General features: G+C 71.0%; 53 protein-coding genes and 1 tRNA gene (2 of these 54 running past the window's edge). 25 read left to right on the forward strand and 29 right to left on the reverse strand.

From position 1 onward, the window contains the following. From ACFSZT_RS03090 to ACFSZT_RS03105, 4 genes are all read right to left on the reverse strand, one after another. Window positions 1-382 carry the 5' portion of a sensor histidine kinase gene (locus tag ACFSZT_RS03090; protein WP_377396288.1) on the reverse strand. 911 nt of this gene lie to the left of the window's left edge, so the window shows 382 of its 1293 coding nt (coding positions 1-382); it begins with the start codon at window positions 380-382; the stop codon falls past the left edge of the window. Between the two features lie 81 nt (window positions 383-463). Next, the gene (locus ACFSZT_RS03095) at window positions 464-1321 is read right to left on the reverse strand and encodes an Fpg/Nei family DNA glycosylase (RefSeq protein ID WP_377395148.1); all 858 of its coding nucleotides are present in this window, start codon (window positions 1319-1321) and stop codon (window positions 464-466) included. A gap of 3 nt (window positions 1322-1324) precedes the next feature. Next, window positions 1325-1765, reverse strand: coding sequence for a DUF983 domain-containing protein (locus tag ACFSZT_RS03100; protein ID WP_377395151.1), 441 nt, complete (start codon window positions 1763-1765; stop codon window positions 1325-1327). Window positions 1766-1820: 55 nt separating this feature from the next. Next, a complete protein-coding gene (locus ACFSZT_RS03105) occupies window positions 1821-3347 on the reverse strand; it encodes a sigma-70 family RNA polymerase sigma factor (RefSeq protein WP_377395154.1) in 1527 nt (508 codons plus the stop codon). A gap of 200 nt (window positions 3348-3547) precedes the next feature. Between ACFSZT_RS03105 and ACFSZT_RS03110 the strand changes: the two genes are divergently transcribed. Next, window positions 3548-3620, forward strand: a tRNA-Gly gene (locus tag ACFSZT_RS03110). A gap of 50 nt (window positions 3621-3670) precedes the next feature. Here the strand turns inward: ACFSZT_RS03110 and ACFSZT_RS03115 are convergent. Both ACFSZT_RS03115 and msrA read right to left on the reverse strand, forming a co-directional pair. Beyond that, window positions 3671-3964, reverse strand: coding sequence for a YiaA/YiaB family inner membrane protein (locus tag ACFSZT_RS03115; RefSeq protein ID WP_377395157.1), 294 nt, complete (start codon window positions 3962-3964; stop codon window positions 3671-3673). A 66-nt stretch (window positions 3965-4030) separates the two neighbouring features. Then, complete coding sequence (gene msrA, locus ACFSZT_RS03120; protein ID WP_377395160.1) at window positions 4031-4696, reverse strand: peptide-methionine (S)-S-oxide reductase MsrA; 666 nt, start codon at window positions 4694-4696, stop codon at window positions 4031-4033. A gap of 103 nt (window positions 4697-4799) precedes the next feature. On the opposite strand from msrA, the gene ACFSZT_RS03125 reads away from it, so the two are divergent. The 7 genes from ACFSZT_RS03125 (at window position 4800) to ACFSZT_RS03155 (ending at window position 15309) form a co-directional block, all read left to right on the forward strand. Beyond that, a complete protein-coding gene (locus tag ACFSZT_RS03125) occupies window positions 4800-6011 on the forward strand; it encodes a hypothetical protein (RefSeq protein WP_377395163.1) in 1212 nt (403 codons plus the stop codon). 141 nt (window positions 6012-6152) lie between these two features. Then, entirely contained in the window at window positions 6153-7487 is a 1335-nt protein-coding gene (locus tag ACFSZT_RS03130) for a flagellar basal body protein FliL (RefSeq protein ID WP_377395165.1), read from the forward strand. Continuing rightward, the gene (locus ACFSZT_RS03135; protein WP_377395168.1) at window positions 7480-11187 is read left to right on the forward strand and encodes an FkbM family methyltransferase; all 3708 of its coding nucleotides are present in this window, start codon (window positions 7480-7482) and stop codon (window positions 11185-11187) included. The genes ACFSZT_RS03130 and ACFSZT_RS03135 overlap by 8 nt, the downstream gene beginning before the upstream one ends. 20 nt (window positions 11188-11207) lie before the next feature. Beyond that, a complete protein-coding gene (locus ACFSZT_RS03140; protein ID WP_377395171.1) occupies window positions 11208-11804 on the forward strand; it encodes a hypothetical protein in 597 nt (198 codons plus the stop codon). Beyond that, window positions 11797-12795, forward strand: coding sequence for a hypothetical protein (locus tag ACFSZT_RS03145; RefSeq protein WP_377395174.1), 999 nt, complete (start codon window positions 11797-11799; stop codon window positions 12793-12795). Before ACFSZT_RS03140 ends, ACFSZT_RS03145 begins: the two co-directional genes overlap by 8 nt. Next, window positions 12792-13889, forward strand: a complete 1098-nt coding sequence (locus ACFSZT_RS03150; protein ID WP_377395176.1) for an acyltransferase family protein — start codon at window positions 12792-12794, stop codon at window positions 13887-13889. The genes ACFSZT_RS03145 and ACFSZT_RS03150 overlap by 4 nt, the downstream gene beginning before the upstream one ends. Window positions 13890-13908: 19 nt before the next feature. Next, window positions 13909-15309 (forward strand): acyltransferase family protein, encoded by a 1401-nt coding sequence (locus ACFSZT_RS03155; protein ID WP_377395179.1) that lies wholly within the window; start codon window positions 13909-13911, stop codon window positions 15307-15309. A gap of 321 nt (window positions 15310-15630) precedes the next feature. On the opposite strand, the gene ACFSZT_RS03160 is transcribed toward ACFSZT_RS03155, so the two are convergent. Together ACFSZT_RS03160 and ACFSZT_RS03165 are read right to left on the reverse strand one after the other, a co-directional pair. Beyond that, window positions 15631-15978 (reverse strand): molybdopterin dinucleotide binding domain-containing protein, encoded by a 348-nt coding sequence (locus tag ACFSZT_RS03160; protein WP_377395182.1) that lies wholly within the window; start codon window positions 15976-15978, stop codon window positions 15631-15633. Window positions 15979-15988: 10 nt separating this feature from the next. Further along, window positions 15989-17740 (reverse strand): molybdopterin-dependent oxidoreductase, encoded by a 1752-nt coding sequence (locus ACFSZT_RS03165; RefSeq protein WP_377395186.1) that lies wholly within the window; start codon window positions 17738-17740, stop codon window positions 15989-15991. Between the two features lie 74 nt (window positions 17741-17814). On the opposite strand from ACFSZT_RS03165, the gene ACFSZT_RS03170 reads away from it, so the two are divergent. Beyond that, window positions 17815-18339 (forward strand): RNA polymerase sigma factor, encoded by a 525-nt coding sequence (locus tag ACFSZT_RS03170; RefSeq protein WP_377395188.1) that lies wholly within the window; start codon window positions 17815-17817, stop codon window positions 18337-18339. Further along, a complete protein-coding gene (locus ACFSZT_RS03175; protein ID WP_377395191.1) occupies window positions 18332-19237 on the forward strand; it encodes a VOC family protein in 906 nt (301 codons plus the stop codon). Before ACFSZT_RS03170 ends, ACFSZT_RS03175 begins: the two co-directional genes overlap by 8 nt. A gap of 142 nt (window positions 19238-19379) precedes the next feature. Here ACFSZT_RS03175 and ACFSZT_RS03180 read toward each other — a convergent pair whose 3' ends face one another. Both ACFSZT_RS03180 and ACFSZT_RS03185 read right to left on the reverse strand, forming a co-directional pair. Beyond that, entirely contained in the window at window positions 19380-21149 is a 1770-nt protein-coding gene (locus ACFSZT_RS03180; protein ID WP_377395194.1) for a gamma-glutamyltransferase family protein, read from the reverse strand. 32 nt (window positions 21150-21181) lie between these two features. After that, a complete protein-coding gene (locus tag ACFSZT_RS03185) occupies window positions 21182-22492 on the reverse strand; it encodes a UDP-glucose dehydrogenase family protein (protein WP_377395197.1) in 1311 nt (436 codons plus the stop codon). A 223-nt stretch (window positions 22493-22715) separates the two neighbouring features. Here ACFSZT_RS03185 and ACFSZT_RS03190 point away from each other — a divergent pair, with 223 nt between their 5' ends. Further along, complete coding sequence (locus ACFSZT_RS03190; protein WP_377395200.1) at window positions 22716-23474, forward strand: SDR family NAD(P)-dependent oxidoreductase; 759 nt, start codon at window positions 22716-22718, stop codon at window positions 23472-23474. A 10-nt stretch (window positions 23475-23484) separates the two neighbouring features. On the opposite strand, the gene ACFSZT_RS03195 is transcribed toward ACFSZT_RS03190, so the two are convergent. Beyond that, window positions 23485-25122, reverse strand: coding sequence for a TM0106 family RecB-like putative nuclease (locus ACFSZT_RS03195; protein ID WP_377395203.1), 1638 nt, complete (start codon window positions 25120-25122; stop codon window positions 23485-23487). A gap of 108 nt (window positions 25123-25230) precedes the next feature. Here ACFSZT_RS03195 and ACFSZT_RS03200 point away from each other — a divergent pair, with 108 nt between their 5' ends. Then, window positions 25231-25725, forward strand: coding sequence for a DUF6474 family protein (locus ACFSZT_RS03200; protein ID WP_377396291.1), 495 nt, complete (start codon window positions 25231-25233; stop codon window positions 25723-25725). Between the two features lie 45 nt (window positions 25726-25770). Here ACFSZT_RS03200 and ACFSZT_RS03205 read toward each other — a convergent pair whose 3' ends face one another. The 6 genes from ACFSZT_RS03205 to ACFSZT_RS03230 all read right to left on the reverse strand — a co-directional run bounded on the left by ACFSZT_RS03205 (window position 25771) and on the right by ACFSZT_RS03230 (window position 32202). Further along, entirely contained in the window at window positions 25771-26703 is a 933-nt protein-coding gene (locus tag ACFSZT_RS03205; protein ID WP_377395206.1) for a TauD/TfdA dioxygenase family protein, read from the reverse strand. Between the two features lie 149 nt (window positions 26704-26852). Beyond that, window positions 26853-27815, reverse strand: coding sequence for a glycine betaine ABC transporter substrate-binding protein (locus ACFSZT_RS03210; protein ID WP_377395209.1), 963 nt, complete (start codon window positions 27813-27815; stop codon window positions 26853-26855). After that, window positions 27812-28597 (reverse strand): ABC transporter permease, encoded by a 786-nt coding sequence (locus ACFSZT_RS03215; protein ID WP_377395212.1) that lies wholly within the window; start codon window positions 28595-28597, stop codon window positions 27812-27814. Before ACFSZT_RS03215 ends, ACFSZT_RS03210 begins: the two co-directional genes overlap by 4 nt. After that, entirely contained in the window at window positions 28594-29763 is a 1170-nt protein-coding gene (locus tag ACFSZT_RS03220) for an ABC transporter ATP-binding protein (RefSeq protein ID WP_377395214.1), read from the reverse strand. Before ACFSZT_RS03220 ends, ACFSZT_RS03215 begins: the two co-directional genes overlap by 4 nt. Then, on the reverse strand, window positions 29756-30403 hold the full coding sequence (locus tag ACFSZT_RS03225) for an ABC transporter permease (RefSeq protein ID WP_377395217.1): 648 nt from the start codon (window positions 30401-30403) through the stop codon (window positions 29756-29758). The genes ACFSZT_RS03220 and ACFSZT_RS03225 overlap by 8 nt, the downstream gene beginning before the upstream one ends. Further along, window positions 30400-32202, reverse strand: coding sequence for a BCCT family transporter (locus ACFSZT_RS03230; protein WP_377395220.1), 1803 nt, complete (start codon window positions 32200-32202; stop codon window positions 30400-30402). The genes ACFSZT_RS03225 and ACFSZT_RS03230 overlap by 4 nt, the downstream gene beginning before the upstream one ends. Before the next feature lie 247 nt (window positions 32203-32449). On the opposite strand from ACFSZT_RS03230, the gene ACFSZT_RS03235 reads away from it, so the two are divergent. The 4 genes from ACFSZT_RS03235 to ACFSZT_RS03250 are packed head-to-tail and all read left to right on the forward strand — an operon-like array spanning window position 32450 to window position 35297. Continuing rightward, on the forward strand, window positions 32450-32974 hold the full coding sequence (locus ACFSZT_RS03235; RefSeq protein ID WP_377395223.1) for a hypothetical protein: 525 nt from the start codon (window positions 32450-32452) through the stop codon (window positions 32972-32974). 45 nt (window positions 32975-33019) lie between these two features. Beyond that, window positions 33020-33712: a YcnI family copper-binding membrane protein gene (locus ACFSZT_RS03240; protein WP_377395226.1), complete on the forward strand. Its 693-nt coding sequence runs from the start codon at window positions 33020-33022 to the stop codon at window positions 33710-33712. Then, window positions 33709-34272 carry a copper resistance CopC family protein gene (locus ACFSZT_RS03245; RefSeq protein WP_377395229.1) on the forward strand — a complete coding sequence of 188 codons (564 nt, stop codon included), beginning with the start codon at window positions 33709-33711 and terminating at the stop codon, window positions 34270-34272. Before ACFSZT_RS03240 ends, ACFSZT_RS03245 begins: the two co-directional genes overlap by 4 nt. Before the next feature lie 2 nt (window positions 34273-34274). After that, window positions 34275-35297 (forward strand): copper resistance D family protein, encoded by a 1023-nt coding sequence (locus ACFSZT_RS03250; RefSeq protein ID WP_377395232.1) that lies wholly within the window; start codon window positions 34275-34277, stop codon window positions 35295-35297. 162 nt (window positions 35298-35459) lie between these two features. Here ACFSZT_RS03250 and ACFSZT_RS03255 read toward each other — a convergent pair whose 3' ends face one another. Both ACFSZT_RS03255 and ACFSZT_RS03260 read right to left on the reverse strand, forming a co-directional pair. Further along, a complete protein-coding gene (locus ACFSZT_RS03255) occupies window positions 35460-36347 on the reverse strand; it encodes a phosphotransferase family protein (RefSeq protein WP_377395235.1) in 888 nt (295 codons plus the stop codon). Window positions 36348-36373: 26 nt separating this feature from the next. Continuing rightward, window positions 36374-37741, reverse strand: a complete 1368-nt coding sequence (locus ACFSZT_RS03260; protein ID WP_377395238.1) for a helix-turn-helix domain-containing protein — start codon at window positions 37739-37741, stop codon at window positions 36374-36376. Window positions 37742-38038: 297 nt separating this feature from the next. Here ACFSZT_RS03260 and ACFSZT_RS03265 point away from each other — a divergent pair, with 297 nt between their 5' ends. The 3 genes from ACFSZT_RS03265 (at window position 38039) to ACFSZT_RS03275 (ending at window position 39879) form a co-directional block, all read left to right on the forward strand. Then, complete coding sequence (locus ACFSZT_RS03265; protein WP_377395241.1) at window positions 38039-38425, forward strand: hypothetical protein; 387 nt, start codon at window positions 38039-38041, stop codon at window positions 38423-38425. A 7-nt stretch (window positions 38426-38432) separates the two neighbouring features. Then, window positions 38433-38876 carry a hypothetical protein gene (locus ACFSZT_RS03270; protein WP_377395244.1) on the forward strand — a complete coding sequence of 148 codons (444 nt, stop codon included), beginning with the start codon at window positions 38433-38435 and terminating at the stop codon, window positions 38874-38876. A gap of 376 nt (window positions 38877-39252) precedes the next feature. Further along, window positions 39253-39879, forward strand: a complete 627-nt coding sequence (locus ACFSZT_RS03275; RefSeq protein WP_377395247.1) for a TetR/AcrR family transcriptional regulator — start codon at window positions 39253-39255, stop codon at window positions 39877-39879. A 52-nt stretch (window positions 39880-39931) separates the two neighbouring features. On the opposite strand, the gene ACFSZT_RS03280 is transcribed toward ACFSZT_RS03275, so the two are convergent. After that, window positions 39932-41119, reverse strand: coding sequence for an alanine racemase (locus ACFSZT_RS03280; protein ID WP_377395249.1), 1188 nt, complete (start codon window positions 41117-41119; stop codon window positions 39932-39934). Window positions 41120-41262: 143 nt separating this feature from the next. Between ACFSZT_RS03280 and ACFSZT_RS03285 the strand changes: the two genes are divergently transcribed. After that, window positions 41263-42576 (forward strand): D-arabinono-1,4-lactone oxidase, encoded by a 1314-nt coding sequence (locus ACFSZT_RS03285; RefSeq protein ID WP_377395252.1) that lies wholly within the window; start codon window positions 41263-41265, stop codon window positions 42574-42576. Here ACFSZT_RS03285 and ACFSZT_RS03290 read toward each other — a convergent pair. The 3 genes from ACFSZT_RS03290 to ACFSZT_RS03300 form a co-directional block, all read right to left on the reverse strand. Beyond that, window positions 42563-43216 (reverse strand): NAD(P)H-binding protein, encoded by a 654-nt coding sequence (locus tag ACFSZT_RS03290; RefSeq protein WP_377395255.1) that lies wholly within the window; start codon window positions 43214-43216, stop codon window positions 42563-42565. The two genes, ACFSZT_RS03285 and ACFSZT_RS03290, sit on opposite strands and share 14 nt — an antisense overlap. A gap of 50 nt (window positions 43217-43266) precedes the next feature. Then, the gene (locus ACFSZT_RS03295) at window positions 43267-43908 is read right to left on the reverse strand and encodes a hypothetical protein (protein ID WP_377395258.1); all 642 of its coding nucleotides are present in this window, start codon (window positions 43906-43908) and stop codon (window positions 43267-43269) included. Window positions 43909-44169: 261 nt separating this feature from the next. Then, window positions 44170-45978: a serine/threonine-protein kinase gene (locus ACFSZT_RS03300; protein WP_377395261.1), complete on the reverse strand. Its 1809-nt coding sequence runs from the start codon at window positions 45976-45978 to the stop codon at window positions 44170-44172. Between the two features lie 87 nt (window positions 45979-46065). Here ACFSZT_RS03300 and ACFSZT_RS03305 point away from each other — a divergent pair, with 87 nt between their 5' ends. Genes ACFSZT_RS03305 through ACFSZT_RS03320 form a run of 4 tightly spaced genes read left to right on the forward strand, consistent with a single transcriptional unit; the run spans window position 46066 to window position 49398 of the window. Beyond that, complete coding sequence (locus ACFSZT_RS03305; RefSeq protein ID WP_377395264.1) at window positions 46066-46227, forward strand: hypothetical protein; 162 nt, start codon at window positions 46066-46068, stop codon at window positions 46225-46227. Continuing rightward, entirely contained in the window at window positions 46224-47087 is an 864-nt protein-coding gene (locus tag ACFSZT_RS03310) for an HpcH/HpaI aldolase/citrate lyase family protein (RefSeq protein WP_377395267.1), read from the forward strand. Before ACFSZT_RS03305 ends, ACFSZT_RS03310 begins: the two co-directional genes overlap by 4 nt. A 48-nt stretch (window positions 47088-47135) precedes the next feature. Then, window positions 47136-48359 carry an MFS transporter gene (locus ACFSZT_RS03315; RefSeq protein WP_377395270.1) on the forward strand — a complete coding sequence of 408 codons (1224 nt, stop codon included), beginning with the start codon at window positions 47136-47138 and terminating at the stop codon, window positions 48357-48359. A gap of 28 nt (window positions 48360-48387) precedes the next feature. Beyond that, window positions 48388-49398, forward strand: a complete 1011-nt coding sequence (locus tag ACFSZT_RS03320) for an LLM class flavin-dependent oxidoreductase (RefSeq protein ID WP_377395273.1) — start codon at window positions 48388-48390, stop codon at window positions 49396-49398. Between the two features lie 13 nt (window positions 49399-49411). Here ACFSZT_RS03320 and ACFSZT_RS03325 read toward each other — a convergent pair whose 3' ends face one another. From ACFSZT_RS03325 to ACFSZT_RS03350, 6 genes are all read right to left on the reverse strand, one after another. Continuing rightward, on the reverse strand, window positions 49412-50794 hold the full coding sequence (locus tag ACFSZT_RS03325; RefSeq protein WP_377395276.1) for an amidase: 1383 nt from the start codon (window positions 50792-50794) through the stop codon (window positions 49412-49414). Window positions 50795-50888: 94 nt separating this feature from the next. Beyond that, entirely contained in the window at window positions 50889-51680 is a 792-nt protein-coding gene (locus ACFSZT_RS03330) for an ABC transporter ATP-binding protein (protein ID WP_377395279.1), read from the reverse strand. A 32-nt stretch (window positions 51681-51712) separates the two neighbouring features. Continuing rightward, a complete protein-coding gene (locus ACFSZT_RS03335; protein ID WP_377395282.1) occupies window positions 51713-52483 on the reverse strand; it encodes an ABC transporter ATP-binding protein in 771 nt (256 codons plus the stop codon). After that, complete coding sequence (locus tag ACFSZT_RS03340; RefSeq protein WP_377395286.1) at window positions 52480-53295, reverse strand: ABC transporter permease; 816 nt, start codon at window positions 53293-53295, stop codon at window positions 52480-52482. The genes ACFSZT_RS03335 and ACFSZT_RS03340 overlap by 4 nt, the downstream gene beginning before the upstream one ends. Continuing rightward, the gene (locus ACFSZT_RS03345) at window positions 53295-54239 is read right to left on the reverse strand and encodes an ABC transporter permease (protein ID WP_377395289.1); all 945 of its coding nucleotides are present in this window, start codon (window positions 54237-54239) and stop codon (window positions 53295-53297) included. The genes ACFSZT_RS03340 and ACFSZT_RS03345 overlap by 1 nt, the downstream gene beginning before the upstream one ends. After that, a complete protein-coding gene (locus ACFSZT_RS03350) occupies window positions 54239-55723 on the reverse strand; it encodes an ABC transporter substrate-binding protein (protein WP_377395291.1) in 1485 nt (494 codons plus the stop codon). The genes ACFSZT_RS03345 and ACFSZT_RS03350 overlap by 1 nt, the downstream gene beginning before the upstream one ends. 90 nt (window positions 55724-55813) lie before the next feature. On the opposite strand from ACFSZT_RS03350, the gene ACFSZT_RS03355 reads away from it, so the two are divergent. Next, a protein-coding gene (locus ACFSZT_RS03355) for a FadR/GntR family transcriptional regulator (RefSeq protein WP_377396294.1) crosses the window boundary here: on the forward strand, window positions 55814-56476 show its 5' portion. 87 nt of this gene lie beyond the right edge of the window; 663 of the gene's 750 nt are visible here — the first part of the coding sequence; its start codon is at window positions 55814-55816; the stop codon falls past the right edge of the window.

A 56476-nucleotide genomic window follows, 5' to 3' on the forward strand; every position in this document is an offset into this window, starting at 1 on the left:
ACGGCATGCGGTCGTGCGACACCACTTCGCGGCGGTGCTTGCGGATGGCCGTACCGATGGTGTCGACCAGGTCGACGTAGTGGTCGTTGGCCTCGCCGTCCCACGACAGCAGAGTGCCGTCACCGTCGGTGATGCCCACCGCCACGCTCTTCAGCAGCTGCAACAACCGCGTGGTCAGCTTGTCGGCGGCGGCCTGGTCGAGCCCCTCGCGCAGTTCCAGCGGCGCCTTGGACATCAGGTAGACGGCTTCGAGCACCGCGTCGTCGATGGCGCCGCTGGGCTTGCGGTTCCGGATCAGCACCACGATCAGCGCGGCGAGCAACACCACGGCGACACCCCACGGGATGATCTGCATGGTCAGCTGCTCGGACACGGCGTCAATGCTCTGCGCTCCCCGGGTGCGGTGGCAAGCCTTGGGGGTCCACTTTCTGTGCGTATTTCGCGACAGTGGGTTGTCAGCGCTTCACTTGATCAGGCGAGAAAGCCGCCGGTCGGCCAGCGGCTTGCCACCCGTTTGGCAGGTCGGGCAGTACTGGAACGCCTTGTCGGCGAACGACACCTCACGCACCGTGTCCCCGCACACCGGGCAGGGCAGCCCGGTGCGGCCGTGGACGCGCAACCCGGAACGTTTCTCGCCCTTGAGGCGGGCGGCGTCCTGGCCGACGGACCGCTCGACGGCGCCGGTCAGCACGGTGTGCATGGCGTCGAAAAGCTCGTCGAGCGCCTCGGAGGACAGCCGCGCGGGCGTGGCATAGGGCGAGAGCCGTGCGGTGTGCAGGATCTCGTCGGAGTAGGCGTTGCCGATGCCCGCGATGATCTTCTGGTCGGTCAGCACGGTCTTGAGCCGCGCCGTCTGCTTGCCGATGAGCTCCTCGAGGCCGGCGCGGTCGAGCTCGAGTGCGTCCGGGCCGAGCGCGGCGATGCTGGGCACGTCGGCCGGGTCCCGCACGATCCACACGGCGAGACCCTTCTTGGTGCCCGCCTCGGTGAGGTCGAACCCCACGCCGCCGGACAGGTGCACGCGCAGCGCGAGCGGACCCTTCCCGCCGGGCCGCGGCGGCGTCGGCGACAGCGAGTCCGACCAGCGCAGCCAGCCGGCTCGCGCGAGGTGGACGATCAGGTGGAGGTCGCCGCAGACGAGGTCGAGATGCTTGCCGTGCCTGCCCGCACCGGTCACCTCGCGGCCGTGCAGCTCGGTCCACTGCGGCGTCACGGTCTTGAGCACGCTCAGCGACGCCACATCGATCCTGGCCACCGTCCGGCCGACAGCGTGCTCGCGCAGGTGGTAGGCGAGGGCTTCGACTTCCGGCAGCTCGGGCATCGGCTACTCGACAGGGTGCAGCGGACCTTCGAAGTCCGGCAGGTCGTGGCGGGCGATCGCCTTGGCGACGCGGTTCATCTCACCGCGGACGGAGAAGGTGCCGCGGACGGTACCGACCCAGCGCTCGGACGGCCGGTCGCCGGTGGCGTCGCCCTCGGTCTCGGCGACGACGGTCCACGGCCTGCGCAGCACCCAGCGCAATGGGAAGAACAATGCGATCAGCAGGACGGCGAGCCCGACCCAGCTCGGCACCACGACGTCGTCGGGCTTCCACAACAGCAACACGATGCCCAGAGCCACGGCGACGGCACCCATCACGATCCCGGGCCCGTAGCTGGCCGCGACGTCATGCTCGAAGTCGTCGGCCGTGGCCGGCCTGCGCCAGTCCATCTGGGCGCGAATGACCCATTCCCGGCCGTCTGTACCCCGGACCAGCCGGTTCATCACTTTCCTCCGCAAGCCCGCCCGAGTGCGTACTCCGATAACGGTACCGTGATCTTCAGCCGTGGTGGAAGTGTCCGTCCGGCTTGCGCTCGAGCCGCTTGCCGTGGTCCGGGTCACCGCAGCCGGGCCGGTGATGCCACTCGGTGTCCGCCCACGCCGGTGGTCCGCACCGCTCCTTCGGCGGCCCCGGAGCCTGCTTCGGGGTGTGCGTCGCGCGGCTGTGGCCGGGCTTGGCGCGGCTGGGCAGGTCGGACCGGCCGGAGCCGGCCGTGGAGCTCATCAGGGGGCGGGTCGCCTCGTCGGGTGGCGGATCGAAACGCGGGCTGCCGGGCTCGCCGGGGGGTGGATCGTCGCCGCGCGGGACGGGCTCGACCGGCTTCCGGGCAGGCCGTGCCGGTGGCTCGGTGCGCTCCGGCTCCTCGGGCAGCGAGTACTCGGTGGGGCCGAGCGGGCCGGGCTGTCCGGCCTCGGTGTGGCCCGGCGTCCACCGGTCGTTGTCGCGCGCGGGCACCGGCTGCACCGGATCGAATGACGAGCTTCGCTCGACCGGGGACGAGGTGGGCTCGGCGATCCGCAGTTCCACCTGCTGACCACGGCCGGGCAGCCCGACGGTCGTCGTGTGGTCACCGATGTCGCCGGGCACCGCCACGACACCCACCGCTCCGACCGTGGCCGTCGAGGCGACGGCCAGCCCGAGCTTGATGTTGGTGCCCAGCGCCGCGAACGTCCCACCCGTGGCGGCGCCGGAGGCACTGCCTGCACCGGCCGCGGCGCCACCGGCCGCGCCCCCGGCCGCGCCGAGGCCGGACGTCGCCGCGAGCCCGGCTGCGGGCACCAGCAGCACGATGACCCCGGCGTGCGCCCGCAGCGACGAGCACACCTGCCGTAGCTCGTCGTGGGTGGCACTGCACGACGCACACGTCGCCAGGTGCGCCTTGACCTTGCGGGCCTCCGATCCGGTCACGCTGCCCGCGGTGTAGCCGCCGAGCTTTTCCACGACCGTGCGACACCCGTCCGAGCTGCGGTTGACCGCCAGGTGCGCCTGCAGGTAGGCCGCGCGCAGGCCCAGCCGGGCACGGCGCGCGAGCGCGGCGGTGGCGTTCGGCGTCAACCCGAAGTGCTGTGCCGCACTGGCGGGCTGGACGCCCTCGACCTCGGTCTGCCAGAGCACCGTGCGCCAGCGCTCCGGCAGGCTCGAGAACGCGCGCGTGATGAGCGTGGCCTCGGCCGTGCGGTTCTGCGAGTCGGATCCGGCACCGACCCGGTTGGTGAGCTCGTCGTCGGTGACGGGCACGTCGCGGCGGGCACCGTGCCACTCCCACGTCACCCGGCGGGCGACGGTCAGCAGGTAGGCACGCACGTTGTCCTTCGGCCCATTGCCGCGGCGCACCGCCTGCAGGACGCGGAAGAACGTCTCGGCGGTGATGTCGTCTGCCTCGGAGGCGTCGTTGGCCAGGCCGCGGGCGAGCCGCCGGACGGCACCGGCGTGCAGTTCGAAGAGCTCACCGAACGCCGCGTCCTCCCCCAGTCGCAGACGTTCGAGCAGGGCCGGCTCATCGGATTCGGAGTCCGCGCGCTCCATTCAGCCAGGCACCCCCTCCGGGCCTAAGCCCCCACAGCCAGACGGTTGAACGTTGAACACCATACGGAGCCTCGGCAGGGCCGTCACCCCTCGTATCGCGGACGTGACAATGGCCCACACTCGCCCATCACCGGGTGCCTCGCAACCCCGGAAAGGGGAAGGTATAGACTGTCCGTCGTACAGCACGCGGTGCGGTACACGCGGACGTAGCGCAGTTGGTAGCGCATCACCTTGCCAAGGTGAGGGTCGCGGGTTCGAGTCCCGTCGTCCGCTCTCTGTCGAAACTCCCCTGTTCCCGCAGGGGAGTTTTTTGGTTTCCGGGGCTAGGCCGCAACTTTGAACGGGTCGTGTTCGGCGAGCAGCTTCTCCAGCCGTGCCTGGTCGACGCGGCTGACCAGATAGGTGTCCTCCTGACGGTCGCGCACGCACTTGGCCAGCGTGAACGTCGAGGTGACGGTGTAGAGGACGCCGAGCGCGAGGAATGCCCGGACCCAGCCGTCCACGGGCAGGTACACGACTCCGACCACCACGGACACCAGCGCGAGGCCGAACGAGACCGCCGCCTGCACGAAGAACGCCGACGTGGTCGGCGAGGAGATCTTGCCGCTGTTCGTCATGGATCCACGGTGCCCCGGCGAGGGCGCCGCGTCCTGCGTGGTCACCCGCGGCCGGGGTGCGTGTTTCTACTCGGCTTCGCGCACGCCGAGCCCGACCGGGCAGGAGACCCCAGTGCCGCCCAGGCCGCAGTAGCCGTTGGGCACCTTGTAGAGGTACTGCTGGTGGTAGTCCTCGGCGTAGTAGAACTCGCGGAGCGGGGCGAGTTCCGTGGTGATCTCGCCGTGTCCGGCGCGGCGCAGCGCGTCCTGGAAGGCGGCACGGGAGGCCTCCGCCTCGGCCCGCTGCGCCTCGTCGGCGTAGTAGATCGCCGATCGGTACTGCGTGCCGAGGTCGTTGCCCTGCCGCATGCCCTGCGTGGGGTCGTGGCCCTCCCAGAACACCTTGAGCAGCTTCTCGTACGGCACCTGCTGCGGGTCGTACACCACGAGCACGGCCTCGGCGTGGGCGGTGAGCCCGCTGCACACCTCTTCGTAGGTCGGGTTGGGCGTGTGGCCGCCGGAGTAACCGACGGCGGTGGAGTACACGCCCGGAGTCATCCAGAACAGGCGTTCGGCGCCCCAGAAGCAGCCGAGGGCGAACACGGCCGTCCGCATGCCGTCCGGGAAGGGCGGCTTGATGCGGCGATCAGGGTGCACGGCGTGCACCTCGGGCGTCACCAACGGCTCGGCGCGGCCCGGGAGGGCCTCGTCGGCGGACACGAGCCGGGTCTTGTCTCGACCGAACCAGGACATAAGTCAATGGTAGGCGACACAATCCCCTACCAAGAGGTGACAACGCGGATACCTTCGCCCGGTACCGTTCAGCCCAGCGCGCGTTGGCTCAGGGGGTTCCTCGATGACTTGGCAGGAAGAGTTGCGACGCCTCGACGCCCAGCTCGCCGCCGGAGCCATCACCCACGACGAGCATCGCCGCAGGCGGGAAGACATCCTCGCCGAGGTCTCCGGTACTCCCGTGGTGTCGCCGTTCGCCGCGCCACGCAAGAAGACGGACGACGGCGGACCCAGGTGGCAGGCGGCGAACCCGGCCGCGGCGGCGAGGTTGCCCGAGACTGCGGACCCGGATTCCATCCAGCCGACGGTGCCCGCATCCGTGCCGCCCGCGCCGGCGCAGCCAGCCGGACAGTCGCCCGCGCCTGCCTCGCCTCCGGCACCTTCCGCGCCGCCAGAGCTCCCACAGCTCCCACAGCCCGCACAGTCGCCGCAGCGCCAACAGTCCCCGCCGTCGCCGACCGGGCCGCCGGCCGGCCCGGCGCAGGCCACCCAGCCGGTCACCACGCCACCGCCTCCGCGGTTCAACCCGGCCGTCCTGCTCAGCGCGGGCACGCGGACCACCGCGCCGAGCCCCGCCGACACCGAGCTGACCATGCCGTTGATGCGCGTGCAGGGCCCGTTGGTGCACCAGGAGCCGCCCGAGAACCGCGGCCGGACGCGCACGTGGCTGGTGCTCGCGCTCGCCGTGTTCGTCGCGCTCGCCGCTGTCATCGGCGGCGCGTGGTGGCTGGGCCAGGACGACGACCCGGAATCGGTGAGCGCGCCGTCGCCGTCCAGCGCGGCACCGACCGAGGTCGCCCTGGAGGACCGGCTGCCGACCCTGCCCGGGCAGCCGAACCCGAACAACTCGACGATGTCCGTCCAGCGTGGTGTGGACCTCGGGCTCTACACGGAGGCCGAGGGCGAGACCATGCGCAGGCACGGCGCCACCGAGCTGATCTACCGGTCGTCCGCCGAAGGCCCCGCACTGACCGACGGCTACACGCTGCTCGTGGTCCGGACCTCCAGCCACGAGCGGGCGGCCCAGCTCGCCGACCACATGAACACCACGACCGCCGCGAACGGGTTCACGAGCTCACTGCTGCCCGAGGACGACCGGTTCGTCGTGCTGAGCCGCACGGACTCCGCCGGTCGGGTGAGCCTGGTGTGGTACGCCTCCGGTAGCACAGCCGTCGGAATCGGCGTTTCCCAGGCCCGGGACGCCGATCCGGCCGCTTTGCAGGAACGGCTCCAGACCACGCTGACCTCGGTGGAGGAGGTCCTCCCGCGCGGTTAGACAACCGGGGGAAATCGGCCAGGTCACAAATCGACCCACACCACCGCACACCTGGGGCGCAGTGCAGAATGGCCACGTCCGAACGCACACCGTTCTGCGGCCGCTGAGGCGAAGCGCCGCCAAGTGAGCAGGGGGTCCAGGGTGTCCTGGCAGGAAGAGTTGCGCAAGCTGGACGAGGAGCTTGCTGCGGGCAGACTCTCCGCGGACGACTACCGGGTTCGCCGGGACCAGGTGCTGTCGTCCGCCGTGGCGCACGGTGACGACTCGGCATCCGCACAGCAGCAGGCCCCCCAGCAGGCACAGGCCCCGCAGGCTCCCCAGGCGCAGCCGCAACAGCCCGAGCAACCGCAGCAGCCGCCTCAGCAGCCGAACCAGAGCGGCAACAACAGCGCCGACTCCACCCAGGTGATCGCACCGGTCAGCGCCGCAGGCAACGTCGGCGAGGCCGAGCGCACGCAGGCCGTGCCGTCATGGCAGGCACAACAGGCACAACAGCCGCAGCAGCCGCAGCAGCCGCAGCAGCCGATGTACCAGCAGCCCGGCACGGCCTCACCCGCCGGTGGATTCCAGCAGCCGCAGCAGCCGCACTCGCCGGCGGGTGGATTCCAGCAGCCGCAACCGATGCAGTCGCCCGCAGGCGGGTTCCAGCAGCCGCAATCGCCTGCTGCCGGATTCCAGCAGCCCCAGCAACAGCAGCCGTGGAACGCGCCGGAAGCCGACCAGAGCCCGCCGTGGGGCGGCACCGACTTCCCGCCCATCGCGCCCGCGGGCTCGCCCGAGTGGGCGCAAGGCCCGGAGGACGGGTTCGACGGCGGTTCCAAGGGCGGCAAGGGCAAGATCTTCGCGATCATCGGCGCCGTCGTGGTGCTCGTCGGCATCGCGGTGGGCGCGTACTTCCTGTTCGGGTCGAAGGAATCGCCGCAGGCGGACCAGCAGCCGCAGACGCAGCAACAGCAGGCACCCCAGAGCTCGCAGGCGCCCACCTCCTCGGAGGTTCCCGAGGACGATCTGCCCCTCGGCGAGCAGCCGGGCAGGCCGGAAAACCACGAGGGCATCACCAGCTGGCAGCAGGTCCCGGGTCTGAACTACCTCAACAGCAAGGAAATCGAGGCCTACGGGCGGGTGCAGCCGGGCGAGGCGAAGTTCGGTGTGTACCACCTCGACAACGGCAACCTCTCGATCGTGCTCCTCACCAAGGTGGGCGACCGCGCCGCGGCCAGCGACGAGGTGGCCAACCTCGCGCGCATCCAGGCCGACAACGGTGCCCAACGAATCACCGCGGGCGTGCCGAACGGCGTGCTGGTGACCGCGTTCGAGTCGAAGGACGGCGGCCGCTCGCAGCTACGTGCCCACTACCTATCCGGGGACGTGCTCGTGCGGGTGGAGGCGAACTCGGAACAGGGTGTCGACGGCGCACGCGACGACTTCGACAAGGCGCTGGAGGCCCAGCTGGAGGTCCTGCCTGCCAATGGCTGACGGAGACGCGGACGCCCACGTCACCGCGTGCACGATCGTCGCGCGGAACTACCTGCCCGCCGCGCGGGTCCTGGCTCGTTCATACCTGCGGCATCACCCCGGCCACGACTTCGTGGTCGGGGTGATCGACGCAGAGCCGGACGACGACGGCCACGAGGACGGGATCCGCATCGTCGGGTCGGCGGCCTTCGGCATCGACCGCGACACGTACCTGCGGATGGCCACCGCGTACTCGGTCACGGAGCTGGCGACCGCCGTCAAGCCGTACCTGTTGCGGGAGCTGCGCCGAACGAGCGACGTGGTGACCTACCTCGACCCGGACATCCAGGTGTTCGCGCCGATGCCGGAGGTCGCCGACCTCGCGCTGCGGCACAGCATCGTGCTCACGCCCCACTTCACCGCGCCCCTTCCGCGCGACGGCAAGGAGCCCGACGACGCGGTGATCATGGGCACCGGCATCTTCAACCTCGGGTTCATCGCGGTGGGGCCCGGCTCGGAGGAGTTCCTGGAGTTCTGGGCCGATCGGCTGCGGCAGGACGCCATCGTGGCACCGGACCGGCAGCTGTTCACCGACCAGCGCTGGGTGGACCAGGTGCCCGCGCTGTTCCGGCACGTCGTCGTCACCGACCCCGGGTTCGACGTCGCGTACTGGAACCTCCACGAGCGCGCCGTCGACCGAGACGCCGACGGCACCGTGACCGCCGGCGGCAGCCCGCTGCGGTTCTTCCACTTCAGCGGCTACCGGCCGGAACAGCCGTGGCTGCTGACGTTCCACTGTGCCCGCAAGCCGCGTGTGCTGTTGTCCGAGCATCCCGAACTACGCAGGCTGTGCGACGACTACGGCGCCGCGCTCAAGGCCGCCGGATACGCCGAGACGCTCGACGCGATCCCGTACGGCTTCGCCACCTTCGGCGACGGGATGCCGCTGCCCGCGGGCTGCCGCAGGCTGTTCCGCGACGGCTGGATCGAGGCCGAGCGCAAGGGTGAACCGCTGCCGCCGCACGCGTACGGGCCCGACGGCGGCGCCGCACTGCGCGCGTGGCTCGCCGCGCCCGCCGACCACGCCCAGGCCGCCGCCGGACTGAACCGGCTGGCCCTCTCGGTGTGGTCGTCCCGTACGGATCTGCAGCTCGCGTTCCCGCACCCGACCGGGTCGGACGCCCCGGCGTTCCGGGTGTGGTGCGAGAACTCCGGGGTCGCCGAGGACGTGCTGCCGGAGTGGGCCATGCCGGTGCCGCCGCCCGTGCCGCGGGAGCCGTCCGAGGAGTTCGGCGTCAACATCCTCGGCTACCTGACGGCCGAGCTCGGCCTCGGCGAGATGGGCCGCATCGTGCACGACGCCATCGTCGGGTCCGGTGTGGACGTCGCGTCGGTGTCGGAGGAGAAGGCGGTGTCCAACCGCACCGGGATCGCGCAACCGGCCACCACCGGCGACCCGCGGTTTCCGGTGAGCCTGCTCGCCGTCAACGCCGACCAGACGCGCGTCACGATCGCCAACCACCCCGACGTCGCGCACGACCGCTACCGCATCGGGCTGTGGGCGTGGGAGCTCGAGGACTTCCCGCAGTGGCAGCACGAGGCGTTCGAGATGGTCGACGAGGTCTGGACCGTCAGCGAGTTCTGCCGGGCCTCGTTCGCCGCGCACTCGCCCGTGCCGGTCAAGACCATTCCGGTGCCGGTGCGCGACCCCGGGCACACGGCGCGGCCGCGCAGGCCGGGCGAGCCGGTGCGGTTCCTGTTCGCGTTCGACTTCAACAGCGTCGCGCAACGGAAGAACCCGTGGGGCACGGTCACCGCGTTCCAGCGCGCCTTCCCCGGCCGCGACGACGTGCGGCTGGTGCTCAAGGCCATCAACGGCGACCTGCACCCGCACGACGCCGAACGGCTGCGCGTGGCCGTGGCCGACGACCCGCGCATCGAGCTCATCGAGCGCTACCTCAGCACCGAGGAGCTCGCCGAGCTGTACGCCTCCAGCGACTGTTACGTGTCGCTGCACCGCAGTGAGGGCTTCGGGCTGACGGTCGCCGAGGCGATGGCGCGCGGGATGCCGGTGATCAGCACGGCGTACTCGAGCACCACGGAGTTCCTCGACGAGAGCACCGGCTGGCCGATCCCCTACCGGCTCGTGCCGGTCGGACCCGGCTGCACGCCGTACCACCCGGACGCGCTGTGGGCCGACCCCGATCTGGACGCCGCCGCCGACGCGATGCGGCAGATCGCCGACGACCCGGCCGAGGCCGCCCGGCGCGGTCTGGCGGCGCGCAGGCACATCCTCGGCACCCGGTCGATGTCGGCCGCGTCGGCGTGGCTGCGGTCCGAACTGGAACGGGCGCACCGGACGTGGCTCCAGCGCCGGGCGGCGGCCCCGGAGCCACCGGAACACCCGTTGACGCCGATGCGGAACGCCCGGGAGGCGCTGCGCTGGCGGCCGGAGACGGACAGCGCGTCCCGTACGCCGCTCGCGCCCGCCGTCCGCAAGGCCGTGCTGCGCGTACTCGACCACTACGACGTACACCAGCGCCGCATGATCGGTGCGTTGTACGACGGCACCCAGGACACGATCGAGCGGCTGCTGCAGCGCATCGAGGCGCTGGAGGCGGCCGTCGGCGACACCGGCCGGGCCGCCGCCCGCGCCGAGCAGGCCGCGCGACGCCAGGAGGCACAGGCGGAGCTCCAGCGCAGGGCCATCGACGAGCTGCGGCAGCGCGAGCCGGTCGACGCGGCGGTCGTGCGGAGCAACCAGGAGGCCGTGCGGCGCATCGAGGACCGGATGTCGGACCTCGCCGGTGAGGTGGCCGCCCGGCAGGACGCGGTGCACGAGATGTTCCAGGTGCGCGATCAGCGGCTCGACAACGACGAGTACGCCATCCAGCGGCTCGGCCGGGATGTCGACGCGGTGCTGGAGGCGGCGCGCCTGGTGCACGCGCCCGTCCCCGAGGGTGCCGACGTGGTGGTGTGCGACGCCGGAATCCTGCTGCTGCCCGACGACGAGGTGATGTTGCCGTGGATCCGCCACCACCGGTGGTGGGAACGCGACGAGGCGGATCTCATGGCCCGGCTCGTGGCGCGCAGGCCCGGCGCCTTCCTCGACATCGGTGCGCACGTCGGCTACCACACGCTGAGCCTGTTGAAAGGGTCCTCGGCCGTGACCAACGTCGTCGCCGTCGAGGCAGACCCGGCGAACGCCGAGTTCCTCCGCCGCAACCTGGCCGTCAACCTGCCGCGAGGCCGGGCCGGGCTGGTCTCCGTGGTGGAGGCGGCCGCGTGGGACAGCGACGGCACGCTGGTGCTCGCGCACCCGGAGCTGGACAACAGCGGCGACCACCGGGTGCGGGAACCGGACGGGACCGCGGGGCAGATCGTGCAGGCGGTGCGGCTCGATGGTCACGCCGATGTGCTGCGGCAGCCGGTGAGCCTGGTGAAGACGGACCTGCAGGGCCGCGACCATCGGGCGCTCGCCGGCCTGCAGGAGACGCTGGAGCGCGACCGGCCGGACGTGCTGTGTGAGTTCTGCCCGGGGGCCATCGAGGAGCTCGGCGACGACCCGGGTGCGGTGCTCGCGGCCTACCGCAAGTGGGGCTACCAGCCCGCGGCGCTGCGTTCGGACGGCACGCTCTCCGAGGATGAGCCCGACGACGCGCTGATCCGGCAGGCCAGAGCCGACGATCGCGGGTTCGTCACCCTCTGGCTCCGCCCCTGATGCCGGGGCAGGCCGGCCGGGTGGTCCGGACGACCGTCCTCGCCGTCGCCATCGCCGCCATCGGGTTGGCAGGTTTCCTGGCGTGGGGACGGCAGCTGCCGCTCGGCAACGCCGCAGGCGACCCTCCGGTCGGCGAACGGGGCCGCCACCCGTCCGATCGGCTCGCGATCGCGGAGCTGCCGGGTGCGACGGAGAACTATTCGGCGGTGGACAGCCTCGCCGGGGTGGCCGGGATGAACATCCTCACCGGCGACGAGCTCGCCACGTACCGCCAGGCGGGGGCGGGCCGGGTGAAGGTGGCCGTGTCGAACTACGCCGATGGCAAGGCGACCGTGCTGCTGGTGCGTGCAGCGAGTGACGGGGCGGCGCGGGACGCGGCCGAACGGCTGGCGGAACTGCAACTGGGATACGGCTTCCGGCGCACGGAGGCCGCCGCCGGTGTTGCCGCGGCGACGCTGCCGCCGCGGCCGGACGCGCGACCAGGCGGGCGAGCGCACTACGTGCGGGACGACATCGTGGTGCGCGTCGAGTTCCGCGGGGACGACGCGGGCACCGCGTACGCGGAGTTCGGCACGCTGCTCGCCGGCCAGCTGGAGGCCCTGCCTGCCGATGGCTGACCGACCACGCTCCCAGGAGCTGCGGCCGATCGCCGCGGGCGCAGTGTGTCTGGTGGCCTACAGCTACCTGTGGGCGTGGTGGCTGAACGCGCGTGGCGAGACACCGGCCGTGCTGCTGACGGTGCGGGAATGGGTCAACGTGCCGCTGGGTATCGGCGAGGACTTCGGTGTGCTGGGGCTCGGGTTACTGCTCGCCGTGGGCGGATTCGTCGTGACGGAGTCCACGGTGCGGCGCGGGCCGGGCGCGACCGCCGGGCTGCTCGCCGTGCGAGCCGGTCTGCCGCTGGTGATGGTCGCGCTGCTGGCGGCGGCGCTGGTGCTGTCGGGCGCGCGACCGCTCGGCGTGGCCGACACCGGGCGGCCGACGCCACTGGGCTCGGTGGTGGCCGATTTCGGGTTCGGCTGGGTGGTCTGGACAGGAGTGGTGTTCTGCGTGCTCCTCGGCGTGACGGCTCCCCTGCTACGCGGGCGGCCGGGCGTGGCGGCGGCGCTGCACCTCGCGGTTCTGGCCGCGCTGGTTGTCACCGGCGCGGATGCCGACGGCTGGTACACGCAGGTGGGCCTGCTCGCGTCGTTCGGCACGTTCCCGGTGGCCGGTGCGGTGGTGTGGTGCGCGCTCGACGGGCGGCTCGCCGGATGGGCGGCCGGGCTGCTGGGCGTCGGGTGCTACGCCCTCCTGGTGGTGGCGGAACACGGCTACCCCGACCTGGCGGGCTGGTGGTACCCGCTGACGTGGATGTACGCCGTCGGCCTGGTGCTGCTGGCCGGTGTCCGGCCGTTGCCGTGCCCCGCCCCGGTGCGTTGGGCCGCCGAGCGCGCCTACGCCCTGCTGCTCGGGATGGGCGTCGCCGGGTACGCGACGCTGAACGCCCTGGACGGCCTCGTGCCGTGGGTCGTGGCGCTCCTCGCCGCGTTGGTGGTGACCGGCGCGGTCGGCGAGGTCGTGCACCGGCTGGTGCCTCGGCGCCAGGCCGTGGAGGTGGCGCGGTGAGCACGAGGACGTATCTGTACGGGCTCGATCTGCTGCGGGTGGTCGCGTCGGTGCTGGTGCTGTTCACGCACATCGCCAACTGGTTCAGCACCCGGCAACGCGAGTGGTGGCTCGCCGGCTGGGTGCACCGGGATGTCGTGACTCCGCTGCACCTCAACGACAACCTCTCGTTCGCGGGCGTGTCGCTGTTCCTGCTGATCAGCGGCCTGGTGGTGACGCACGTCGCCGATCGCGAGCGGCCACGCCAGTTCCTGCGGCGACGGTTGGCGCGGGTGTTGCCGTTGCTGTTCGTCGCGTCGGTGATCGCGTGGCTGCTGGTGAACCACGCCGGCTACCGGCCGGAGAGCGGCCAGTCCTCACTGGACCTGCTGGACCTGCTCGCGGGCATGACGCTGGCCGGGTTCTTCACGACCCCGGAGGTGGTGTTCCTCGGTATCGCGTGGACGTTGCTGACCCAGATCGTGTTCTACGGCTACGTCGCGGCCACGATGCCGTTGCTGCGCCGGCACGCGTGGGCGCCGTCCGCGCTGGCCGCCGCGCTGTGCTGTGTGCTGCTGTCGCTGGCGACCGGGGTCGGCACGGTGGCCGCTCACCGCATCGGCATGATCGCCGCGTTCTTCCCCGTGCTGTGCCTGGGGCAGCTGCTGTCGCTGGTGCACGCGCGCAAGGTGCGCCCGGGCGCCGGTGTGGTGCTGGGCGCGGTGCACGTCCTGCTCTTCGTGTGGGCCGACCGGCTCGGCGAGTACATGCTCGGCGGCACGGCGTACCCGAGGACGCTGCTGATCATGCTCGCTCTGGTCGCCCTGGTGATGACCGTGCACGGCAGGCTGAGCCGCTCGCGAGTGGTCCGGACCTGGTCGCGCCGCACGTACGCCATTTACCTGCTGCACCCGTTGTGCCTGTATCCGGTGCTGGACCGGCTGGCTCCGGTGATCGGTGCGGACGTCGCGTTGCTGGTGGCGTTGGGCCTGCTCGCGGCGGTGGTGGAACCGGCGCACCGGCTCGTGGAACTGCCGGTGAATAACTGGTTCCGTTCCCGGGAGGGCGTTCGGTCGATATCCTTCCCGCGGCGTCGAACGCGGCTCCGGCGGTAGGAGCCGGTCTGAAGAGGGGGTGGACAGGCTGTCCGAGCAGCCCGCACCTCCCGGGAAGACCCGCATCGCCTTCGTCGACATCGGCCGATCCATCGCGGCGCTGCTGGTGGTCTACTCCCACATCGTCCACCCGTGGGTGCAGGCCAAGGGTGAGCACGCGCCGGTGCTGGACTTCGTCGAGACGTTCACCAGCGAGCCCATGCACTTCGCCAAGCAGGGCATCGGGCAGATCGCGGTGCCGTTCTTCTTCCTGGTGAGCGGGTTCATCGTGACGCCGATCGCCATCCGGCAGGGGCACCGGAAGTTCGCGCTCAACCGGTTCATCCGCGTCTACGCACCCCTGTTGTTCGTACTGCTGCTGACGTCGGCGGCGCTGTGGGCGGGGCTGGAACCGCAGACCACGGGGCAGGCTCAGGACCTCACGCCGTGGACGATGTTCACCAACTGGACGCTGGTGAACTATCTGATCTACCCGCAGGTCGTCCTGATGCCGGTGGCCTGGACGATGATCATCGAGGTCCTGTTCTATCTCATCCTGCTGGCCCTGCTGCCGGTGCTGCGGCGCGCGGTGTGGCTGGCGATCGGTATCGAGCTGACGTTCGTGTTCGTCGTCCTGACCAGCCGGAGCGCGCTGAACGAGTCCTGGTCGCTGTTCGCGGTGAACGTCTCGTACCTGCCGATCCTGATCATCGGCCAGATCATCTGGGCGACGACGGCGAAGAAGATCCCGCTGTGGGCGGGCGGCATCTTCGGCACGGTGGCCTGGATGCTCTACGTCTTCGCCGACATCATCGACGTCGGCCGCATCGACACCTCGTACAACCTGGCGATGGCCATCGCGGTCATGTTCTTCCTGATGGGCTACTTCGCCGAGCCGAAGCTGCGGCAGCTGCGGGTGTGGACGGCGCTGTCCGAACGCGCCTACTCGATCTACCTGCTGCACGCGCTGGGCATCTTCGTGGTGCTGGGGCTGCTGCGCCCCGCGGTGCCGTTCGCCATCGCCCTGCCGATCGCCCTGCTGGTCACGGCGGCGTTGGTGGAGGTGAGCTACCGGTTCGTGGAACGGCCGAGCCACGAGCTCGCCCGCAGGCTGTCCCGCCGGGTCGGGGCGAAACGGCCGCCGCAGCCGCAGGACCAGGGGCCGACGCCGAGCGACTCGGCGACCGAGTTCGCCGCCGAGATCACCGTGGAACTGCCGAAGATCCGTATGGCGCAGCGACCGATTCGGCCCCAGCCGGCTCCCTCACCCCAGAAGCCCGTCTCCTCCCAACCGGGCCAGCCGTCCCAGCCGCCACAGCCGCGCCGGCCGTACCCCCGGCCACAGCCACCCCGCGGGCAGCCCCCTGGGCACCAGGCGCGCGCACCACGCAGGCCCCAGATCCCGGCCACACCCCCGCGGCGGGTACCGCCGAACGGGTGATTGTGGCCGTGTCGGTGAACCTCCTCCCCGGGTCACGCATCTCCGGAACGGAGCATCGTCCCCGGAAAGGAGGCGACCATGTGGCTCCAGATCGCGATCGTCGCCATCATCGCGACGGTGTTCCTGGTCCGGGTCACCCGCGAGGTACTGCGCGCCCGCCGCTCCCCCAGGTGACCATCCACCCCGTTCGACCAGGCTCGACTCGGTGGCGAGCGTCAGGACCCCGCGCTCGATGCCGCACTCCGCGGCCGCGCCGTCGATCCGCCGGCCCTCCGGGCCACCTCACGCGCAGCCGGCAACACAGCCACGGCCGGCTCCCTCTCAGGACGGAACCGCAGGCTGGAGCTCGACGGCGAGCCCGGACAGCGCCGCCGTGCCGGTGAGCTCGTCGAGGAATCGTTCGTCGGTGACGTCGTTCGCGCTGACGCCGGCGTGTGCGGCGGCGACACGCAGCTGGGTGCCGTCGCGGTGATGGCCCCAGCCGTGCGGCAGGCTCACCACACCGCGCATCACCGAATCGGTGACCTCCACGGGCACGTCGATCGCCCCGGCGGCCGAGGACAGTCGCGCGATGTCACCGTCGGCGAGTCCGCGTCGGGCGGCGTCGTCGGGGTGCACGAGCAGGGTGCAGCGGGGCCTGCCCTTGACGAGCCGTCTGCTGTTGTGCATCCACGAGTTGTTACTGCGCACCTGCCTGCGTCCGATCAGCACCAGATCGCTCGGCTCGCGGTCGAGGAGGGTGCGCAGGCGCGGCAGGTCGTCGAGGTACACGCGTGGCGCGAGGTGGATCTTCTTGCCGCGGGTACCGAGTCTGCCGGGCAGCCGCCGTTGCAGGGGCCCCAGGTCGACGCCGTGCGGCTGCCGTTTCAGCCTGCCCAGGCTGAGTCCTTTGTGGAGTTTGCGGGCGCCGTACGGTCCGGCGAGCAGCCAGCTCGAGTAGCGATTCGGGACCGAGCCCGCCGAGCAGTCGCGCCGGCAGGCCGCCACCCAGCACGCGACTGGCCAGTTCGAGCACGATCTCCCAGTCGTGCCGCTGGTCCGCCGCCCTGGGGAACACGGCAGGCGAGTACTTGGCGGTGTTGCGGACGGCGTAGTTCGCCAAGGCCAAGGCGTAGTGTGACCGTTCCAAGTGGACGGTCGGCGGCAGGATGACGTCCGCGTGTCGGGTGGTCTCGTTGAGGTACGGGTCGATGGCGACCATGAAGTCCAACGTGTCCAAGGCCCGTTCCAGCCGCGGACCGTTCGGTGTGGACAGTACCGGGTTGCCCGCCGACGTGATGAGGCCGCGGATCCGGCCATCGCCGGGCGTGTCGATCTCCTCGGCGAGCGCGGCGCACGGGAACTCGCCGCCGAATTCGGGCAACCCGCGCACGCGTGTGCGGTACCGGCCGAATCCGCCCTGCTGCCCGGCCAGTGACAGCATCGGCAGCGCGTCGACGGCGGGCGTGGTGAACATGGCGCCGCCCGGCTCGTCGAGGTGCCCGGTGAGCACGTTGAGCGCCACGGTGAGCCACGCCGCCAGCCCGCCGAACTCCTGCGTGCACACGCCGACCCGGCCGTACACGACGGCGCGCGGCGTGCCGGCGAGCTCCCGTGCGAGGGCGCGCACGCGGTCGGGAGCGATGCCCGTGACGGGGGCCGTGCGTTCGGGCGGGAAACCGGTGGCGACCTCGCGCAGCGTGTCCAGGCCGGTCAGGTGCGGGGTGAGCCGTGCCGTGCACACCCGGTCGTCGGCGAACACCACCTCGATCAGGGACAGCAACAGCAGCGCGTCAGTGCCGGGCCGGATGAACAGGTGCTCGTCGGCCAGGCGCGCACTCTCGGTGCGGCGCGGGTCGATGACCACGACCTTGCGCACGTTCTTCAGCCGCGCCTTGATGTTCGGCGCGGTCATGATGCTGCCGTTGGACACCGCGGGGTTGCCGCCCAGGCACACGAACAGGTCGGTGCGGTCGATGTCGGGCACCGGCATCAGCGCCTGGTGGCCGAACATCTGCAGCGCCGCCAGCATGTGCGGCAGCTGGTCCACCGAGGTCGCGGAGTACAGGTTGCGCGTGCCGAGCAGGCGGAAGAACAGCTGGCCGTAGGTGAGCAGGCCGAGATTGTGTGCGGTCGGGTTGCCCTGGTACACGGCGAGTGCGTCCTTGCCGTACTTCTCGCGGACCTCGGTCAGGCCTGCGGCGACGAGCTCGAACGCGGCCGGCCAGCTCAGTTCGAGCCACTCGTCGCCGACCCGGACCAGTGGTGTGCGGAGCCGGTCGGGGTCGTGGTGCAGGTCGGCCAGCGCGGTGGCCTTCGGGCAGAGGTAGCCCCGCGAGAGGGGGTCGGCCTCGTCGCCGCGGATGTCGACCACGCGGTCGTCCTCGACGGTCACCGTGATGCCGCAGGTTGCCTCACAGAGCGTGCAGCTGTGGTGATGCGTCGTAGCCATGGGACCACGCTAGCTGGGGAAAAAGTGTGCCGGAAGGGCGTCGGAGAAGCGCTCCGGCGAACGACGATGGGGATGTGACGCAACCACGGATACGGCCTGATCCGGCGTTCGCGCTGCTCGGGATGCACGACGACGTACTGCCGGAGGTGTACGGGTACCTGCTGGCGCGGTGCGGCAACCGGTCGCTGGCCGAGGAACTGACGTCGGAGACGTTCCTCGGCGCGGTGAGCGCCTGCCGCAGGCCGGGTGCGCCGGAGGTGAGCGTCGGGTGGCTCATCGGCATCGCCCGGCACAAGCTCGCCGACCACTGGCGGCGGCAGGAACGGGAGGACCGCAACCTGCGACTGGTGCACGAGTCCGGGCCCGAGGCGAATGATCCGTGGGACCGGGAACTGGACGCCTTGCTCACCCGGCAGGTGCTGGACGAACTGGGACCGCACCACCGCGCGGCACTGACGTTGCGCTACCTGGACGGGCTCAGCGTTCCGGAGGTCGCCGAGCACCTCGACCGGACCGTGCACGCCACCGAGGCGTTGCTGGTGCGAGCGCGATCGGCGTTCCGGCGTCACTACGAGGAGAAGGAGGGTCGAGATGGCTGACGCGTTCGACGCCCTCCGCGCGCGCATGAGCGCTTACGAACCGGCCGACCCCGACCCGCGCTTCGCCGCCGAACTGCGGGAACGGCTGCGGGCGGAGGTCCTGAACGAAGGAGCACCCATGACCACTACCGAAACCGGCTCCGGCACCGCGGCGCCCAGTGCCGAGGTCCACTCGCTCACCCCGTACCTGGTCGTGTCCGACGCCCGACGGGCGCTGGACTTCTACGTCGAGGCGTTCGGCGCCACCCGGCGCGGCGACCCGATCGTGATGGAGGACGGCCGGATCGGCCACGCGGAGGTCGCCATCGGCGACTCTGTGCTGATGCTGGCCGAGGAGTTCCCGGAGATCGACCACGTCGCCGCGACGTCGGGTGGTCCCGGCATTCGCGTCGAGGTGGCCGATGTGGACGCCGCCGTCGCACGGGCCGTCGAGCTCGGAGCGGAGACGGTCGGTCCGGTCGAGGACCGCGGTCACGGCCGCACCGGGCGCATCCGCGACCCGTTCGGCCAGCGCTGGCTCGTGCAGCAGGCGCCGCACCGCACGTCGGCAGGCCGGCAGCTGCCGCGGCACGGCGAGGCGACGTACTTCACGTTCACCGTGCCCGACGACGAGGCCGCCAAGGCGTTCTACGGCACGGTGCTCGGGTGGCAGTTCTCGCGCGGCAGCGTGCCGAGGGCGTGGGGCGCGGAGGGCACCGGCCTGCCCGACGCCGGCGTGTGGGGTGGCCAGCTGTACGCGGGCTGGAAGCTCATGTATGCCGTGGATGATCTCGACGCCGCCGTGGAGCGCGTCCGCGCGGCCGGCGGTACGGTCCGCGAGGTCAAGCCGGAGCCGTACGGGTTGACCGCCGACTGCGTGGACAACCAGGGCGTCGAGTTCTGGCTCTGGCAGCAGTGATTCCGGCGGCGGCGAGGTCGCCCGCGCCGGCGGCCGCCCCTCGTGGCGGCAACCGGGACGGCAGACACGGCAACCGGAACCGCAGACACGGCAACCGGGACGGCAGACACGGCGACGGCAACGGCAGACACGGCGAACCCAGTCACCGGCCGACGGCGTACCCCTGCATGCCGCGCGGGTTGGCGGCGGCGCGCAGCAGTCCGGTGGCCGCGTCGCGGGAAACGGCGGACAGGCGGCCCAGCGCCCACGGCCCGGCATCCACCACGTCGTGCCCCCGGTCCCGCAGCTCGGCCACCGTGCGCTCGCCGACTCGCGACTCCACCACCAGCTCCCTCGGCGTCCACGCGCGCGGGTAGAACGAGCTCGGGAACGCCGTGGTGTGCCAGGCCGGCGCGTCGATGGACTCCTGCAAGTTCAACCCGCCGAGCGTGTGGGCGAGCCAGAAGCACAGCTGCCACTGGTCCTGCTGGTCGCCGCCGGGCGTGCCGAACGCCAGCACCGGCTCGCCATCCCGCAGCGCCAAGGACGGCGACAGCGTGATCCTCGGCCGTTTCCGCGGGGCGAGTGTGTTCGGCAGCCCCTCCTCGAGCCAGAACATCTGCGCCCGGGAGTCGAGGCAGAAACCGAGTTCCGGGATCGTCGGCGATGACTGCAGCCAGCCGCCGGACGGCGTCGCCGAGATCATGTTGCCGTCGGAGTCGACGACATCGATGTGGACGGTGTCGCCGCGAACCTGGCCCTGCGGCCCGACGGTCGGCTCACCGATCGCGCCCGAACCCGCTGTGCGGCCGCAGGTTTCACCGATGATCTTCGGCAGGCGGGGGTCGGCCCCACCTGGCCGCAGCTCGCCACTCGCCTCGTCACCGATCAGGGCGCGGCGTTGCGCCGCGTACTCCCGCGACAGCAGCCAATCGAGCGGCACGTCCGGGGTGTCGCCGTACCACGCTTCCCGGTCCGCGAAGGCGAGCTTCGCGGCCTCGGTGGCGAGATGGATGGTGCGCGCGGTCGGTACACCGTCTACATGGGAAAGCTCGAGGCCCTCCAGCAGCCGGAGCTGCTGCGCGAGCACCGGACCCTGGGTCCACGCGCCACACTTGACGAGGCTCCACTCGCCGAAGTCGGTGATGACGGCGTCCTCATAGGACGCCTCCCAGCTCGCCAGGTCGTCGCCGGTGAGCAGGCCGGCGTGGTCGCGGCCGGAGTCGTCGCGGAAGGCGTTGCGGCTGAACGACTCCACGGCCTCCGCGACGAAGCCCTGCGACCACGCGCGCCGGGCGGCGTCGATCTGCTCCTCCCGGCCGGTCACCGTCTCCGCCTCGGCGAGCAGCCGCTGCCAGGTTCGTGCCAGCGTGCGGTTGCGCAGCAGGGAGCCGGGGGTGGGAGTCTCGCCGTTCGGCAGCCACAGCTGCGCCGACGTCGGCCAGTGGTGGGCGAAGAGCTCGGCCACCGTGTCGATGGTCTCGGTGATGCGCCCGACCACGGGAACGCCGTTCCACGCGTAGGAGATGGCGTAACCGAGCACATCGCGGAGGCTCTTGGTGCCGTGGTCGCGCAGCAGGAGCAGCCACGCGTCCCACGCGCCGGGCACGGTCGCGGCGAGCAGGCCGCTGCCCGGGATGAGGTCGAGGCCGAGATCGGCGAAGTGGCGGGGCGTCGCCGCGGCAGGAGACACCCCTTGGCCGCACAGCACTCTCGGCGTGCGGTCGCGGGCGGTCACGAAGATCGCGGGCACCTGCCCGCCCGGTCCGTTCAAGTGCGGCTCGGCGACCTGGAGCACGAAGCCTGCCGCGACCGCGGCGTCGAAGGCGTTGCCGCCGTCCTCGAGCACGGCCATCCCGGCCGAGGACGCGAGCCAGTGGGTCGAGGCGACCATTCCGTGCGTGCCGGCGAGCTCGGGCCTTGTCGTGAACACATGACGACGATAGGCGCCGAATGTTGGTTCGCTCAACTAACGGAAGTAGCGCTACCCACGGTCGCCCGGGGCCTGCCGATGCCCTGCCAGCACAGCCCGGCGTCCAGCACTGTACGGGGATCGAGCAGGTTACGCGTGTCGACGACCGTGTCCCCGTGCATCAGCTCGGCCATGTACGGCCAGTCGAGCCGCCGGAACTCCGGCCATTCGGTGAGCACCACCACAACGTCGGCGCCCTTGGCGACGCGGTACGGACTGTCGGCCACGAGCATGCCCGGCTGCTCGCCGGCCACCGCGGGGTCGTACGCCGTCACCTCGGCGCCGTGGGCACACAGCACCGACGCCACCGCCAGCGCGGGCGAGTCCCGCAGATCGTTGGTGCCGGCCTTGAACGCCAGCCCGAGCAGGCCGATCCGCGCGTCGGCGAGGTTGCCGCCCACCGCGCGCGCGATCTTGGCGATGACCCGGTCGCGTTGCGCGAGGTTCTCCGCGATCGCCGCGTCCAGCAGCCCGAAGCCGAAGCCCGCCGACTCGGCCATCCGCAGGAGCGCGCTCGTGTCCTTCGGCAGGCACGACCCACCCCAGCCGGGACCGGGCTTGAGGAACGACCGCCCGATGCGCCGGTCGTGGCCCATACCCTCGGTCACCGACTCGATGTCGGCCCCGAACCGCTCGCACAGCTCGGCGATGGAGTTGACGTAGGAGAGCTTCATGGCGAGGAAGCAGTTCGCGGCGTACTTGACGAGCTCGGCGCTGGCCGCGTCGGTCACGACGGCAGGAGCGTCCAGCTCGGCGTAGAGCTCGGCGACGCGCTCCGCGGCCCCCGGCGTGTCCGAGCCGACCACGATCCGATCCGGACCGAGGAAGTCCGAGACCGCCGTGCCCTCGCGCAGGAATTCCGGATTGGACACCACCGGCACGTCCGGCCGGTCCAGCAGGGCGCGGATCCGGCGCGCCGTACCCACCGGCACCGTCGACTTCGTGACCACCGAGCACCCGGACGGCAGGACATCGGCGATGGCCAGCACCACATCCTCGACGGCACGCAGGTCGGCCGCGCCGCCGGCACCCATCGGGGTCGGCACGCAGAGGAACACGGCGTCGGCATCGGCTACCACCTCGCGCGCCCGGACGACGAACGACAGCGTGCCGCCGGTCAGCCCGTGGGCGACGAGCTCGGAGAGCCCCGGCTCGAGAATGTCCACTCGTCCCGCGCTGAGCCTCGCGACTTTCGCCGCGTCGACGTCCACGCAGGTCACCCGGTGGCCGAGGCTCGCCAGGCACGCGCCCGTGGTGAGCCCGACGTATCCCGTCCCGACCACGACGATCCGAGCAGCACCCACGGCTCAGCTCCTCCCCGCTCCGCTCCTCGGACCCCACGGGACCCTGCGATGCTCACGTGTCGTCGCCTTCGCGCTCATACCTCGACGGTCACAGCCACAGTTGACCTCCGAGCGAACGCGAGGGGAACCAGCAGGCGGCCATTGGACGACGAATGGCCAGCGTGGCACCTGCGCGAACGAGCGTTAACCTGGTGCGCGTTCAGTCGTGTGAGAAAGGACGAGCATGCAGATCAGGGACACCGCGGCCATCGTCACGGGCGGCGCGTCGGGCCTCGGCGGCGCGACGGCCAAGGCACTCGCCGCGAGGGGGGCTCGCGTGTTCGCGTTCGACCTGGCGGCTTCCATCGAGAAGGCCGAGCAGGTCGACGGCGTCACCTACGTCGAGGCCGACGTCACCGAGCCCGAGCAGCTGCGCTCCGCCGTCGAGCAGGCGGCAGGCAGCGGCGTACCGCTGCGGATCGTCGTCAACTGCGCCGGTATCGGACCGTCGGCCCGCATCCTGTCGAAGAAGGGCGCCCACGACCTGAACCTGTTCCGCAAGGTCGTCGACATCAACCTCGTCGGCACGTTCAACGTCATGACGATCGCCGCCGAGGCCATCGCCAAGACCGAGCCGCTGGAGGACAACCAGCGCGGCGTCGTCATCAACACGGCGTCGGTGGCCGCGTTCGAGGGCCAGATCGGGCAGATCGCCTACTCGGCGTCCAAGGGCGGCGTCGTGGGCATGACCGTGCCCGCCGCGCGCGACCTGGCCTCGCAGGGCATCCGCGTGATGACGATCGCGCCCGGCATCATCGACACCCCGATGCTGGCCACCGTCAGCGAGGAGTTCCGCGCCGGGCTCGCCGCCGGGGTGCCGTTCCCGAAGCGACTCGGCCGCCCCGACGAGTACGCCCAGCTCGCCATCGACATCGTCGAGCACGACTACCTCAACGGCGACGTCATCCGGCTCGACGGCTCGCTGCGCATGGCACCGCGCTGAGCCGGCGCGGTTACAGATCCTCCATGAATGGGACATCGGCCATCGCCGGGCCGGACATCCACTCGCGCAGCGCGCGGGTGGCCAGCACATCGTCCTCGTTGTAGCGCAGCAGGCGCTCGCGCTGGTCGAGATCGGGCGGCCCACCGTCCATGCCGACGGCGTCGCGGTACCAGCGCATCGACGCCTCCCCGCCGGCTTCCGGGTCGCGCCACCGGAAGCCGGCGACGGGGGCGACCACCTTGAGCCCCTTGCCGTGCGAGCACAGGAACTGGTCGGAGACGCTGCGGAAGAGGTCGACCCACTCGTCGGACTCCACGAAGGCCTGCACCTCGTCGCGGGAGGGCATGCCGTCGCGGCCGGCGAAGCGCTCGACCGACGCGTACAGCCAGCGGTTCTCCGCGAGCGCGTTGTAGCAGTAGGCGCGGAAGGTGAGCCCGGCCGCGGCCGTGCGCGCCCGCACCTCCGACAGCCACGCCCAGAACTCCGCGAACGAGCGCGCCTCGTCGTCGGTCGGCAACGGCTGCCACGTGGCGAAGGCGCGGTAGCCGGGCTCGATGCCGATGTCGGCGCCGCCGAGGAGGCAGCCCCACAGGTAGGCCCCCGAGTCGCCGAAGCTCTCCATATCGATGTCGACCTCGACGTCGCCGCGCGGCACGCTCACCTCTGCCACCCGGCGCACCACCGTGAGATCGGCCTGCCACGCCCGGGCGAGCGCCACGGCGTCGACGAACGTGGTGCCGGTCCACTGGATCGGGGACTCGCCGCGCGGGTCGAGCACGGCCAGCTTGTCGACCGTCCCGACACCCACCCGGCGCAGTTCCATGGCGTCCTCGCCGCGCACCACCAGGCTGACGTCCCGGATGCGGGTGAGTTCCGCCTCGCACACCGGCCACCACGGGCAGCGCCGGCACTCCAGGATGCGCGACGGCTCGGCCAGGGCGTCGTCCTGCGCGGCGGCGGCACGCGCCACCGCGAGGCGGTCGGCAAACCGCTCGTCGTACTCGTCGAGCGCGGTCTTTCCGCCGGGCCACGTCGGCGCGTCGAGGTCGTACCAGAGGACGACGTCGGCATCCAGGCCGATCATGCCGCCGATCGCCCGGTCCGGTTCGGCCGCCCCCGCCGCCTGCAGCATCCGCCGCACGTGGGCGAGGCGCAACTGGTCCCGTGGATGCGAGCGGACCTTGCGCTCGGTGTCGGTGACGGCGTTCGACGGGTCGAGGTCGGTGACGGCGGTGGTGCGCGCGCCCTCGCCGGGGTCGGTGATCCGGTGCCGCACCACGAGCACGGGCACGTACCCGTCCTCCGTCCGCACGAGCAGCTCCGCGCCACCCCGGCGGCCCCCGTCCCGGTCGGCGGGCAGCAGGCCGCCCCAGATGAACGCCACGCCTTCCTCGAGGGCGGTCCGGGTAAGACCCGCACGGTCGGCAGGTGGCAGCTCGGCCGGGATCACCGCCCACGGCAGTTCGGTCGCGGCCTGCAGGCGCTCCGCGATCTCCGCACGGTGGGCGCGGGCGTCGGCGATCCGCTGCTCGGCCGCCGGGTCGGGTGGCGCGAGCGGCGCGTCACGCATCGTCGGGTCGTGATCGAGATGTACGCGCCTGCGGCAGCGGGTCACCACTCCCGCATCGAGTAACACCTCGTCAGCCATGTGTTCACTGTATGAGAGGGCACCGACACTCCCGGAGCCGACGTGCCCGGCGGCTCGGTGACCAGTAAGTTCAACGCCACCGACAGCGATCCGGAGGTGACCACGGCGATGGCGCGCAAATCCCGCAAGGCCGACCCCGCCGACCAGGCCGCGCACGAGACGGGACTGACGCCGAAGAAGGCCCGCAACGCCGTGAAGGTGGCGAAGGTGATCATCCCGGCCGCGGCCCCCGCTCTCGCGCCGCTCGCCGTCCGGGCGGCGGGCGCGGCACGCGAGGCCTACGACCGCTACCAGGCCCGCCGCCTGGGCGTGAGCGTCGAGCAGCTCAGCGAGTACTCCGGCCGGGGCGGTGGCCTGCTCGCCCGCATCGCGGGTGCCGCCGAGGGCCTTGCCCAGCTGCGCCGCTCCCCTCAGGTCACCGACGACGACCTGTCCTTCGCCCAGCGCAGCCAGGGCACCCTCGAACAGCTCACCGCCTCCGTGCGGGCCGCCGAACACATGCCGGCGACCCGCCGCAAGGCCGCGCACAAGGCGGTCGCGGGCGAGCTCGACCGCATCGAGAGCGAGCTGCTCCGCCGCCTCGGCGTGCGGATCAACGGGTGACGGCCACCCCGGCCGCCGCCGGGCCCGCCGGGGTGGCCACGCCGGTCACTCCGGACGGTCGCCCGCGATGGCCACGCGCTCGGCGACGCGGCGGTGCGGCGCGTAGTCGTTGACCGCGTAGTGCTGGGTCGCCCGGTTGTCCCAGAACGCCACCGCGTTCTGCGTCCACCGGAACCGCACCTGGTACTCCGGCACGTGCGCCTGGATGAACAGGTACCGCAACAGCCGGTCGCTCTCGTCGCGATCCATGCCGACGATGTGCGTCGTGAACGCCGGGTTGACGAACAACGTGCGCCTGCCCGTCTCGGGATGCCTGCGCACCACCGGGTGCTCCACCGGCGGGTAGGTGTCCTGCCAGCGCGCGAGCATCTCGTGATCGGCGAACCGTACGAAGCCGGGCACATAGTCGTGGACCGCCTTCAGGCCGTCGATCCGTTCCTTGATCTCGTCCGGCAGGTTGTCGTACGCGGCCGCCATGTCGGCCCACATCGTGTCGCCGCCGATCGGAGGCACCGTCACCAGCCGCAGCACCGAGCCCAGCGCGGGGTTGGGCCGGAAGGTGACGTCGGTGTGCCAGATGTTCTCGAACGCGGGCATGCCGGCGCTGCGGTCGAACCGGGTCACCTCGTCGGTGTCGCCGACCGGGATGAACGGGTTCGTCTCCAGCGGACCCCAGTTGCGCGCGAAATCCCGTTGCTGTGCGGGCGTGATGTCCTGGTCGCGGAAGAACAGCACCTTCCACTCCAGCAGCGCGCGGTTGAGCTCCTCGCGCAGCTCCGGGGTCAGCGGCCGGCCGAGATCGACACCGGAGATCTCGGCGCCGATCACCCGGCCCAGCGGCGTCAGCCGGAACAACTCGTACGGGCGGGACTCGACACCTTCGGGCAGCCGGCGCAAGACCCGCGGTCCTTCCAGGATGTCGTGCGCGGGCACCCGTGCTTCGCGCAGGGCGGACCGTCCGGACATTTCCAGGGTCATGTCGCGTTATTCCTTACTGTCAGAGGGAAAAGGCATCCGGATGTGCCTAACTCGGCGGGGAGCCGAGGCGGCCGCGCCGCAGGAGCAGGGCACAGATACCGGAGTGATCCCAGACAGCAGGCATGTCCTTGATATTGCCAAAAGGACCGTCAGCGAATGAAGCCCTTGTCCACCATCCAGTCGCGAGCCACTTGGGCGGCATCCCGGCCGTCGACGTCCACCTGCTTGTTCATCTCGATGATCTCGTCGTTGTTCAACGCCTTCGTCAGCGGCGCCATGACATCGGCGATCTGCGGGTAGCGGTCGAGGAACTCCTTGCGCAGCGTCACGGAAGCGTTGTACTGCGGGAAGAACTTCTTGTCGTCCTCGAGTACCCGCAGGTTCAGCCCGGCGATGCGGCCGTCGGTGGTGAAGACCTCTCCGAAGTTGCACGTGCCGTTCGCGACCGCGCTGTAGATGGCACCGGTGCCGAACGTCTTGCTCTGGGTCACGGGGAAGCCGTACGTCTTGCGCACCCCGGGCATTCCGTCGGGCCTGCTGGCGAACTCGGTCTCGATGCAGAACACCGCCTCCTGCGGGTTCCGTTTGAGGAAGTTCGTCATATCCGTGGTGGTGCGCAGATTGTGCTTCTCGGCGAAGGCCTCGGTGGTCGCGAACGCATAGGTGTTGTTGACCTCCGAGTACGGCAGCCACTCGATGCCGTTCTGCTCGAGGTCGGCCTTGCGCACCGCCTCGTACTGCGCCTTCTCCTCCGGCAACGGCTTGTCGTAGCCGAGGTAGGACAGCCAGCCCGTGCCGGTGTACTCCCACTGCAGATCGACCTGGCCGTCCACCAGCGCGTAGCGCGAGCTGTTGGAGCCGTGGATATTGGTCAGATCCACCGTGTTGGCACCGGCGGCCTCGAGGGCCAGCTGAGCCAGGTAGCCGAGGATCACCTGCTCGGTGAAGTCCTTCGAGCCGACGGTCACCTCGACGCCCTGCAGCTCGGGAACCGGCTTGATCGACCCCGGCTGCACGTCGAACGGGAGTGCGGCGTTGACCGTGAGCCCGCAGGCCGACGTCGTCACCATCAGCAGCGCGGCACCGAGGACCGCGCGCAGTTTGCGCCTCATGACAGTCCCTTCGGTCCCAGGAACTCCTCCGCCAGCGCGCCCAGCCAGTCGACGAGCAGCGCCAGGCCCACCGCCAGCACGGCACCGACCACCAGCACCGAGGTGCGGTTGAGCTTGTACCCGGTGTCGACGAGCTCGCCGAGCCCCCCGCCGTTGACGAAGAAGGCGAGCGTGGCCGTGCCGACCGCCAGCACGAGCGAGGTCCGCAGACCGGCCAGGATCATCGGGACGGCAAGCGGCATCTCGATGCGGAACAGCACCGCCGAGGACGACATGCCGATGCCGCGCGCGGCGTCCACCAGCGCCGGGTCGACGGACTGGATGCCGACGATCGTGTTGCGCAGCACGGGAAGCAGTGAGTAGAAGGCGATCGGCAGCGCGGCCGCCCACAGCCCTTCCCACCCCGTCCAGAGGAAGAACAGCACCAGCACACCGAGTGCGGGCGCGGCCTGGCCGATGTTGGCGATCGCGAGGAACAGCGGCGCCACCGGCTTCGCCCACGAACGGGTCAACACCGCGCCGAGCGGCACCGCGACACCGACGACGATGGCGGCGACCACACCGGTGATCACCAGGTGCTCCCACGTCTTCGCCCACAGCACGCCCGCCTGGATCGACTCGGCCTCGATGTCGTCCAGCGAGCTGGTGAACGCCCACGCCAGCACCCCGGCGACGATGACGAGCACCGCCGCGGGCTGCGCGAGCAAGCGGACCCGGTCGGCCCGGCGCGAACCGGATTCGGTGGAGAAGCCCTCGACCTCGGTCGTAGTGCTGGTGGTCACGACGCCGCACTCCCCGCGTCGTGTTCCTCGCGCAGCTGCTGCAGCACGTCGGTGACCGTCGTGATGTCGATCGTGCCGACGTACTCGCCGCGCGATCCGGTGACCACCGCGTTGCCGCCCTCGGACAGGATCGCCTCGAGCGCGTCCTGCAGGGTCGACTGGGTGCTCACGATGTCGCCGACCGGCCTGCCCGCGACGGCGAGCGAGCCCGCCGTCGACAGGTCGCGGATGTGCACCCAGCGCCGCGGACGCCGCCGGGCGTCCAGGACGAGCGCGTAGGTCTTGCCTGCCTCGTTCATCCGCTTGCGCAGTTCCGAGGGCGAGCTCTCCGATGCCACCACGGTGAGAGCGTCGTCGGCGTACTCGACGTCGCGCACCCGCAGCAGGGTCAACTGCTTGAGCGAGGCGCCCGCGCCGACGAATCCGGCCACCATGTCGTTGGCCGGGTTGGCGAGGATGGCCTCGGGAGTGTCGTACTGCTGGATCGTGGACTGGTTGCCCAGCACGGCGATCTTGTCGCCCAGCTTCACGGCCTCGTCGAAGTCGTGCGTGACGAACACGATCGTCTTTCGCAGATCCGACTGGAGCCGCAGCAGCTCGTCCTGCAGATTGCCGCGCGTGATGGGGTCGACGGCGCCGAACGGCTCGTCCATCAGCAGCACCGGCGGGTCGGCGGCCAGCGCCCGCGCGACACCGACACGCTGCTGCTGGCCACCGGAGAGCTGGCGCGGGAACCGGTCGCGGTACTCGGCCGGGTCGAGACCGACCAGGTCCATCATCTCGTCGACCCGGTCGTTGATCTTCTTCTTGTCCCAGCCGAGCAGCCCCGGCACCACGGAGATGTTCTGCGCCACCGTGAAGTGCGGGAACAGGCCGGCCTGCTGGATGGCGTAGCCGATCTTGCGGCGCAGCGCGTCGCCGTTGAGCTTGAGCGCGTCCTCGCCACCGATGGTGATGCGCCCCGACGTCGGCTCGATGAGGCGGTTGATCATCCGCATCGTCGTGGTCTTGCCGCAGCCGGACGGCCCCACCAGGATGACGATCTTGCCTGCCGGGATGGTCATGTTGAAGTCCTTCACCGCAGGCTCCCGCGATCCCGGGTAGCGCTTGGTGACGTTCTCCAGCTGGATTTCGACGCCGGAGACGCCGTTGCCGTTCTCAGCCACGGATACCTCTCGAAACGGTGAAACGAGCGATGAGGAAATAGACGCCCTCGAGCAGCAGCGCGAGGATCACGACGCCGATCGTGCCCGCCAGCGCCTGGTTGGTGGCGTTGGCGCTGCCGGCCCGGGTGAGCCCGGAGAACACCTCGCCACCGAGCCCGGGGCCCTTGGCGTACGCGGCGATGACGGCGATACCCATGAGCATCTGCGTCGAGACGCGCATGCCCGCCAGGATCGCGGGCCACGCGAGCCGCAACTCGACCCGCGTGAGCACCGCGAACCGGCTCATACCGATGCCCTTGGCCGCGTCCGTCACCGCCGGGTCGACCCCGGCGAGGCCGACGATCGTGTTGCGGGTGATCGGCAGCAGCGCGTAGAGCACCAGCGCGATCACCGTGGGCAGCGCGCCCAGCCCGAAGACCGGGATGAGCAGGCCCAGCAACGCGAACGACGGGATGGTGAGGATCGTGCTCGCCAGGGCCGTCGCCACGGCGGAGCCGATCGGGCTGCGGTACACCGCGATCCCGATCAGCACCCCGATGACGGCGGCGAGCAGCGTGGACTGCACGACCTCACTGACGTGCAGCCACGCCTGCAGCGACAGCCGATCCCAGCGATCGGCCACATATTCGAATAGGTTCACTTTCGGCGTGCCAAGAGACTCCTGCGCCGTGCCCGGCGCTCAGCTGCCCGTTCCTCGTGGATCTCTTCGAGGGACCGACGCATCTCGTCCTCCTTGAGGATGAGCGGGTCGCGGCGCAGGTCCCGCCAGACCGAGTAACACAACCCGATCATGACGAACACGAACGGCACAGCCACCAGGATTGTCAGGTATTGCAGGCCGTCGAGAGCGTTCTCCCCGCCGACCATCAGCATCACGGCCGCCACGGCACCCATCACGATGCCCCAGAAGATCACGACCCCGCGCTTGGGCTCGACCGATCCCTTCTGCGACAAGGTGCCCATCACGACCGACGCGGCGTCCGCGCCCGACACGAAGAAGATCGACACCAGGATCATCACGACCACCGCGATCGGCACGAACCACGGCAGGTTCTCGAGCATCAGGAACGTCGCTTCCTGCTCCGAGCCCGCGCCGGCGATGTCGATGCCGTTGCGCTGCTGGTCCATGGCGGCGCCACCGAAGATGGCGAACCAGATGAGGCTGACGACGCTGGGCACCGCGATCACGCCGACGATGAACTGGCGAATCGTGCGGCCGCGCGAGATGCGCGCGATGAACATGCCGACGAAGGGCGTCCAGGAGATCCACCAGGCCCAGTAGAAGACGGTCCAGCTGGCGAGCCAGTCCCGCATCTCCTGGCCACCGGTGGTGCCGGTGCGGCCCGCCATCTCGGGCAGTTCGCGGAGGTAGTCGCCGATGGCGTTCGGAACGAGGTTCAGGATCAGCACGGTCGGTCCGACGACCAGCACGAACACGGCGAGCACAGCGGCCAGCACCATGTTGATGTTCGACAGCCACTGGATGCCCTTGGCCACGCCGGACACGGCCGAGGCGATGAAGCAGACCGTCAGCAGCGCGATGATGCCGACCAGCAGGCCCGTGCCCGGGTTGTCGATCCAGCCGACCGCACCGAGGCCACCACCGACCTGCAGCGCACCGAGGCCGAGCGAGGCGGCGGAACCGAACAGCGTGGCGAAGATGGCCATGATGTCGATGGCCTTGCCGAGCGGTCCCTCGGTGCGGCGCTCACCGAACAGCGGCGCGAACACCGAGCTGATCAGCTGGCTGCGGCCCCGCCGGAAGGCGCTGTAGGCGATGGCGAGGCCGACGACCGCGTAGATGGCCCACGGGTGCACGGTCCAGTGGAAGAGCGTGGTCGCCATGGCGGTGTGGACGGCCTCGTCGGAGTTCGGCGCCGCGGTTCCGGGCGGCGGCGACGCGAGGAACGACACCGGCTCGTACACGCCGAAGAACATCAGGCCGATGCCCATACCGGCGCTGAACATCATGGCGATCCAGGAGGCCGTGCGGAACTCCGGCTTCTCCCTGTCCTGGCCGAGCTTGATGCGCCCGTACCGGCTGATGGCCAGACCGATCGCGAAGACGACGAACGCACTGGCCGTCAGGACGAAGAGCCAGCCGCCGTAGGGCACGACGGCGTCGAAGAGCACCGTCTCGGCCACCGTGGCGAGGCTGCTGGGAGATGCGATGCCCCAGGCGATGATCGCCAGCGCCAGTACGGCGGCGATCGCGAATACCGAACGGTCGGTCTCGGCCGGCTTCTCGGCATCCGAGGCGGGCGCGACGTTCTCGTCCGCTGGACCGGCGGGGCCGGTGTTCTCCGGCGGGTTACTCGGCTCCGTCGCCGGCCCCTGCGGGTCGCCCGCGTCGCCCACCGGCTCCTGCGGGTTGCCCGGCTCGCCGTTTTCCACCACCGTCCGGGCTGCCGACTTGTCTTCCTCAGACTCTGCAGACATAAGCACGCGCCTTTGAGCCGGCGCGGCCTCCCTTCTACTCGTTAACCCGGTCGGGCTAACACCTTAGGCCCTGCACAACCTGCCCGATGGAGGTATGTGCAAGCGCGGACCCCTGACGCGCACATACCGTTACCTATCGAGGGGCAATCGGCAACCGGATCGACCAGGAATGTTGCGGATTTTCGACAACCGCAATACGACTCGATCGGCCCACCGTGCACGCGCTGGTGTCCCATACCCTGAGCGCATGAGCAGGCGTTCGCAACTCCACCGGGCATTGAGTACCGCCCGTGGCGTCCTGCTCGCCGTCAGTTCCGCCGCGCTCTCGGTGACCGCACACGGCCTCGCGGGCGGTGGCGTGCCTCACCCCGCGACGACGTTGTTACTCACCGTGTTGATCGGCTGGGTGGGCACCGCTGCCGCCGACCGCACCCGGGGAACCCGCGGCATCCTGCTCGTACTCGGCTGCGGCCAGATGGCCACTCACCTGTTGCTGGCCGAACTGTCCGGCCACCCCGGCGAGCCGCCGACGATGCTGGCCGCTCATGCGGTGGCCACGGTGCTCACCGCGATGTTGCTGGCCCATGCCGAGTCGATGCTCGCCGTGGCGCTGGCGGCCCTGCGGCGGCTGCTACCGCTCGCCCTCCGGCTCGCGCCGGTTCCGTCCGCGCCGGCTCTACCGACGCTGGCGCTGCCCGCCGGGGCCACGACGGTGGTCGAGGTCGTCCTGCGTCGGATGCACGGCAGGCGTGGACCTCCCGCACTCTCCTGAACTCTCACTTCACTCCGCTTTCACGTTTTCAGGAGAGACATCACTATGTCGACAAATCGATCGTTGCGGCGTGCGCTCGTCGTCGCCGCCGCGGTGACCGGCACCACGTTCGCCACGGCAGGCGTGGCGGCAGCGCACGTCACGGCCGACGTCTACGGCGAGCAGCCCGAGAAGGGCGGCTACGGCGCGGTCGTGCTCCGCGTACCCAACGAGGAGCAGCAGGCAGGCACCACCAAGGTCGAGGTGACCGTGCCCGCCGAGTACAGGATCAGCAGTGTCCGCACCCGGCCGGTGCCGGGCTGGACGGCCGAGGTCACCAAGTCCGACGTCGTCACCAGGATCACCTGGACCGCACAGCCGGGCCACGAGATCCCGGCGGGCACGACGTCGTACCAGGAGTTCAGCTTCGTGGCCGGCACGCTGCCGGAGAACGTGGACACGCTGGTGCTGCCGACCACGCAGACCTACTCCAACGGCGAGGTCGCCCGCTGGGAGGAGGAACCGGCCGGTGACGCGGAACCGGAGCATCCGGCACCCACGGTCACGCTGGCCGAGCCATCCGGCTCCGGGCACGGGCACAGCTCGACGCACCCCGAAGGTGAGCAGGCACCGGCCGCCGCGAACACGACCGACGACACGGCTCGCTGGCTCGGCGGTGCCGGGCTGGCCGTCGGCGCGCTGGGCCTCGGCGTCGGCGCCGGGGCGACCCTGCGGGCCAGGAAGAAGGTGCGCGCATGAGGCGGCTCGCCATCGTCGCCGTGCTGGCCGCGCTGGCCCTCGTCGGCACGGCCGGCCCCGCGACCGCGCACAACACGCTCATCTCGTCCGACCCGGCTGAGGGCGCCGCGCTGGACACCCCGCCGAGCTCGATCACGCTGACGTTCGACCAGGAGGTGCAGGACGCCGACGTCAACGAGGTCGCGGTGACCGGTCCGGGCGGCGGCAGCTGGGCGGAAGGCAGCGTGCGGGTCGAGCGCAACGTGGTGACCGCACCTGTGCGCCCGCTCGGGCCGGCCGGTGAGTACGTCATCGGGTTCCGGGTGCTGTCCGCCGACGGGCACACGGTCAGCAAGGAGATCCGGTTCACACTGACGAAGCCGGGTCCCGGTGCCGACAGCGCCGCGCCCGCGTCGTCGGCGGCGCAACCGGCGAACCCGGCCCGGCCCAGCGAGCAGGCGACCGAGACCGCCGGCTCGCAGGGCATCCCGGTGTGGGTGTGGATCGTCGCCGCGGCCGTGCTGCTCGCCGTCGGCGTGACGGTGGCCCTGCGCATGGGCTCCGGCCAGGAGGACCGGTAGCCGTGACCCGATCCGGGACCACCTCGCGCCCCCGGGCCGCGGCCCTGGTCAGCGTGCTCACCGCGGGTGTCGCGGGCGCGCTGATCGGCGTCGCGCTGACCGCCGCCACCCCGGTGAGCGGGGTGACGGCGGTCGACGAGGTGGTCTCGGTCGGCATCCCCGTCGTGCGGGTGCTGATGAACCTGGCCGCCGTCGCCGCCATCGGGCTCGCGTTGCTGCCCGTGCTGGTCGGCTACGACCGGCCGAAACTGTCCGGGCCCGTGCTCGCGACGGCGCGGCCTCCCGCGGTGGCGGCGGCTCTGGTGTGGTGCGTGGCGGCACTGGTCACGCTGGTACTGCAGACCGCCGAGTACCGGGGCGGCACGGGCGGCGTGGGATTCGGCGACATCCGCGGCTACGTCGCCGACGTGGCGGCGGGCAAGGCGCTGCTGATCGTAGCCGGGCTGACTCTCGGGCTGGCGGTGCTGAACATGCTCGCCGTGCGGCACGGCGAGAAGGTGCCCGCCGAGGTGCGGGTGGGGCTGGGGCTGTTCGCGCTGCTGCCGCTGCCGGTGACCGGCCACGCGGGAGGCTTCTCCCTGCACGACTACACGATGATCTCCATCGAACTGCACGTCATGAGTGCCGTCGCCTGGACCGGCGGGCTCGGCGCGGTCGCCTGCCTGCTCGCGACCAACCGCGCAGTGCTCGCCTACGCCCTGCCCCGGTTCTCCAAGCTGGCCACCCTCTGCCTTGGTCTCTCGGCCGCGACGGGGCTGTTCAACGGCGTCGTGGAGCTGGACCTGGCCCCGACCATGGACCTGTGGACGGCCCTAATCGGCACCGGCTACGGCAGGCTCGTGCTGCTCAAGGCGGCCTGCCTGGTCGCCGTCGCGGCGTTCGGCGCGTACCTGCGCTGGCGGCTGCTGCCGCAGGTCGTGCGTCACCAGCGGACGGCACTTGCCAAGTGGGCCACCCTGGAGCTCACGGTGATGGGTCTGGCGTTCGGATTCGCCGTCGTGCTCGCCCGGACTCCCGTCGCCTGAGCAGCGCCGATCACGCAACGTCGCAATTTTCGGCACGTATGGCGCAATTCCTGGCGCGTTCGTGGTGATCGGTCGGGCCGAAACTTTAACGCAGAGCAACCGTCATTACTCCAAACGCCGAGCGGTCCGATCTTGTCGTTGAATGAAAGGAATCCGGCGCGATCAGCGGTACCGGACCCAGCGCGTGTGCGTGCGCCCGGCGCGGAGATCGTCCAGCCGGCGCCGCAGTTCGTGCCGGACCGACGGGTGACTCCGCATGATCGGCAGCACGCTCGTGGTCAGTTTGAGCTCCCGGGCCGCCCGGAGCACGGGGAAACCCTCCCAGGTCGTGACGTCGAAGCCGTACGTCCGCGCGAGCGCCCGGTACCAGCCGGGCGGGTCACCGAAGCGTTCGTGGCCCACCGCGAGCGGGGTGAGGTCCCACTCCGGCGGGCCCGCGCACGCCGAGTCGAAGTCGCACAGAACCGGCCCGTCCGGGCCGACGATCACGTTGCCCGGGTGCGCATCGCCGTGCACGAGCGCCGGAGGCAGCGGGAACGTGAGCCGCGTGAGCGCGGCCTCGACCTCGGCACACCGGTCGAGCAGGAACGCGCGGTCGTCCGGGTCCAGCTCCTCGGCGTCGGCGACCCTGGCCCGGACGTCGGTCAACGGCGACCAGGGGCCGAGCCCCTCGGGCACCGGCAGGGCATGCACCTGCCGCAACAGCGAACCCAGCTCCGCGGACGTCGCCTGCCTGCCGGTGGGTTGCACCTTCTCCCACACCGTCACCACGTGCTCACCGACGTGGACGGGCTGCTCGACCCCACCGACCAGCCGGATCGCCGGCACACCGTGGCACGCGAAGTGCCTGGCCACCGTCACCACCTTGCGGGCCCGGTGCCGCAGCGTCCGGGAGCCGACGATCCGCACCACGACCGGATCGCGCGCCAGCGAGTACACCGCGTTGTTGGTGAAGCGCAGCAGTGTCGCGCCGCGGTGGTCCAGCCCCAGCCGGGCACACGTCACGCGCAGCACGTCATCCAGCTTTTCCCTGGTGAACCGCCCGTCCAAGGCCCCACTCGACGCGGTGTCCGGTGCTACCCGAAGAACGTTGTCATCCTTTCGACCAGCTCCCGGGCGTCGGCGTTGTTGCTCCGCCGCATCGCCTCTTCCTTCAGCGGCCGCATGCGCTGTTCGACCCGGGCGGACTTGAGCCCCTCGGCCGCGTCGAGCGCCTTGCCACCGACCTTCACGCCGTGGTCGATGTCGCCCTCGATCAGGTGGTTGGTGGCCAGCATGCTCAGGTTGAACGTCTTGCTGCGGGCCATGTCGTCGCCGTAGGCCTCGATCGCCCTGGTCAGCGCGGGGATGGCGTACTTGGTGTGCGACGGGTCGGCCGACTGCGCCAGCGCCGTGTGCACGGTGCCCACCATCGCGTGGACATCGGTTTCGTTGAAGAACTTCACCCACGACTCGGCGTTGGCCAGGTCGGCGCGCTGGAACTCGTCGCGGGTCCGGCCGAGCAGCTTCATCGCCTGCTCCGCGTTGCCCATCATCGCGTACGCCCACGCCTCGTTGGCGCACAGCACGGCGACAGCGAGCTCCGACCCGGACTCCTGCGCGGCGATCTGCCCCAGCTGGAACAACTTGAGCGCGTCGTTCGGTGCTTCCTGGTGCAGGTAGACCCGGCCCATCCGGTACAGGATGTTGGCCACGAGCGGGTAGTTCTCACCCTGTTTGGCCAGGTTGAGCGCGTTGGCGAAGTGGCCGCGGGCCGAGTCGATCAGACCGATGTCGAACGACGTCCAGCCGGCCAGGCTGTGCAGGTCAGCCAGGGCCACGTACAGCCGCGATCTGACCCCGTCGGTGCCGCTGGCCTGCAGCATCTGCTGGCCCCACGACAGCTGTGCGACGACGGCGTCCCGGCAGAACCCGCCGCCGTACTGGTAGTCGAGCGCGCGCAGCGCTCTGGTTGCCGCCTCCACCTGGCGGACGTCGGTCATGCCGATCCGCCCCGGTGCCGGGGTCCTTGCGGGACTCGCCGCCCAGGCCTCGGTCGCCGGTCCGAATACGGCGGCACCCATGGTCACCTGTGCGGCGTGCGCGAGGAACTTCCGCCGTTTCACGGACTCGTCCTCCTCAGCCTGCTGCTCGTCGGAAGCGCCGACGACCTGAATCTCGGTGGCCTCGTCATAGGCGAGGCCCATGTATCCACGAGGGATGCCCAGGCCGGTGGAGATCCTGGCGAGCACGTCGTAGGCCATCACCTGACGACCCTTCAGGATCTCCGAGACCTCGGACTGGGACTGGCCGGTCATCGCAGCGATCTGACGCTGCGACACACCGTGTTTGCGCAGTTGGCGATAGACCTCGCTGATGTTCCGGCTCGCGAGCGCGTCCCTCATCTCCGGTCCTTCCCAGAGCTTCGGGTTGATGCGGCCCTGCTTCCCATCAGGTGTGTCCATGCGCCCCTCCACAGTCCTTTCGGGCGTCGTAAGCAGCGTAAGCACCCTTATTCAACCGTGCGAAACGCTGTTTACGCCGCCTGATCGGCCCAACCGAACTCCGGCGACCGTTTAACGGCGAACTCAGGCCGGTCGCCGCTATGCGACCCACCAAGCCTTCTATCGGCGTTCTTTTCGTCGCAATGTAGGTCTCAGATCTCCGTGGTCGGACGAACACCGACAGCAATCACGGAGAGCGACCGGAAGACCAGAGCCGGCTGGGCCTCACCGCGCAGCCGCCGGGAGAGCGGAGACGACGTGGAGTTCGTGCACTCGGCCACGGCTGGACGTGCGGCCCGTGGTGCCGCCACCGCCACGGCGCCGGCACGCCCCGGCTCGATCGGCGAGAAAGCACGTCAGCGTCTGTCGCCGGTGCCCTCGGTGGCCGGTGCACCCTCGCTGCCGGCGTCGGTTGCCGACCCGCGCGCGGCCGACGTCCGCCGCTACGAGGGTGGCCAGGTCGTGTGGCGCGTGCAGTGCGGCGACCTGATCAGCCGCGAGCGGTGCGTGACGGTGTTCGTGGACAACGGGGAAGTGGTGCTGGTCGGCCCTCCCGGCGAGACGGCGCGGCTGACGGCCACCCAGCTCGGCCAGCTCAGGGCCGCGCTGGGCGAGGCCGCCAAGCTGGCGGAAAGGACACGGTGACGTCCAGGTGGACCAGATCCTCGGGCAGGTACTCCGTAAAGCGGTGTGGGAACGCCTCGACATGCTCTCCGACCTCGCGGACCGCGCCGACGAGCCGTCGCTGGTCTCGGTGGCACGCTCCGAGCTGCCCCGGCTGACCGAAGGCTGGCGCGCCATGTTGCGGTCGCACGAGCCCGACGAGCGCGGCGACTGCCCCACCTGCTCCACCAGGTGGCATCGGTGCAAGGCGCCGTGCTCGGTGTGGCAGGTGGCACACGAACACCTGGTGGCCGGCGGCCTGGCGCCGCAGCAGCACACCCGGCGCCGGAGCCGCAAGCTCGGCGCCCAGCAGACTTCCGCGGTCCCCTCCCCGGCTGAAACCCAGCCGGTGCCGCACCAAGGTCCGGGCAGGCACTCGACGACGTCGCCGCCGATCGCCCGGCACGCCATTGCCGGATTCCCCGCCCGGTAACGGCCCCACAGACGGCGGGTTCCCCCGCCACGGCCGGCGGCCGGCTCGTCCGTACCCCCGAGCGAGACGAGTCGGCTGCCGGCCTCCAACCTGATTAATCGGGAAAACCGTGCTTCGACCCCTGGCGAAACCGGTAATCCGTAGTTAGGTTGGCCGGTGGCGCGCCGTCAATAACAACTTCACATTGCAGCTGTGGTATCCCCGCCCGCAGCTAGGCCCCGATTTCCGCGGGCCGGTGCCGTTGCACTCCCCCTCCCCCGACCGGCACCGGCCCGCGGTTCCCCCTCACTGGTGAACCGTCGCAGGTGTTCACTCGACGGTGAATCGGGTTCGCGACAGGATAAAGTCGCTGACCTGCACAGCGAGGGAGCACGACGTGTCCGAGAACCACCCTGAGCCGACGCCGCTTCGCCGCCAGCCGGTACAGCAACGCAGCGCCAAACGGGTCGAGCGGATGCTGGATGCCAGCGCAGAGCTTCTGGACGAGGTCGGCTACGACGCGCTCACCACCACCCTCATCGCCAAGCGGGCCGGCGTGGCCGTCGGGTCGCTGTACCAGTTCTTCCCCGACAAGCGGGCCGTCGTGCAGGCACTGACCCAACGCAACCTGGACCGGTTCGTGGCGGCAGTCAGCGAGCGGCTCGGCGGCGTCGACCACCAGAGCTGGTGGGATGTGGTGGACTCGCTGCTCGACATCTACCTGCAGATGCACCGCGAGGTGCCCGGCTTCTCCAAGGTGCATTTCGGTGACGTCGTGGACGTCCGGCTGCTCGACGAGCGGCGGACCAACAACGGGGTGATCACCGACGCTCTGACCAACCTCGTCGCCAAGCACGTCGACCGGCCGCGCGAGGAGCTCACACTGCCGATATCGGTGGCCGTCGAGGCGGCGGACGGGCTGCTCAACTTCGCGTTCCGCAATGATCCACAGGGCGATCCCGAGGTTGTCAGGGAGACCAAGGCCCTGATCAAAGGGTATCTGGCGAGCCGGTTCGGGGAGTGAACCCGATGGTTGTCCACAAGCCTTTGCCGCCTGTGGACAACCGCGGTGGGGCTCAGCCGAACGCCTGTCCCTCGCCGCGATACGTCGGCGCCGTGTGCTCGATGTGGCCGTCGGAGACGAGGTGGTAGGTGGCGAAGTGTTCCGCGAGCTCGCCCGCCTTGGCATGGCGGAACCACACCTTGTCGCCCAGCCGCAGCTGCCGCGCGGGCGCACCGACCACCGGCGTCTGCACCTCACCCGCACCTTCCACGCCGAGCAACATCAGCCCCGCGGGCAGGTGCGGAATCGGCAACCGCGACCGGTCGGCAGGCCCGGACGCGACGTAGCCGCCCGCGAACACGGTCGCGATGTCGCGGGCGGGCTTGCGGACCACTGGCAACGCGAACAGCGCGGCAGGCAGCGGGTCGAACCGGGAGTAGCCGGTGAACAGGCCCGGACCGAGCAATCCGGAGCCCGCGGCGACCTCGGTGACCGCGCGATCCGCCGCGGTCGTCTCGAGGCTGCCGGTACCACCGCCGTTGACGAACTCCAGGTCCGCCACGGCCCGGACCGCGGCCACGGCATCCGCCCGGCGTCCGGCGAGCTCGGCGGCCGACCGACGCTGCATCCACCGGATGAGGCGGCCCCGCACACCCGGTGCGCCATCGGGCAGGCCGGCGATCTGGCCCTCGTACGCCATCATCCCCGTCAGCCGGAAGCCAGGCCGCGCCACGATCGCCCGCGCGAGCGCACCCGCCTGGCGCGGTGTGAACACGGGCGAACGCCGCGTGCCGACGTGCACGCCCGGCAGCGGGCGCCACGACGCGTCGAGCTCCAGCGCCACCCGCAGCTCGGGATGGTGCCGGCCGAGTGCGGCATCGACGACGTCGAGGTGCTCGGTGGAGTCGACCATGATCGTGATGGCCGCGCGCGCGGCGTCGTCGGCGGCGAGCCTGCGCAGGGCAGCGTGGTCGACGCTGGGATAGGCCACGACCAGCTCGTCGCTCACGCCCTGGCCGAACAGCCACAGCGCCTCGGACAGCGAGTAGCACAGCAGACCCGCGAAGCCGGGCCGCGCGAGTACCCGGTCCAGCAGCGCACGGCAACGAACCGACTTGCTCGCCACGCGAATGGGCTTGCCGGCCGCGCGGCGCACGAGGTCGTCGGCGTTGGCGTCGAACGCCTGCAGGTCGACGATCGCCAACGGAGCGTCGAGGCCCTTGGTCGCGAGGTCGTACGCCGTGGCGTTCCCGGAGGTCACACCCGTTACGGTACGGCAGAAACGCTTGAAACGCGAATGTCATTCACCTTATTGTGGCGAGATAGACCGCCCGGCGACGCGGTCCCCCGACCTCAGCCGACGCCGCAGCGCAGGACCGATAAGCGACACCGAGGAGACCGCTCGTGACCACGTGGACCAACTGGGCGGGCACCGCAACCGCACGTCCGCTGCGCGTCCACCGGCCGCGCAGCACCTCCGAGATCGCCGGCATCGTGCGGGACGCCGCCGCTCACGGACGACGCGTCCGCGCTCGTGGCAGCGGGCACTCGTTCACCGCCATCGCCGTCACCGACTCGATCTCCCTCGACCTCTCGCACTGGGCCGGCATCGTGTCGGCCGACCCCGGCACCGGACTGGTGACCGTGCGCTCGGGCACGACGCTGCGTCAGCTGAACGCCGCACTCGACGGACTCGGCCTCGCGATGACGAACCTCGGCGACATCGACGCCCAGACCGTCGCGGGTGCGATCTCCACCGGCACCCACGGCACGGGTGCGCGCTTCGGCGGCCTGGCAACGCAGGTCGAGGCGCTGGAGATGGTGCTCGCGGACGGATCCATCGTCACGTGCTCGGCGGCCACCCGGCCGGACCTCTTCGCGGCGGCGCGCGTCGGCCTCGGCGCGCTCGGGATCATCACCACAGTTACCCTGCGCTGCGAACCGTCCTTTGTGCTCTCCGCGCACGAAGGCCCTGAACCGCTGGAGCAGGTGCTCGACGCCTTCGACGACTACGCCGCGGGCAACGACCACTTCGAGTTCTACTGGTTTCCCTACGGCCGCAACGCCCTGGTCAAGCGCAACAACCGGCAACCCCGTGGCACGCAAGCGAAACCGCTGTCGACGGCACGCCGGTTCGTCGACTACACGCTGATGGAGAACGCCGCCTTCGGCGCGCTCTGCCGCGCGGGCCGCGCGATGCCACCTCTGGTACCCACGCTCGGCAAGGTGTCGTCGGCGGCACTGTCGACTCGCGCCTACAGCGACAGCTCGCACCGGGTGTTCGCGACGCGCCGGTCGGTCCGATTCGTCGAGTCGGAATGGGCGGTGCCCCGCGAGTCGGTGACGGACGTGCTGAAGGAACTCCGCGCACTGGTGCCGACACTGCGCGATCCCGTCGCCTTCCCCGCCGAGGTGCGGGTGGCCGCGGCCGACGACATCTGGCTCTCCACCGCGTACGGGCGCGACACGGCCTACGTCGCGATCCACCAATACGTCGGCATGCCGTATCGCGAGTACTTCCGGGCATTCGCCTCGATCGCGGGGTCGGTGGGCGGACGACCGCACTGGGGCAAGCTGCACGACCTCGACGCCGCCACTCTCCGGGAGCGGTACCCGCGCTTCGCCGACTTCCTGCGCGTACGGTCCGAAGTGGACCCGGGCGGCGTGTTCACCAACGGCTACATCGACCGGGTCCTCGGAACGATCACAAGCGACTGACGGCTTCGTCGATCGGCGTGTTGCCGGAGACCAGCTCGAGGGTCTTGCCCGCCGTCACGTCGTCGGCGAGCAGCTGCACGATCACGGCGGCCACGTCGGCGCGCGGGACGTCCGCGCGCGGTACCGACTCTGCGAGGTGGACCAGTCCGGTGCCGGGGTCGTCGGTCAGCCGGCCCGGCCGCAGGATGGTCCAGTCCAGGTCCCGTTTGCGGAGATCCTCCTCCGCGGCGGCCTTCGCCCGCAGGTAGGCCGCGAACACCTCGCCGACGGCCTGCTCGTCGATCGGCCCACCGGCGCCCATGGAGCTGATCTGCACGAACCGGCGCACGCCTGCCCGCTCGGCGGCATCGGCGAAGAGCACGGCCGCCGCCCGGTCCACGGTTTCCTTGCGTGCCACACCGCTGCCCGGTCCCGCGCCCGCGGCGAACACGGCCGCATCCGCTCCCGACAGCACCGCGGTGACCTCGTCCACGGTGGCGTTCTCGAGATCGAGCACGGCCGGCTCGGCACTCACGTCCCGTAGATCAGTGGCCTGATCCGCGTTGCGGATGATGCCGACGCTCTCGTCGCCGTTCGCGGCGAGCTGTTCCTCCAGCCGCAACGCGATCTTTCCGTGCCCACCGGCAATCACAACTCGCATGCTTCGAGAGTACGGCCGGACGCGCGGCGTCGCCGCCCGGGACCGGCGGCTCAGCGTGCTCCGGCCGGCGTCTCCTGCGCGAGCAGCTGCTCGTAGACGACCTCGTTGACCCACCGCGACACCGCGTCGTCGCCGAGCAGAAGACGCTCATGGTGGCCCTCGACGTCCAGCTCCACGTTCGCGTGCTCGTCGGCGGCCACGACCGCGATGCCGTAGGCGCGCGTGCGCGGCAAGCCGTTGTCGACGTAGTCGTGGCTCAGGGTCGCCGAACGCGGCAGCACCACCGCGGCGTCGCCGTAGCGCGCGAACGGCACCGTCGCGGCAAGGCCGGTCCGCCAGTGGCGGGCGACGGCGAGCACCCCGACGACCTCGGCCGCGGCGGCCGGTGCCGTCTCGGCCAGCTCCGGCCACGTCCACGTCGACACCTGCGCGCGGTCGGTGACCGGTTCGAGGCCCAGCGCGATCCGCTCGGCGTGCACCTCCGGCCGCAGCCTGGCCACCACGTACACCCGTCGGCCGAGCAACGTCAGCTGCGGGAGCAGCACGCCGTTCCAGCCGAGCCGGGTGACCGCGCCGACGGCCAGGTCGTCGGCGTCAGCCGGCAATTCGATCGGCGCGACGAGGCGACTGGGAATCGACCGGGTCCCGTTCGAGCCGCCCGTCACCGCGGTCTGCCCAGGTGTAACCGCCACGAATCCGCCTCCCTTTGCTGCTTCCTGCGTGCGGGCGCCACCCGCGGAGGCGCCTCGACCAAGGTTGCAGCGGAACGGGGCCGGAGTCTGCGGCCGGGAAGGGTAGCTGCGATCGGCGGCGCCCAGCGGTCGGTGATCGGTCGGTAGGCGGTTGATCAACTTCGGCCCGGCGGTGCCGCCGGACGGGTGATGCGTGGCTAACCGGCGGTTTCGCCGATGTCACCGGGCCGCCGGGCCGGTCACCGGGCCACCGGATCACGACTACCGGGTCGGCCTCGGCCCACCGATGACAGCGCGAGCCGCCTGGTCCGTCATCAGGTCCGCGACCTCCGCATACGGCACCGTGACGTCCTGGTACCCGCACACGTTCGCGTAACCGAACGCGGGCGCGAAGATCGTGAACCGCACACCGTCGGGCAGGTAGCCGACCTGCACCGCAGGGTTCTCGCCGAACGTGTGCGGCTCGGCGAGGTGTTCTGGCCGCATCGGTGCCTGCGTGCCGAGGACGGCGTCCGGACAGTAGTACCCGCCCGGCACGCGGGCCAGGATGCGCCGCTCCAGTTCGGCGGCGGCAACCGGATCGCGGGCCGCGTCGGCGAACGCGTGCGCGGCGTCGAGCGGCTCACCGGTGGTGAGGTCGATCGAGACGATCCTGACGTTGTAGCCGGCGCGGTTTCCCGCCTGCACGGACTGGATCGCCCGCTCGTAGGCCACCGAGATGACATTGGCGTCCTGGTGCAGGATTTCGGCGTCCACCCACGTCGCGGGCAACTCACCGTTCGGCTCGGGGCCGGACACGATCTGCCTGGTGAACTCCACCCACTCGTCGACGGGCGCCATGAGCATCGCGTTGACCCGGTCCTGCACGCCGCGGTCGGTGTGTCCGCTGATCCGCGCGTAGCGGGCGTCCAGCCGGAAGGTGCCGAACGACTCGGTGCGGGTCTCGACCGAGGACGACAACGCCACCTGCTCGATCGACGGCCGTTCGTCGTGCGGAGAACCGCCGCCCTCGGCGATGTCGGCTCGATTGCCGAGCACCACCGCGGTGGTCACCGAGCCGACCACGACGGCGGCGCCGATCGCGCCCGCGATCACCTTCGAGCCGACCACCGCCCACACGCCCTTGCCCACGGCCGCGGCCGTGCTTGCCGTGCTTGCCGTGCCCACGGTTCCACCTGTTGTCACACCGGCGGCGGCCAGCACCGCGATCGGCGACGCGGCGAACAACACCGCCGCCCGCGCCGCGAGCCTGTCCCGGCCCCGCTGCTCCCAGTCCGGGCCGTAGCCCCGGCGCGCCGCGGCCTCCAGCTCGGTGACGAACGCACTCGCCGTCTCGGGTCGTTGCGCCGGATGCTTCGCCATGCCGCGGGCGATCAGCGCGCGCACGGTGTCCGGCGCCGCCGCCAGCGGCGCGGGCGCGTACTGGTGCTGGGCGCGCAGCTCGTCGGTGGTCCGGCCCGCGAACGGCCTGCGCCCGGTGACGCACTGGAAGAACACACAGGTGGCCGCGTAGACGTCCGTGGCTTCGGTGGCGGGCTGTCCCGCCCACTGCTCGGGCGCCATGTACGCGGGCGTTCCGGCCGGTGCGCCCACCTGGCCGGCCAGCACGGCCAGACCGAAGTCGACGAGCTTGCTCTCCCGGCCCGGACCCACGAGCACGTTGTCCGGTTTGTAGTCGCGGTGCACGATTCCGGCGACGTGCGCAGCGGCGAGACCCAGCAGGGATCCCTTCAGCACGGCCAGCGCGGCCTCCGGCTCGAGCATCCCGTCCGCGGCCAGCACCGACCTCAGGCTCACGCCGGGCACGGCCTCCATGACGATCGCCGCACCCGAGGGCGTCTCCACGAAGTCGTACAGCCGCGCGACATACGGGCTGACCACGCGGTGCAGCACGGCCGCCTCCCGGCGGAACTCGGTGAGGCGTACCGGATCCGCGAGGTGCCGCTCGAACAGGTATTTGATCGCGACCGGCACTCCGGTCGAGTCGGTGCGCGCGAGCACGACGCGGCCGAACCCGCCTTCGCCGAGGACCTTCAACTCCGCGTAGCCGGGCAGTGACCAGTTGTTCACGTCGGTGAGAGGTGATGTGTACCGCAGCGGTTCCCGGTATCGCGGGATAGGGTCTGCCGGTATCGGCCGCCGGCGCTGGAGGAGAAGATGCGTTCCCCGAAGGACTTCTTCGCGCCCCTCGCCGTGGGGGCTCCGGAACCGGTCCGGCGGATCCCGGCCCTGCCGTCGCGGACGGTCCACTTCTCCGACCCGGCAGCAGGACCACTCCGCAACGCCTGCGACGCAGCTAAGAAGGAGGCACTCGCGTGAGACCGCGCCGTTCCGTTCTCTACATGCCGGGCGCGAACGAGCGCGCGCTCGAGAAGGCGAAAACGCTGCCCGCCGACGCGCTGATCCTCGACCTGGAGGACGCCGTCGCGCCGGATGCCAAGGAAGCCGCGCGGGACCGTGTGTGCGCCGCGGCGGCATCCGGCGAGTACGGCTCGCGCGAGGTGACCATCCGCGTCAATGGACTGGACACCGAGTGGCACGACGCCGACCTGCGGGCCGCGGCACAAGCCGGCCCGGCCGCCGTTGTGGTGCCGAAGGTGAATTCCGCCCGCGACGTGCACAACATCGAGCGCGCGCTGGAGCTCGGCGGTGCGCCGGAGCACACGAAGATCTGGGCGATGGTCGAGACACCGGTCGCGATGCTGCACGCGGAGGAGATCGCGGCGGCCAGCGAGCGGCTCACCGTACTCGTGATGGGCACCAACGACCTCGCCAAGGAGCTGCACGCTGAGTTCGTGCCCGGCCGCGGCCCGCTGCTCGGCGGGCTGTCGATGTGCCTGCTGGCCGCGCGCGCGACCGGCAAGGTGATCCTGGACGGCGTCTACAACGACGTGAAGGACACCGAGGGCTTCGAGGCGGAATGCCTGCAGGGCAGGCAGTACGGCTTCGACGGCAAGACGCTGATCCACCCGAGCCAGATCGAGCCGTGCAACCGCGTCTTCGCGCCGTCGGAGGAGGAGATCGCGCACGCGCGCAAGGTCATCGACGCCTTCGACCAGGCTCGCCGGGAAGGCCGCGGCGTGGTCACCGTGGACGGACGGATGATCGAGAACCTCCATGTCGACAACGCCAAGCGCGTGCTCGGGCTGGCGGAGGCCATCGGCAAGCAGGCGGGCTGAGCGAATTCCGTTGCCCCGCCGGAACGGCGCTGATTAGCGTCGGCGAGCGTGGGGGTGCGCAGCGGCGACCGGCCGCGACTCGGCGGCGGGTTCGCCCGGCTCTGGACGGCGTCGTTGTTCACCAACGTCGCCGACGGTCTCGCGCTCGCGGCCGCGCCCCTGCTGGTCGCCTCGCTCACCGACGACCCGGTGCTCGTCGGCGGCGCGGTGTTCGCACAGCAGCTGCCGTGGTTGCTGTTCTCGCTCATCAGCGGCGTTTACGTGGATCGGCTCGACCGGCGGCGCCTGCTCGTGGTGGTGAACCTGCTGCGCGGGCTCGTCGTCGGCGGCCTGACGGTGTCGATCTTCTCGGGCGTCGTGCCGGTCGGCCTCGTCTATGTGGCGTTCTTCCTGCTGGGTACGGCGGAAACGCTCGCCGACAACGCCGCGAGCGCCGTGCTGCCGAGCCTGGTCGATGCCGAGGCGCTGCCCGCCGCGAACGCCCGGCTGACCGTTGTCCACCTCGGAGTGGACCAGTTCGTGGGTCCGCCGCTCGGCGCGGCCCTGTTCGCGGTGGGTGCCGGGCTTCCGTTCGGCGTCAACGCGGCGGCGTTCGCCCTGGCTGCCGTGGTGCTCGGGACGTTGCCACGGACGCTGCCCGCTGCTGCCCAACGGCGTCCGCTGTGGACGGAGGTCCGGGAAGGCCTGCACTGGATGTGGGTACACCGGGTGCTGCGGACGCTGGCGGTGACGCTGGGCCTGATGAACGTGACGCTGCTGGCGGCGTTCGCGGTGCTGGTGCTGTACGCGCGGGAGCGGCTGGGCCTGGCCGACGTCGGCTACGGGCTGCTACTGGCGGCGATGGCCGCGGGCGGACTGCTCGGCGCGGCGGCGGTGGGTCCGTTGCGGGCCCGGTTCACCGATTCGGTGTTGCTGCGCACTGGCCTGGTGGTGGAGACGGCGACGCATGTGGCGCTCGCCACGGTGACGGTGCCGTGGCTCGCGGCGGCGACGCTCGTGGTGTTCGGGCTGCATAGTTCGATATGGGGCATCGTCTCGACCACCTGGCGCCAGCGGGTGGTGCCGGAGCCGTTGCGTGGCCGCGTCAACAGCGTTCACCTGCTGTTCAGTGCGGGTGGCGCGGCGCTGGGCAGCCTGGTGGGCGGACCGCTGGCCGCGACGTTCGGCATCACGGCGCCGTTCTGGTGCTCGGCGGTGGCGATGGCGGTGCTGACGCTGCGGGCATGGCGTTCGTTCGGCCGCCGGTTGGTGGAGCGCCCCGGCGTGGCATGACGGGCGCGGTCGCGGCGTTGCACCTGACGTGAGCACGTCACCGCTGAGGGTCCCGTTGTCGGTCCTGGACCGCTCCAGCACGCGGGTCGGCCAGGAGCCTGCCGCCGCCGTGCGCGACACCGTGCGATTCGCCCGCCAGGCGGAGGCGCTGGGCTACCACCGGTTCTGGGTGTCGGAGCACCACAGCGTGCCCGGGGTCGCCGGGTCCGCGCCGACCGTGCTGGCCGCCGCCATCGCGGCGCGGACGTCGCGCATCCGGGTCGGCACGGGCGGGGTGATGCTGCCCAACCACCAGCCGATCGTGGTCGCCGAGCAGTTCGGCACGCTCGAATCGCTGTATCCCGGCCGGATCGACATGGGGCTGGGCCGGTCGGTGGGGTTCACCGGCGGCGTCCGCGCGGCGCTGGGCCGGGGCAAGGAGGACGCCACCCGGTTCGGCGACCAGGTGCGCGAACTGCTCGGCTACTTCACCGGCGAGCAGGACGCGCATCCCGGTGTGCACGGCATTCCGGCCGAGGGGTTACGTGTGCCCGCGTTCGTGCTGGCGACGTCCTCCGGCGCCGACCTGGCCGCCGAGCTGGGACTCGCGCTCGTCATCGCCCCACTCGGCGGGATCGGCAAGGTCGCCGAGCGCATCGCGCGCTACCGCGAACGGTTCCGGCCGTCCACGTGGTGGCCGCGGCCGTACGTGGTGGTGTCCAGTGCGGTCGCCGTCGCCGACACGCGCGAACGCGCCCGCGACCTGCTGTTGCCGGAGGCGTGGTCGCTGGTCCACTCGCGCACGCAGGGCGTGTTCCCGCCGCTGCGCGCCGTCGAGGACATCCCGCGGCCGGCCGGTCGCGAACAGCAGTACCTCGAGGAGGCACTGCGCGGGCAGATCCACGGCACCGCCGACGACGTCGCGGGTCAGCTCGCCGCGCTCGTGGACCGAACGGGCGCCGACGAGCTGCTGATCACCATGAGCACCTACGACCGCGCCGAGATGCTCGACTCCTACACCCGGCTCGCCGAACTCGCGCGACCCGACGTACTGCGCTGACGCCTCACAGGGCTCACAAGGGCCAGGCGCGCTGCGGGGGCCGCAGCCGCTCGAACGTCGCCGCAGCCCGCAGCACGCCGACATCGTCGAAACGCCTGCCCGCGATCTGCAAGCCGATCGGCATGCCGTCGCCGGTGTAGCCGCAGTTGAGCGACACCGCGGGCTGTCCCGACATGTTGTACGGCACGGTGAACGCGATGTGCTCGAACGGGCGGGCGGGGTCATTGGTCGGCGAGGCGTGGTCGAACGGCGGCGCCGGCACCGGGCACGTCGGCGACAGCACGATGTCGTAGGGCTCGGTGGCCCGCAACGCCGCCACGGTCATGGCGTCGATCTGGGCGAACCCGCGATAGACGTCCCTGCCGGACAGGCCTTCGGCGCCCGCGCCCCACTCGGCGATGTAGGGCAGGATCCGCTCCCGGCGCTCCGGCGGCAGACCCTCGGTGTCGACCAGGAACCGCGTGCGCCAGAAGCGATCGAGGCCGTCGAGCATCTCGCGCGTGAGGAACGGCTCGACCGGCTCCACGGTCGCACCGGCCGACTCGAACAGGCGCGCCGCCTCGGCGACGGCGTCCCGGATCGCGGGGTCCACGGGCAGCCCGATGCCCGGATCGAGCTGCAGGCCGATCCGCAGCGTCGCCGAGTCGGCCTCGGCCGCCGTCCAGTCGAGCTCGGCGGGCGGCAGGCACAGGTGGTCGCGGGAGTCGGGCCGGGACAGCACCGCCATGAACAACGCCGCGTCGGCGACCGTCCGCGTCATCGGCCCCACGGCCCGGCCGAGGTACGGCGGATGCACCGGTACCCGCCCGAAGCTCGGCTTGAACCCGACGATGCCGCACCAGCCCGCGGGCAATCGGATGGAGCCGCCGATGTCAGTGCCCACGTGCAGCGGCCCGTACCCCGCCGCCGCGGCGGCCGCCGCCCCCGCACTCGACCCGCCCGGGGTGCGGGCGAGGTCCCACGGATTGCGCGTGGCGGTGTGGAAGCTCGACAGCCCCGAGGTGAGCATCCCGTAGTCCGGCATGGTGGTCTTGCCCAGCAGCACCCCGCCGCACTCGCGCACCCGCGCCGCCGCCGGGGCGTCCTCGGCGGCCGGGACGAGTTCCGTGGCGGCCGTGCCGAGCGGTGTCGGCGTGCCACGTGTGGCGATGTTTTCCTTGAGCGTCAAGGGAATCCCGTCGATGGCGCCGAGCGGTGCGCCCGCTCGCCAGCGGCGCTCCGACTCCCTTGCGGCCGCGCGGGCAGCGTCCGGGTCGGGCGCGTAGAGCGCGGCGACCGTGCCTTCGAGCGCGTCGATCCGCGCCAGCACTGCATCGGTGACCTCGACCGGGGACACCGCACCGGCACGGTACTCGGCGATCAGCTCGGTCGCGGAGAGCGACGTCAGTTCGGCCATCGAAACCTCCTCACCAACCCGGCAGGCGACTGCCGGCGACGACGGCCCACCCACCGTCCACGTGGAACAGAGCCACGTCGCTGTCCGCCATGCCTCACGCCTCGTCGAGTTCGGACAACGCGGCACGCAGACTCGGCGCCGCCGCGATCAGCTCACGCGTGTACGGATGCCGCGGATCGTCGTAGACGTCGTCCACGGGCCCCTGCTCGACGATCTCACCGTGCCGCATCACCGCGACGGTGTCACACACGTGCCGGACGACCCCGAGGTCGTGCGAGACGAACACCAGCGTCAGCGCGTACTTCTCGGCGAGTTCGGCGATGAGGTCGAGCACCTGCTTGCGGACGAGCACGTCGAGCGCGCTCACCGCCTCGTCGGCGATCAGCACCTCCGGCCGCGGCGCGAGCGCACGGGCGATCGAGATGCGCTGCCGCTGCCCGCCGGAGAACTGGTGCGGGTACTTGCGGGCGGCGTCGGCGGGCAGGCCGACGGCCTCCAGCAGCTCGGCCACCCGGTCGTACCGCTGCGCATCACGGCCGAGGGGCTCACTGATGATGTCCCGCACCCGCATCCGCGGATCGAGCGAGCCCATCGGGTCCTGGAACACGATCTGCAGCCGCGAGCGCAGGAAACCGAGCCTGCGTTCCGGCAGGTTGTCGACGCGCGTGCCGTCGAAGGAGATCGTGCCCGCGGTGGGCCGGTCGAGCATCGCCAGCAGCCGGACCAAAGTGGACTTTCCGGAGCCGGACTCCCCCACGATGCCGAACCGCCGGCCGCGCTCGATGTCGAACGACACCCCGCGCAGCGCACGCACCTCCGGCCGCGGGCCGAACAGCGAGGTCCTCGGCCGCCGGTACGTCCGATGCAGATCCCGGACGGAAAGCACGGCGCTGTCGTTGCAAGCTCCGCAAGTATCGTTCATCGCGCCTCCAGCGACGACGCGGCGAGGAGGTCGGCCGTGTACTCGTGCCGCGGGTCGGCGAGCACCTGCCGGGTCGGGCCCTCCTCGACGATCCGGCCGTCGTTCATCACCAGCACCCGCTCGCACACCGACGCCACCACCGCCAGATCGTGCGTGATGAACAACAGCGAGCTACCACGATCGCGCACCCCGGCGAGGATGAGCTCCAGAACCTGCGCCTGCACGGTCACATCCAGCGCCGTGGTCGGCTCGTCGCAGATCAGCAGCGCCGGGTCGTTGGCGAGCGCGGTCGCCAGCAGCACGCGTTGCCGTTGCCCGCCGGAGAGCTGGTGCGGATAGGCACGGGCGATCCGCTCGGGGTCCGGCAACCGCACGCGGTCGAGCAGGTCGAGAGCGGCGGCGTGGGCGTCGCGGCGGTTCCGGCCGTGCAGCACCATCACCTCGGCGACCTGCTTGCCCACGCGCATCGCGGGGTTCAGCGCCGTCATCGGCTCCTGGAACACCATCGCGAGGTCCTTGCCGCGCAGCCGCGCCAGCTCGCGTTCCGGTGTCCCCAGCAGTTCCCGGCCCGCCAGCGACACCGACCCGGACGCCTTGAGCTGCTCCGGCAACAGGCCCATCACCGCCGACGCGGTGAGCGACTTGCCCGATCCCGACGCACCGATCAGCCCGACGCGTTCGCCCGCCTCGACGTCGAACGACACCCCATCCACGAGCACCGCGTCGCCGGCGGTCACGCGCAGGTTCTGTACGGACAGGACGGTCATCGGCGGACCTCCAGACGCGGGTCGAACCGGTCGCGCAGGCCGTCGCCGAGGAGGTTGAAGCCCAGCACCGCGATCGCGATGGCCGCTCCCGGCACGAGAGCCAGCCGCGCGTCCACGGCGAGCAGTTCCTGCGACTCCTGCAGCATCCGGCCCCACGACGGCGTCGGCGGGGCGGTGCCGAAGCCGAGGAACGACAACGCCGCCTCCGCCAGCACCGCGATCGCGAACGACACCGACGCCTGCACCACCACCATGCCGGAGATGTTCGGCAGCACGTGCCGCAACGCGATCCAGCCCGACGACCGGCCGCCCGCCCGCGCGGCCAGCACGTATTCGCGGCTGAGCACCTGCAACGTGCCCGCCCGGGCGATGCGCGCGAACGACGGCACGGTGGCGATCCCGATCGCGATCATCGCGGTGAGCGTGCTCGCGCCGTACACCGCGCCGAGCATGATGGCCAGCAGCAGCGCCGGAAACGCGAGCACGAGGTCGTTGACACGCATCGTGAGTTCGCCCAGCCACCGGGGTCCCATGCCGGCGAAGATGCCCAGCGGTGTCCCGACCACGGCCGCCAGCCCGACCGCGACCACGCCGACGTAGAGCGTGGTACGCGCGCCCACCATGAGTTGACTGGCCACGTCCCGGCCCAGCTTGTCGGTGCCGAGCACATGGTCGGCGGTGGGTCCGAGCAGGCGCACGCTCGCGTCCACGAGCAGCGGGTCGTGCGGGGTCCACACGAACGACACGAGCGCCGTGACGACCACGAGGCCGACGAGCACCGCTCCGATCACGAGGTTGGCGTTGCGGCCCATCACGACCTCCGCAGCCGGGGATCGAGCACCGTGTACAGCACGTCGACGACGAAGTTGACGAGCAGCACGCCGACCACGAGGACGAGCACGATCCCCTGCACGGTCAGCAGGTCACGCGCGGCCACGGCGTCGAGCAGCATGCTGCCGAGGCCCGGGAGCACGAACACCCGCTCGATCACCACGGCGCCGACGAGCAGCGTGGCCAGTTGCAGGCCGAGCACCGTCACCACGGGAACGGCGGCGTTGCGCAGGCCGTGCCGCAGCAGTGCCGGGTACGGCCGCAGGCCCTTGGCGCGGGCGGTGCGCAGGTAGTCCTCCCGCTGGACGTCGAGCACGGCCGACCGCACGTACCGCGTGACCACCGCGCCCTGTACCAGGCCGAGCGACAGCGCGGGCAGGATCAGGCCGCGCAACCACTCCACGGGATCCCGCACCGGTGGTGTCCACCCGCCGGAGGGCAGCCAGCCGAGCCGGACGGCGAAGATCTGCACGAGGATGATCCCGGCCAGGAACGCGGGCACCGCCACGCCCACCTGCGAGGCCGCCGACACCGCCGCGCCGCTGGGTTTCCGGTGCCGCACGGCCGCGATCGTGCCGAGCGGGACCGCGATCACCAACGCGACGAGCATGCCCGCGCCCACCAGCCACAGGGTCACGCCGAGCCGGTCGAGCAACTGTGGCCCGATGGCCTCCCTGGTCACGTACGAGACGCCGAAGTCACCGGTGACGATGCCGCCGATCCAGTCGAGGTACTGCGTCACGAGTGGACGGTCGAGGCCGAACTCCTGCCGCGTCCGTTCGACGAGTTCGGGCGTGGCGTTGACGCCGAGGGCCACCTGCGCCGGATCCCCGGGCAGCACGGCCATGAACGCGAAGACGACGATCGAGGCCACGAAGACGCTCGCGAGCAGGATCGCCAGCCGGCGGACGAGTGCGACGGCCATCAGCGCAGCCCCGTGAGGTCGAAGGACTCACTGACCTGGTTGCGCACGAGACCCCGGACCTCTTTCTTCGCCACGACGATGTTCGGGAACAGGAAGAGCCAGTTGGCGGCCGCGTCCTCGGCGAGCGTCCGGGCGACCTCGCGCATGTCGGCGACGTACTGCTCCGGCGCCGTCGTGTCGGCGCGGCCCAGCAGGGTTTGCACGCGTGCGCTGTCGTAGCCCCAGTAGTAGTCCGGGTCGCCGAACGTCGTGATGTCCCTGGGCTCGACGTGCTGTACGAGCGAGAGGTCGTAGTCGTGATCGGTGAACACCTGCTGCAGCCACACGGCCGGGAAGTCCAACGGCTCGATGGTGACGTCCACACCGATCTTCGCCAGGTCCGAGGCCACGACCTGCGCCGCCGACACCGCGTACGGCAGGTTGGCGATCCGCAGCCGGAGCCGCAGCGTCTCGTGGCCTGCCTCGTCGAGCAGCCTGCGCGCCCGGTCCGGGTCGTACGGGTACATCGTGGACAAGTCCTCGTACCACGGGTCGGTGGGGGGCACCATGCTGCCGATCAGCATTCCGCGCCCGCCCCACGCGGCCTTGAGCAGCGCCTCGCGGTTGACGGCGAGCGTGAGCGCCCGGCGCACGCGGACGTCGTCGAGCGGCTTGCGCCTGTTGTTGTAGGCCAGCACGACCTCGCCGTTGGTGGTGCCCTGGATGACGTTGAACCGGGTGTCGGCCTCGAACTGCGGTACCGAGTCGGGCGCGGTGACGCCGGAGATGACGTCGATTCCGTTGCTCAGCAAGGCGTTGTTGAGGGCGGTGGCGTCGCTGTAGTACTTGAGGACCACGGTCCGGTAGGCGGGCCGTGGCCGCCGGTACTCCGGGTTCGCGGAGAGCACGATGGAGTCGCCACGGCGGCGGCTGGTGACCTCGTACGGTCCGGTGCCGACGGGTTTCGTGGCGAGGTCGGCGACCCCGCTGGGGTCGAACATCGCCCCCACCCGCGTGCTCATGGCGAACAGCCAGGAGTTACTGGGTTCGGTGAGCACCACCCGCGCGTGGTGCGGGGCCACCACGTCGACGCGTTCGACGACGTCCATCGCGGACTTCAGCGAGATGGTCCACTCCGTCTTGACCCGCTCGATGGAGAACTTGACGTCCTCGGCCGTGAACGGGCTGCCGTTGCTGAACCGCACGCCCTGCCGGAGCCGGAAGTCGTAGACCCTCCGGTCGTCGCTGATCGTCCACGATTCGGCGAGCAGCGGCACGATCTCGCCGCGTTCGTCGACCTTCACCAGCGTCTCGTAGACGTTGTAGAGCAAGGCCTGGGGAATGGCGGCGCCGTCGGTGGTGGTGAAGTCGAAGTTCTGCGGCTCGGCGGTGAAGCCGACCGCGAGCGTGGACTCGTCCCCGCCGACCGTCGCGGTGGATCCGGCCGAGCACGCGGATACCAGCAGCAGCATCGCGAGCGCCGCCGTGAACCATCGTGCCCTCATACGATTCTCCGGTATGCTGGTCGGACCAGTAGCCTAGGCTGGCACCCGGAGTCGCGGCGGTCAAGAGGTTCCCCGGTGAATACAGAGCCAGTGAAGTTCGAACCGGTGACCACGGTCCGGGCGTACGAACGAGTCGTCGAACAGATCGAGCACGCCGTGCTCACCGGTAGACTCGCACCCGGCACGCGGCTGCCGAGCGAACGCGAGCTGATGGCCCAGTTCGAGGTCAGCCGCTCCACCGTGCGGGAGGCGCTGCGCGTGCTGCAGGCGGCCGGGGTGGTCCGCTCGCGCGCCGGCGATCCGCGCGGCCCGGAAGTGCTGCCGCCCTCGCCCACCACGCTGCGCAAGTCGATCCGCAGGCTCGCCCAGTCCGCCCACATCGGACTCGCCGAGCTGCTCCAGTTCCGGATGCTGCTGGAGAGTTCCGCCTACCGGCTCGCGGCGCACCTGCGCACCGAGGACCAGCTCGCGCAGATGGAGCTGGCGCTGCGGCGGATGCGCGACCACCTCGACACGGACACCACCGACGACGGCGCGTTCAGCCAGGCCGATGTGGAGTTCCACGACGCCGTGGCGCAGGCGACGCAGAATCCGCTCGTCGTCGCGTGCGGCGAGGTGGTGCGCGGGGTCGCGATGGAGCTCATCGAGAACAAGCTGGCGCACGCCGACGACCGGCGCGACCTCCGCGAGAAGATCGTCGCCCACCACGCCGAGATGCTCGACGCCGTGCGCGAGGGCGCGAGCGAACGAGCC

It is taken from the genome of Prauserella oleivorans (assembly GCF_042685745.1).
Taxonomy (GTDB): domain Bacteria; phylum Actinomycetota; class Actinomycetes; order Mycobacteriales; family Pseudonocardiaceae; genus Prauserella_A; species Prauserella_A oleivorans.

Excerpts from the sequence above, each read along its gene's own strand:
- ACFSZT_RS03115 (WP_377395157.1), bottom strand. The coding sequence starts at position 3,964 with ATGACGAACAGCGGCAAGATCTCCTCGCCGACCACGTCGGCGTTCTTC.
- ACFSZT_RS03290 (WP_377395255.1), bottom strand. The coding sequence starts at position 43,216 with ATGCGAGTTGTGATTGCCGGTGGGCACGGAAAGATCGCGTTGCGGCTG.
- ACFSZT_RS03245 (WP_377395229.1), top strand. The coding sequence starts at position 33,709 with ATGAGGCGGCTCGCCATCGTCGCCGTGCTGGCCGCGCTGGCCCTCGTC.
- ACFSZT_RS03125 (WP_377395163.1), top strand. The coding sequence starts at position 4,800 with ATGACTTGGCAGGAAGAGTTGCGACGCCTCGACGCCCAGCTCGCCGCC.
- ACFSZT_RS03305 (WP_377395264.1), top strand. The coding sequence starts at position 46,066 with ATGCGTTCCCCGAAGGACTTCTTCGCGCCCCTCGCCGTGGGGGCTCCG.
- ACFSZT_RS03160 (WP_377395182.1), bottom strand. The coding sequence starts at position 15,978 with ATGCACAACAGCAGACGGCTCGTCAAGGGCAGGCCCCGCTGCACCCTG.
- ACFSZT_RS03175 (WP_377395191.1), top strand. The coding sequence starts at position 18,332 with ATGGCTGACGCGTTCGACGCCCTCCGCGCGCGCATGAGCGCTTACGAA.
- ACFSZT_RS03350 (WP_377395291.1), bottom strand. The coding sequence starts at position 55,723 with ATGAGGGCACGATGGTTCACGGCGGCGCTCGCGATGCTGCTGCTGGTA.
- ACFSZT_RS03095 (WP_377395148.1), bottom strand. The coding sequence starts at position 1,321 with ATGCCCGAGCTGCCGGAAGTCGAAGCCCTCGCCTACCACCTGCGCGAG.
- ACFSZT_RS03260 (WP_377395238.1), bottom strand. The coding sequence starts at position 37,741 with ATGGACACACCTGATGGGAAGCAGGGCCGCATCAACCCGAAGCTCTGG.
- ACFSZT_RS03230 (WP_377395220.1), bottom strand. The coding sequence starts at position 32,202 with ATGTCTGCAGAGTCTGAGGAAGACAAGTCGGCAGCCCGGACGGTGGTG.
- ACFSZT_RS03100 (WP_377395151.1), bottom strand. The coding sequence starts at position 1,765 with ATGAACCGGCTGGTCCGGGGTACAGACGGCCGGGAATGGGTCATTCGC.
- ACFSZT_RS03235 (WP_377395223.1), top strand. The coding sequence starts at position 32,450 with ATGAGCAGGCGTTCGCAACTCCACCGGGCATTGAGTACCGCCCGTGGC.
- ACFSZT_RS03200 (WP_377396291.1), top strand. The coding sequence starts at position 25,231 with ATGGCGCGCAAATCCCGCAAGGCCGACCCCGCCGACCAGGCCGCGCAC.
- ACFSZT_RS03345 (WP_377395289.1), bottom strand. The coding sequence starts at position 54,239 with ATGGCCGTCGCACTCGTCCGCCGGCTGGCGATCCTGCTCGCGAGCGTC.
- ACFSZT_RS03195 (WP_377395203.1), bottom strand. The coding sequence starts at position 25,122 with ATGGCTGACGAGGTGTTACTCGATGCGGGAGTGGTGACCCGCTGCCGC.
- ACFSZT_RS03135 (WP_377395168.1), top strand. The coding sequence starts at position 7,480 with ATGGCTGACGGAGACGCGGACGCCCACGTCACCGCGTGCACGATCGTC.
- ACFSZT_RS03205 (WP_377395206.1), bottom strand. The coding sequence starts at position 26,703 with ATGACCCTGGAAATGTCCGGACGGTCCGCCCTGCGCGAAGCACGGGTG.
- ACFSZT_RS03340 (WP_377395286.1), bottom strand. The coding sequence starts at position 53,295 with ATGGGCCGCAACGCCAACCTCGTGATCGGAGCGGTGCTCGTCGGCCTC.
- ACFSZT_RS03325 (WP_377395276.1), bottom strand. The coding sequence starts at position 50,794 with ATGGCCGAACTGACGTCGCTCTCCGCGACCGAGCTGATCGCCGAGTAC.
- ACFSZT_RS03165 (WP_377395186.1), bottom strand. The coding sequence starts at position 17,740 with ATGGCTACGACGCATCACCACAGCTGCACGCTCTGTGAGGCAACCTGC.
- ACFSZT_RS03240 (WP_377395226.1), top strand. The coding sequence starts at position 33,020 with ATGTCGACAAATCGATCGTTGCGGCGTGCGCTCGTCGTCGCCGCCGCG.
- ACFSZT_RS03145 (WP_377395174.1), top strand. The coding sequence starts at position 11,797 with ATGGCTGACCGACCACGCTCCCAGGAGCTGCGGCCGATCGCCGCGGGC.
- ACFSZT_RS03335 (WP_377395282.1), bottom strand. The coding sequence starts at position 52,483 with ATGACCGTCCTGTCCGTACAGAACCTGCGCGTGACCGCCGGCGACGCG.
- msrA (WP_377395160.1), bottom strand. The coding sequence starts at position 4,696 with ATGTCCTGGTTCGGTCGAGACAAGACCCGGCTCGTGTCCGCCGACGAG.
- ACFSZT_RS03210 (WP_377395209.1), bottom strand. The coding sequence starts at position 27,815 with ATGAGGCGCAAACTGCGCGCGGTCCTCGGTGCCGCGCTGCTGATGGTG.
- ACFSZT_RS03105 (WP_377395154.1), bottom strand. The coding sequence starts at position 3,347 with ATGGAGCGCGCGGACTCCGAATCCGATGAGCCGGCCCTGCTCGAACGT.
- ACFSZT_RS03190 (WP_377395200.1), top strand. The coding sequence starts at position 22,716 with ATGCAGATCAGGGACACCGCGGCCATCGTCACGGGCGGCGCGTCGGGC.